General features: G+C 69.5%; 50 protein-coding genes and 1 tRNA gene (1 of these 51 running past the window's edge). 26 read left to right on the plus strand and 25 right to left on the minus strand.

The window, feature by feature from the left end; all coding sequences use genetic code 11:
* Positions 1-610: 610 nt before the first annotated feature.
* A complete protein-coding gene (locus ABD901_RS20670; RefSeq protein ID WP_345128736.1) occupies positions 611-1,567 on the plus strand; it encodes a restriction endonuclease in 957 nt (318 codons plus the stop codon).
* 39 nt (positions 1,568-1,606) lie between these two features.
* Here ABD901_RS20670 and ABD901_RS20675 read toward each other — a convergent pair whose 3' ends face one another.
* Positions 1,607-2,119 carry a hypothetical protein gene (locus ABD901_RS20675; protein WP_345128737.1) on the minus strand — a complete coding sequence of 171 codons (513 nt, stop codon included), beginning with the start codon at positions 2,117-2,119 and terminating at the stop codon, positions 1,607-1,609.
* A 282-nt stretch (positions 2,120-2,401) separates the two neighbouring features.
* On the opposite strand from ABD901_RS20675, the gene ABD901_RS20680 reads away from it, so the two are divergent.
* The 3 genes from ABD901_RS20680 to ABD901_RS20690 are packed head-to-tail and all read left to right on the plus strand — an operon-like array spanning position 2,402 to position 7,268.
* The gene (locus ABD901_RS20680; protein ID WP_345128738.1) at positions 2,402-3,169 is read left to right on the plus strand and encodes a hypothetical protein; all 768 of its coding nucleotides are present in this window, start codon (positions 2,402-2,404) and stop codon (positions 3,167-3,169) included.
* 5 nt (positions 3,170-3,174) lie between these two features.
* Entirely contained in the window at positions 3,175-5,418 is a 2,244-nt protein-coding gene (locus ABD901_RS20685) for an ATP-dependent nuclease (RefSeq protein WP_345128739.1), read from the plus strand.
* Positions 5,415-7,268 carry a UvrD-helicase domain-containing protein gene (locus ABD901_RS20690; RefSeq protein ID WP_345128740.1) on the plus strand — a complete coding sequence of 618 codons (1,854 nt, stop codon included), beginning with the start codon at positions 5,415-5,417 and terminating at the stop codon, positions 7,266-7,268. Before ABD901_RS20685 ends, ABD901_RS20690 begins: the two co-directional genes overlap by 4 nt.
* Before the next feature lie 7 nt (positions 7,269-7,275).
* Here ABD901_RS20690 and ABD901_RS20695 read toward each other — a convergent pair whose 3' ends face one another.
* Both ABD901_RS20695 and ABD901_RS20700 read right to left on the minus strand, forming a co-directional pair.
* Positions 7,276-8,556, minus strand: a complete 1,281-nt coding sequence (locus ABD901_RS20695) for a TIGR04013 family B12-binding domain/radical SAM domain-containing protein (RefSeq protein WP_345128857.1) — start codon at positions 8,554-8,556, stop codon at positions 7,276-7,278.
* 76 nt (positions 8,557-8,632) lie between these two features.
* A complete protein-coding gene (locus ABD901_RS20700; RefSeq protein WP_345128741.1) occupies positions 8,633-8,869 on the minus strand; it encodes a winged helix-turn-helix domain-containing protein in 237 nt (78 codons plus the stop codon).
* A gap of 152 nt (positions 8,870-9,021) precedes the next feature.
* On the opposite strand from ABD901_RS20700, the gene ABD901_RS20705 reads away from it, so the two are divergent.
* Positions 9,022-9,315 carry a hypothetical protein gene (locus tag ABD901_RS20705; RefSeq protein ID WP_345128742.1) on the plus strand — a complete coding sequence of 98 codons (294 nt, stop codon included), beginning with the start codon at positions 9,022-9,024 and terminating at the stop codon, positions 9,313-9,315.
* A gap of 913 nt (positions 9,316-10,228) precedes the next feature.
* The gene (locus tag ABD901_RS20710) at positions 10,229-11,053 is read left to right on the plus strand and encodes a replication-relaxation family protein (RefSeq protein WP_345128743.1); all 825 of its coding nucleotides are present in this window, start codon (positions 10,229-10,231) and stop codon (positions 11,051-11,053) included.
* A 324-nt stretch (positions 11,054-11,377) separates the two neighbouring features.
* On the opposite strand, the gene ABD901_RS20715 is transcribed toward ABD901_RS20710, so the two are convergent.
* Positions 11,378-12,784: a recombinase family protein gene (locus tag ABD901_RS20715; RefSeq protein WP_345128744.1), complete on the minus strand. Its 1,407-nt coding sequence runs from the start codon at positions 12,782-12,784 to the stop codon at positions 11,378-11,380.
* On the opposite strand from ABD901_RS20715, the gene ABD901_RS20720 reads away from it, so the two are divergent.
* Positions 12,783-13,562, plus strand: coding sequence for a TIGR04013 family B12-binding domain/radical SAM domain-containing protein (locus ABD901_RS20720; protein WP_345128858.1), 780 nt, complete (start codon positions 12,783-12,785; stop codon positions 13,560-13,562). The two genes, ABD901_RS20715 and ABD901_RS20720, sit on opposite strands and share 2 nt — an antisense overlap.
* A 3-nt stretch (positions 13,563-13,565) precedes the next feature.
* On the opposite strand, the gene ABD901_RS20725 is transcribed toward ABD901_RS20720, so the two are convergent.
* Complete coding sequence (locus tag ABD901_RS20725; protein ID WP_345128745.1) at positions 13,566-14,237, minus strand: type 1 periplasmic-binding domain-containing protein; 672 nt, start codon at positions 14,235-14,237, stop codon at positions 13,566-13,568.
* 130 nt (positions 14,238-14,367) lie between these two features.
* On the opposite strand from ABD901_RS20725, the gene ABD901_RS20730 reads away from it, so the two are divergent.
* The 4 genes from ABD901_RS20730 (at position 14,368) to ABD901_RS20745 (ending at position 19,422) form a co-directional block, all read left to right on the plus strand.
* Positions 14,368-15,564, plus strand: coding sequence for a HupE/UreJ family protein (locus ABD901_RS20730; protein WP_345128746.1), 1,197 nt, complete (start codon positions 14,368-14,370; stop codon positions 15,562-15,564).
* 99 nt (positions 15,565-15,663) lie between these two features.
* Entirely contained in the window at positions 15,664-17,610 is a 1,947-nt protein-coding gene (locus tag ABD901_RS20735) for a purple acid phosphatase family protein (RefSeq protein ID WP_345128747.1), read from the plus strand.
* A gap of 90 nt (positions 17,611-17,700) precedes the next feature.
* The gene (locus tag ABD901_RS20740; RefSeq protein ID WP_345128748.1) at positions 17,701-18,732 is read left to right on the plus strand and encodes a COG1470 family protein; all 1,032 of its coding nucleotides are present in this window, start codon (positions 17,701-17,703) and stop codon (positions 18,730-18,732) included.
* A gap of 6 nt (positions 18,733-18,738) precedes the next feature.
* Complete coding sequence (locus ABD901_RS20745) at positions 18,739-19,422, plus strand: hypothetical protein (RefSeq protein WP_345128749.1); 684 nt, start codon at positions 18,739-18,741, stop codon at positions 19,420-19,422.
* Here ABD901_RS20745 and ABD901_RS20750 read toward each other — a convergent pair.
* Entirely contained in the window at positions 19,403-20,704 is a 1,302-nt protein-coding gene (locus tag ABD901_RS20750; protein WP_345128750.1) for a cellulase family glycosylhydrolase, read from the minus strand. The genes ABD901_RS20745 and ABD901_RS20750 overlap by 20 nt on opposite strands.
* Before the next feature lie 246 nt (positions 20,705-20,950).
* Positions 20,951-21,466, minus strand: coding sequence for a MarR family winged helix-turn-helix transcriptional regulator (locus ABD901_RS20755; RefSeq protein WP_345128751.1), 516 nt, complete (start codon positions 21,464-21,466; stop codon positions 20,951-20,953).
* Positions 21,467-21,564: 98 nt separating this feature from the next.
* On the opposite strand from ABD901_RS20755, the gene ABD901_RS20760 reads away from it, so the two are divergent.
* From ABD901_RS20760 to ABD901_RS20780, 5 genes are all read left to right on the plus strand, one after another.
* Positions 21,565-24,738, plus strand: a complete 3,174-nt coding sequence (locus tag ABD901_RS20760) for an efflux RND transporter permease subunit (protein ID WP_345128752.1) — start codon at positions 21,565-21,567, stop codon at positions 24,736-24,738.
* 549 nt (positions 24,739-25,287) lie between these two features.
* Positions 25,288-25,923, plus strand: a complete 636-nt coding sequence (locus tag ABD901_RS20765; RefSeq protein WP_345128753.1) for a transporter — start codon at positions 25,288-25,290, stop codon at positions 25,921-25,923.
* Positions 25,920-26,222, plus strand: a complete 303-nt coding sequence (locus ABD901_RS20770; protein ID WP_345128754.1) for a transcriptional regulator — start codon at positions 25,920-25,922, stop codon at positions 26,220-26,222. Before ABD901_RS20765 ends, ABD901_RS20770 begins: the two co-directional genes overlap by 4 nt.
* 1 nt (position 26,223) lies before the next feature.
* Positions 26,224-27,087 (plus strand): ABC transporter ATP-binding protein, encoded by an 864-nt coding sequence (locus tag ABD901_RS20775; protein WP_345128755.1) that lies wholly within the window; start codon positions 26,224-26,226, stop codon positions 27,085-27,087.
* Between the two features lie 5 nt (positions 27,088-27,092).
* The gene (locus ABD901_RS20780) at positions 27,093-27,833 is read left to right on the plus strand and encodes an ABC transporter permease (protein WP_345128756.1); all 741 of its coding nucleotides are present in this window, start codon (positions 27,093-27,095) and stop codon (positions 27,831-27,833) included.
* A gap of 65 nt (positions 27,834-27,898) precedes the next feature.
* Here ABD901_RS20780 and ABD901_RS20785 read toward each other — a convergent pair whose 3' ends face one another.
* Positions 27,899-29,233, minus strand: a complete 1,335-nt coding sequence (locus ABD901_RS20785; protein WP_345128757.1) for a GH1 family beta-glucosidase — start codon at positions 29,231-29,233, stop codon at positions 27,899-27,901.
* A gap of 53 nt (positions 29,234-29,286) precedes the next feature.
* Between ABD901_RS20785 and ABD901_RS20790 the strand changes: the two genes are divergently transcribed.
* Positions 29,287-30,063: an aldo/keto reductase gene (locus ABD901_RS20790; RefSeq protein ID WP_345128758.1), complete on the plus strand. Its 777-nt coding sequence runs from the start codon at positions 29,287-29,289 to the stop codon at positions 30,061-30,063.
* Positions 30,064-30,074: 11 nt separating this feature from the next.
* On the opposite strand, the gene ABD901_RS20795 is transcribed toward ABD901_RS20790, so the two are convergent.
* From ABD901_RS20795 to ABD901_RS20805, 3 genes are all read right to left on the minus strand, one after another.
* Positions 30,075-30,539: a hypothetical protein gene (locus ABD901_RS20795; protein WP_345128759.1), complete on the minus strand. Its 465-nt coding sequence runs from the start codon at positions 30,537-30,539 to the stop codon at positions 30,075-30,077.
* Positions 30,540-30,611: 72 nt separating this feature from the next.
* Complete coding sequence (locus tag ABD901_RS20800; protein WP_345128760.1) at positions 30,612-31,859, minus strand: cellulose binding domain-containing protein; 1,248 nt, start codon at positions 31,857-31,859, stop codon at positions 30,612-30,614.
* Between the two features lie 98 nt (positions 31,860-31,957).
* Positions 31,958-32,317, minus strand: a complete 360-nt coding sequence (locus tag ABD901_RS20805) for a hypothetical protein (RefSeq protein ID WP_345128761.1) — start codon at positions 32,315-32,317, stop codon at positions 31,958-31,960.
* A 224-nt stretch (positions 32,318-32,541) separates the two neighbouring features.
* Here ABD901_RS20805 and ABD901_RS20810 point away from each other — a divergent pair, with 224 nt between their 5' ends.
* Positions 32,542-33,882 (plus strand): FAD-binding oxidoreductase, encoded by a 1,341-nt coding sequence (locus tag ABD901_RS20810; RefSeq protein ID WP_345128762.1) that lies wholly within the window; start codon positions 32,542-32,544, stop codon positions 33,880-33,882.
* Positions 33,883-33,936: 54 nt separating this feature from the next.
* On the opposite strand, the gene ABD901_RS20815 is transcribed toward ABD901_RS20810, so the two are convergent.
* Positions 33,937-34,911, minus strand: coding sequence for an aldo/keto reductase (locus ABD901_RS20815; RefSeq protein ID WP_345128763.1), 975 nt, complete (start codon positions 34,909-34,911; stop codon positions 33,937-33,939).
* 163 nt (positions 34,912-35,074) lie between these two features.
* Here ABD901_RS20815 and ABD901_RS20820 point away from each other — a divergent pair, with 163 nt between their 5' ends.
* On the plus strand, positions 35,075-35,959 hold the full coding sequence (locus ABD901_RS20820) for a helix-turn-helix transcriptional regulator (RefSeq protein ID WP_345128764.1): 885 nt from the start codon (positions 35,075-35,077) through the stop codon (positions 35,957-35,959).
* A 75-nt stretch (positions 35,960-36,034) separates the two neighbouring features.
* On the opposite strand, the gene ABD901_RS20825 is transcribed toward ABD901_RS20820, so the two are convergent.
* The 7 genes from ABD901_RS20825 to ABD901_RS20855 all read right to left on the minus strand — a co-directional run bounded on the left by ABD901_RS20825 (position 36,035) and on the right by ABD901_RS20855 (position 42,122).
* Positions 36,035-36,679 (minus strand): hypothetical protein, encoded by a 645-nt coding sequence (locus ABD901_RS20825; protein WP_345128765.1) that lies wholly within the window; start codon positions 36,677-36,679, stop codon positions 36,035-36,037.
* A 623-nt stretch (positions 36,680-37,302) separates the two neighbouring features.
* Complete coding sequence (locus ABD901_RS20830) at positions 37,303-37,815, minus strand: hypothetical protein (RefSeq protein ID WP_345128766.1); 513 nt, start codon at positions 37,813-37,815, stop codon at positions 37,303-37,305.
* 401 nt (positions 37,816-38,216) lie between these two features.
* A complete protein-coding gene (locus ABD901_RS20835) occupies positions 38,217-38,771 on the minus strand; it encodes a Uma2 family endonuclease (protein ID WP_345128767.1) in 555 nt (184 codons plus the stop codon).
* 317 nt (positions 38,772-39,088) lie between these two features.
* Positions 39,089-39,883, minus strand: a complete 795-nt coding sequence (locus ABD901_RS20840) for an alpha/beta hydrolase family protein (protein ID WP_345128768.1) — start codon at positions 39,881-39,883, stop codon at positions 39,089-39,091.
* 522 nt (positions 39,884-40,405) lie between these two features.
* A complete protein-coding gene (locus tag ABD901_RS20845; RefSeq protein WP_345128769.1) occupies positions 40,406-40,855 on the minus strand; it encodes a hypothetical protein in 450 nt (149 codons plus the stop codon).
* 618 nt (positions 40,856-41,473) lie between these two features.
* Positions 41,474-41,545, minus strand: a tRNA-Val gene (locus ABD901_RS20850).
* A 118-nt stretch (positions 41,546-41,663) separates the two neighbouring features.
* Positions 41,664-42,122: a peroxiredoxin gene (locus ABD901_RS20855; protein WP_345128770.1), complete on the minus strand. Its 459-nt coding sequence runs from the start codon at positions 42,120-42,122 to the stop codon at positions 41,664-41,666.
* A 46-nt stretch (positions 42,123-42,168) separates the two neighbouring features.
* On the opposite strand from ABD901_RS20855, the gene ABD901_RS20860 reads away from it, so the two are divergent.
* Positions 42,169-44,631: an Hsp70 family protein gene (locus tag ABD901_RS20860; RefSeq protein ID WP_345128771.1), complete on the plus strand. Its 2,463-nt coding sequence runs from the start codon at positions 42,169-42,171 to the stop codon at positions 44,629-44,631.
* 80 nt (positions 44,632-44,711) lie between these two features.
* On the opposite strand, the gene ABD901_RS20865 is transcribed toward ABD901_RS20860, so the two are convergent.
* From ABD901_RS20865 to ABD901_RS20885, 5 genes are all read right to left on the minus strand, one after another.
* The gene (locus ABD901_RS20865; protein ID WP_345128772.1) at positions 44,712-45,143 is read right to left on the minus strand and encodes a DUF3052 domain-containing protein; all 432 of its coding nucleotides are present in this window, start codon (positions 45,141-45,143) and stop codon (positions 44,712-44,714) included.
* Between the two features lie 107 nt (positions 45,144-45,250).
* Complete coding sequence (locus ABD901_RS20870) at positions 45,251-47,797, minus strand: thiamine pyrophosphate-dependent enzyme (RefSeq protein WP_345128773.1); 2,547 nt, start codon at positions 47,795-47,797, stop codon at positions 45,251-45,253.
* 65 nt (positions 47,798-47,862) lie between these two features.
* Positions 47,863-48,306 carry an NUDIX hydrolase gene (locus ABD901_RS20875; protein WP_345128774.1) on the minus strand — a complete coding sequence of 148 codons (444 nt, stop codon included), beginning with the start codon at positions 48,304-48,306 and terminating at the stop codon, positions 47,863-47,865.
* Positions 48,307-48,318: 12 nt separating this feature from the next.
* Positions 48,319-48,723 carry a YjbQ family protein gene (locus ABD901_RS20880; RefSeq protein WP_345128775.1) on the minus strand — a complete coding sequence of 135 codons (405 nt, stop codon included), beginning with the start codon at positions 48,721-48,723 and terminating at the stop codon, positions 48,319-48,321.
* Positions 48,724-48,751: 28 nt separating this feature from the next.
* Complete coding sequence (locus ABD901_RS20885) at positions 48,752-49,195, minus strand: hypothetical protein (protein ID WP_345128776.1); 444 nt, start codon at positions 49,193-49,195, stop codon at positions 48,752-48,754.
* Between the two features lie 281 nt (positions 49,196-49,476).
* Here ABD901_RS20885 and aceE point away from each other — a divergent pair, with 281 nt between their 5' ends.
* Positions 49,477-52,221: a pyruvate dehydrogenase (acetyl-transferring), homodimeric type gene (aceE, locus tag ABD901_RS20890; RefSeq protein WP_345128777.1), complete on the plus strand. Its 2,745-nt coding sequence runs from the start codon at positions 49,477-49,479 to the stop codon at positions 52,219-52,221.
* A 318-nt stretch (positions 52,222-52,539) separates the two neighbouring features.
* Here aceE and ABD901_RS20895 read toward each other — a convergent pair whose 3' ends face one another.
* The gene (locus ABD901_RS20895; protein WP_345128778.1) at positions 52,540-53,274 is read right to left on the minus strand and encodes a bifunctional DNA primase/polymerase; all 735 of its coding nucleotides are present in this window, start codon (positions 53,272-53,274) and stop codon (positions 52,540-52,542) included.
* 85 nt (positions 53,275-53,359) lie between these two features.
* On the opposite strand from ABD901_RS20895, the gene ABD901_RS20900 reads away from it, so the two are divergent.
* The 5 genes in view from ABD901_RS20900 to ABD901_RS20920 are tightly spaced (at most 20 nt apart) and all read left to right on the plus strand, a layout consistent with a single transcriptional unit that may run on beyond the window.
* Positions 53,360-54,592 carry a helix-turn-helix domain-containing protein gene (locus ABD901_RS20900; protein WP_345128779.1) on the plus strand — a complete coding sequence of 411 codons (1,233 nt, stop codon included), beginning with the start codon at positions 53,360-53,362 and terminating at the stop codon, positions 54,590-54,592.
* 20 nt (positions 54,593-54,612) lie between these two features.
* Positions 54,613-55,188 carry a flavoprotein gene (locus tag ABD901_RS20905; protein WP_345128780.1) on the plus strand — a complete coding sequence of 192 codons (576 nt, stop codon included), beginning with the start codon at positions 54,613-54,615 and terminating at the stop codon, positions 55,186-55,188.
* A gap of 9 nt (positions 55,189-55,197) precedes the next feature.
* On the plus strand, positions 55,198-56,004 hold the full coding sequence (locus ABD901_RS20910; RefSeq protein ID WP_345128781.1) for a Nif3-like dinuclear metal center hexameric protein: 807 nt from the start codon (positions 55,198-55,200) through the stop codon (positions 56,002-56,004).
* On the plus strand, positions 56,001-56,741 hold the full coding sequence (locus ABD901_RS20915; RefSeq protein WP_345128782.1) for a zinc ribbon domain-containing protein: 741 nt from the start codon (positions 56,001-56,003) through the stop codon (positions 56,739-56,741). The genes ABD901_RS20910 and ABD901_RS20915 overlap by 4 nt, the downstream gene beginning before the upstream one ends.
* Positions 56,742-56,745: 4 nt before the next feature.
* Positions 56,746-57,161, plus strand: partial view of a bifunctional RNase H/acid phosphatase gene (locus tag ABD901_RS20920; RefSeq protein ID WP_345128783.1) — the beginning only. It continues 679 nt past the right edge of the window; 416 of the gene's 1,095 nt are visible here — the first part of the coding sequence; the start codon lies at positions 56,746-56,748; its stop codon lies off the right edge, out of view.

Here is a 57,161-nt window from a genome sequence, read left to right on the forward strand (position 1 = left end):
GGCCGGCCAATCGCCGAACTGATCGGCCACACCGACACCGTGCGGACAGTGATCGCGGTGCCACAACCCGACGGTCAGCACCTGCTTGTTTCCGCCGGCACCGACCGCGCTCTCATCCTTTGGGAGTTGAGGTAGCCCGTTCCTGAATGTCATCCGTGCGGCCTTCCCCGCAGGGTTTTTTTTAAAAACCCGTTGGCATCGGTGCTCATCAACCGACACGAAGCGCTAGATCGCGAGAATGCGCCGCGGGCTTTACTCGTAGCTCTGGCGGCTGGCCGAAGACGGTTCATCGGGTGGTCGAGGCCACGACCGGCCCCTGTACAGCAACGAACCGCAAGCGAATATCAAGATCCGCAATCGGCTCCCAGGCGCAACTAGACACCGGCGGCGTAGCTTACCGCGTTGTCGCATGCTCATTGGGGCCGCAAGTACGTCTACCAGACTGATGCAGAAAGACCAATCAGCTGCAGATCATGGCGGCTGATACTAAGCCCACTATAGCGTACAAAAACCGCGAAGCGGGCCTCAGTGTTCTACCGTCCGGCTTCGAGCGGTAGCATTCATCGTGGTACGCGAGGGTCGCGCACCGGCATCCTCGAAGGAGAGCGCGTTGTCGGATGCCAGCTGGCACCACACGCCAGATCTAGTCGAGCGGTTGGTCGAGACCATTCCGATCCTGGTCAAGTCCAAGCAACAAACCCTCGACTTCTTCCGCAGTGCCGGCATTCCTGAAGCGATGCTGCGCGATATGCAGTCCACGGTAGACAGCGACCCACAAGCGATCAGCAAATATTATATTGCGCGCACGGTAGTTCGCCAACTGAACGAGGGTGGCGACCGGTTTCTAGCTCAGCGCAGGGAGGTCGTCCGCCGAGTAACGCAATGGGAGGACTTCTCGCTGTCTTGGCCCAACGAACAGGACAAGGCGAGAGGGTTGGTAGCTGCGGTGCGCCAAATGGTGGACGTGCGAGATGCTTTTACGCGTATGCAACGCGAGCGTGATCGGGAGCGGCAAGCCCGGATTCGCCAGCAGGAAACTAAGCTCGAAGAACAGCGGCTCCGCCGTAACGCTCGGTCGAATCTTCGTACCAGAATTGTGGATTTGCAGAGAAGCGCCAACGCGCAACTGCGCGGAAGTCAAGTCGAGAAGCTACTTGCGGACTTGTGTCAAATTGAGGGGATACAGGTTCGCGAGCCGTTTGAGGTGCGGAACGCTGGGACGCCTGAGGAGCAGATCGACGGCGTAGTCTCCTGTGATGGCCACATCTATCTCGTCGAGGTGAAGTGGTGGAGTGCTCCCATCGATATCGCCCCGATGTCCAGTCATCTGTTCCGACTCTTCAGGCGACCTGACGCAAGAGGTCTCTTTATCTCAAATTCAGGGTATACGGAGGCCGCAATACGCGCATGCCGCGACGTGCTGTCACAGAAAATGATGGTGCTCGCTGAGCTGAACGAGCTTATCTTCCTTCTTGAAGGCGACCGTTCCGTTGAGGATTGGATCAGGGAAAAATCATCGATCGTTCTTGCTGAACGTGAGCCGTTCCGCCTGATATTGGGGAATTAAAGCAACTGTCACTGGACGACTAGGGTCAATGCCGTTCAGTTAAGGCTGTTCGGGCAGGCCAGTAGCGGTGTTGTGGGCCGGGGTGGCGGGTGGTCCGGTCGGCGGGTCGTTTGACGCGGTAGGAGTTGTGGCGGGCGCGTTTGATGACACGGGGGCAGCTGCGGTCGCGGAGGGGCCGGGTTCGGCCGGTGCCGGATCTCGGTGAGCGCGTCCTCGAGAGCGGTGCGGAGGTGCGCAGGGGGTAATGGCCGCCTGGTCGGTGACCTGGCGGCGCACGACGCGGAGGCCTTTGACGAGCGACATGCGATCGGGGTCGTAGCCGGCCGGGTCAGCGGCGTGCAGCAGCAGCGCGCGGATGGCGTAGTGGGCCAGCAGCAGTCTCCACATCTGCTGTTCGACCAGCCCCGGGGCCTCCGATCGCAGGACTTCGCCGCGGCCGCGCAGATCCGTCTTGATCTCGTCCAGCGCGGGCTCCTCTTCCCAGCGCCGCTGGTAAGTACCCGCCAGCTCCATCGCGGGGACCTCGTGGTGGTCGGTCAGCGTGGTGACCACGACGAGGAGCTCGCCGTCGGGGTTGCGGTCCGGGACGGTGTACTCACCACCCTGACGAGGCGGGCGAGATCGGCGGGGATCGCCTGGCCGGTCCGGGCCTGCTCGACCAACCTCGCCCGGCGTTCGGCGGGCAAACCCGCCTTGAAGTTCAGTGCCTGGTAGGAGCCGTCCGCGAGCTACCGTACCCACTGGTTGCAGCGCGCAACGTGCGGCAAGAGTCGTAACCCAATCTGCGCCGTTCCGTTCGGACCGACAGGGGATGGGCTTCAATAAGGTGGACCCGTGGAGTGCACTTTCTCGGAGTTCTCGTATGGGTATGCAGCGATCCGTGAGGCGGAGTCCGAGCTCGCCCGGGTCTACCGGGCAAGCGGTGCACCGGCGCTGCCATCCCTGGTGGCGGAGGAGGAACTCGGGTGGGATGCCAAGCTGCCGTTCGTGGAGTACGCACTGTTCCTTCAGTTCAAGCGCGTTCACTACGTAAGCCGGCGTCATCCAGCGTCGCAGACATGGCCTTACGTCGACGGCCGTCACTACCGCTTCGCCATCGACACGAACGGCCACCAGCACCATGCCCTGCTGGATTTGGAGGCGCGGCTGCTCTCAGGAGCCGAGGTCGGTGAGGTCTACTACGCAGCTCCGACGTTTCACGAAGATCATGAGTTCGACACCTATTACTCCAACGGCGAGGTACTGGACAGGTCGAGCCTCGTCAGCCCCAGTGAATTCGGCGCGAACACCGGGATTCATCACTTCGTCACTGACGAAGCGGGGACCAGCCAGGTCTTGTCCAGCCCACGACCCCCGCGCCGTCAGACCACGTGGGAACGTCTAGTCGCGGAGACCGAGGTGCGAGCCAGGGTCGCCGCCGACAGGCGGCCCCGCGCTCGGATTAGCCTTGGCCTCCTGGAAGAGGCGTTGATGTCAAGCGCAGCCACGCTCGGCCGAGGGTTCAGCAGAGCACTCGATGCCCCAGCCGCTCGCCGGATTCAACGCCTTGCCGCACTACTTGACTGTGGCTTGGTCTTGCTTGTCTCGTCCGAAAACCAATAAGGCTGTTGGTCCGCGACGACTTTCTCGACGCCACTGGCTTCGTTACGGTAGTCGCGGTCTGGGTTGGCGCATTCGGTCACGCCGTGCAGTACCCCCAGTCGCCGCTGGAACAGGCCGATATCCGACAAACTCGCCACCTTCAACGAGCTGCCCCGAGCATCGTCCATGTGGCGGAGCCGGTCGTTGCTGTTTCTCATCCGATTGGGGGATCCACTCCGGCAAGCTTCGCTGTATCTCTGGCCGTGGGGCATTACATCGACCTACATGTCAGTTATGTGAACTACTTGATCGAAGGACCGTGCATTTTGCGTATCAGCCGACTGGCGATCAAGAACTTTCGAAATTTTCGCGATCTAGTCATTGATCCATTTCCCGTCAATGCGGTAATCGTTGGCGAGAACGGCGTCGGCAAGTCGAACCTTCTGTATGCCTTGCGGCTGATTCTCGATCCTGACCTTCCGTACAGTGCACGGAAGCTCCGTGCTGAAGATGTGTGTGAGTTCAGCGGTCTGAGTCTCGCTAGCGGAGTGGAGGTGCGCATCGAGGTTGACCTGGCAGATATTGACGAAAGCATCGGAGAGGACGGGGCAATTGACGGTTGCTTTATTAATCTGAAGCCACTAACGGCACGCCTGACCTATGTGTTTCGGCCTCGTCTCGGCCTCGACGCCACAACTGGGCCCTTAGGTCGAGATGATTACGAAGCGAGGATCTTTGGCGGTCCCGATGAGCAGGACGCGCCGCGACGGTTTAGCGACGACGTATCGTTGACGGTCCTTCCGCCACTTCGAGACGCAGTAAACGAGCTGTCGCGGTGGCGCGGGTCCCCGCTACAAGATCTCTTGGAGGCCCGTCCGCCGTCTCAATCAGCGCTCGACACTGCAGCCGCCGACGTCCGCGGCGCGATGGACGTTCTTGCCGCTGACCCTGCGATCACGGCGGTAGCCGACGAATTGGGGTCCCGGCTAATTGACATGGCAGGTCCACGTCTGGACGTAGAACCGACTCTGGGCTTCGCGTCGAGTATTCCGGACCGGCTACTTCGGTCAATTCGGTTGTTTGTTGACAGTAACCGTAGCCGCAGTGTCGGTGAAACCTCGACAGGTAATGCGAACGTAATATATCTCGGCCTACTACTCGAAAGGCTAGCCTCAAGAAAGTCGCGCGACCTAATCGTCGCGGCACTCCTTGCCGTTGAAGAGCCTGAAGCTCACCTTCATCCCGTCCTGCAACGACAACTCTTTCGCTACCTGCAACACAACGAGACCTCACTCGTTGTTACGACCCACAGCCCGCATATTGTTGCGGTGACGAGTCTCCAATCCATTGTCCTGCTGCGTGGTGAATCTAGCGGAACTGTAGCGTCCTGCGCCGTCCATGCGGCCCTTGACAAGGACGAGATCGTCGATCTTGAACGGTACATTGATGCTAATCGGGCGGAGCTGTTATTTTGTTCGGCCGCTATCCTAGTTGAAGGGCCATCCGAGACGTACGTACTGCCCGCGCTTTCGTCTGCGCTGGGATTCGATCTTGACGCCTACGGCGTTGTGGTCGCCGATATTTCCGGCACAAACTTCGGGCCGTATCGTCGTTTACTCGGAGACGGCGCCCTCGACGTACCTCATGTCATTGTTACCGATGGCGACCCAACCTCTAATGGAAAATATGTTGCGGCGGGATTGGTTCGGGCGTCCAAGCTTCCGCGAAGTCCTGCACTCGGGCGAGAGCTTAAAGAGCTTGCAGATGATGTAGTGGGCGCAGGCGACACGGCCGATACCACTAACGCCCGGTGGACCGCTATGAAAGCGGATGTGTTCGTTGGAGTGCATACGCTCGAACCTGACCTGGTTCCAATGCTCGGCGATGAGATGATTGCCGCGTATGAAGAGCTTGACGGCTCGGACGCTATGGTCAAGAAGTTTGTCGCTGCGGTCGAATCGTTAAGGGCCGGATTGGACGACAATGAACAGCGACTAGAACTTCTGCGGCGCATCAATTCGGTAAGTAAGGGCCGTTACAGTCAGCGGCTCGCAAGCCACATTCAAGAAGCCGAACCGCAGTCGTTGCTAGCCGACCTGGAACTGGCCTCCACCGAGCAGATCGACAACCTCGACCGAGTCGGCTCAGCAAAGCTATTGCTGTCTGCTGGAACGTATGGCTATGTCCTCGCTGCGCTGGATCGCGTGTCGTGGAAGGTTCGTGGTCATAGCATTCTGAAGGTCCTCAACGAGCCAGAGAGTCACGAGTGATCGGTCCATCCGGGCTGACGCAGCGCCTAGCGGTCGAACTCGCTGCGCTAAATGAGTCGCAACGCGAGGCAGCAATATATCCGGCTAGCTTAGTTGTGCGAGCTGGTCCAGGATCGGGCAAGACTCGCACGCTCGTTGCGAAGGCTGCCTATGCGCTCGAATCGGTTATCCCGGGGCGTCGAGGACTGGCGGCAATTACCTATACCCGGCACGCTGCTCAGGAGATCGCGCGGCGGCTCGACGTCCTTGATGTGAATGCCCGAGATCGGCTTGTGGCAGGTACGCTACATAGCTGGTGCCTGAGGTGTATTATTCGCCCGTTTGGGCCCCTTGTTGGAGTTACGCCCCCTGGCCCTGGGGATGTCATCGACGACAAGAGCGACGAATGGACGGCGCTCCTTCAGCAATGTCTAGACGACGAGACTGTCGGTGCGATCGCTGGCTACGCGAAAGTTGAAGTTGGTCGCATTCGTCGGCGGATGGCGGCGGGCTCCAAGGAGGATGATCGCGATCCGCTTGTGCGGGCGGCCCTAAAGATGGAACGACGTATGCGCGATCGGCACCGCTACGACTTTGATCTGATGGTTTCCGAGTCATTAGCGCTCCTGCGCCGAAATCCTAGAGTCACACAACTGCTCGCCGCTCGCTTCCCGCTGCTTATCGTCGATGAGTACCAGGATCTCGGACCCGTGCTGCACCAGCTAGTGGTTCACCTTCGCGATCACGGCGGGGTTGAGGTCGCCGCGTTCGGTGACCCCGATCAGACCATAATGGGGTTCACAGGTGCTGACCCAACCTTTCTGATTGAGTTGGCCAGTAGGCCTGACTTTTTCGACACAACTCTGAATATCAATTATCGGTGCGGTTCGGCAATTATCACGGCAAGCCACGCTACCGTTGACGGCGATCGTGCTCATCAAGCTGATCCACTCCGGGCTGATCCTGGCGTTGTTGAGCTAATTTCGGTTCAGGGTGCCATTGCCGAGCATGCGGCAATGACGATCTCTAAGATTGATGAACTTGCCGCCAGTGACGTTGAGCAACATCATATCGCCGTGCTATACCCCAGTAAGGGACCACTACTCGATGCGTTGGTCGATGCGTTTGATGCCAGTATCTTCGAGTATGTTCACGAGAACGACCAGCGCCTGCCGGATGGAGATCTTGTTGACTTCGTCCGCAGTTGTGGGGCGCGTGCAATTGCCGGCCCCCAGCCGATTGGCTATCCTGACATCGATCGAGCCTCCGCGGTGCCGACGATCGGTCAATTGGTAGTAAGTTACCGCGCTCTACATGAAAGTGCTGGTCTGCCTGTGCCACGCCGCAGATTTGCGACTCGCCTCATTTCCACGGCACTGCGCACCGTCTCTCCGGATATGGACCTTGCTGGTTGGGTCAAGCCACTAGATGCCGAAATCGGTATCACTGACATTGCCGCGTCTAGTCCACTCCAGCGCGACCGTGATGCGATTGCATTGCTACAGAATGCAGCCGTTCGTAACCGCTTGACTGTCGGTGATGTTGCGGGTGCACTTCGAACGGGTAAAGTTACTCTCACGACTTATCATGCAGCGAAGGGGAGAGAATGGGATTACGTCATCCTGCCGGGGCTTATCGATGGCGTAATGCCGAAGCGTCGGTGGAACAAGGCTACTGGTATATTTGTTCCCGCTCCCGCTCATGAGGTCGAGCAATCCCGCCGGGCTTTTTATGTTGGTCTCACCCGGGCCAAGCGTGCTGCCATTCTGATTGAGGGAGACCACTGGCTAAGCCCCTGGGGCGCGCCAAATCGCTACGGTGTCTCGCCTTTTTCTCATTCGGTTCGAATGCGGCTCGGGTTAGGTCCGTAGATTCTGGCTATTCGGCCATCGGTAACAATGTCCTACTCCGGCCTGGACGAGGGTAAGCCTCGGCGGCGGCCGCGAGCCTCGCCGCGTGCTCTCGCTGGCGTTGCCAGTGGCCGTACAGCGCACCCTGTTGCGAAAGTCGGTCCACGGCCTTGATGGTTTCGGGATCGACGTCGCCCGGAGCGGCGTCGCGCCATGGGGTGCCGGGGAGCGGCATGAAGGTGTGCGCATGGATGCGGGCCCCGAGTCCGGCCAGCTCGCGGGCTAGGGCCAGCGACGCGTCGACGTCGGCCTGGTCTTCGCCGGGCATGCCGAAGATCATGTCGACGTTGATCCGGAAGCCCTCCTCGACACCGAGCCGCACGGCGCGCTTGACCTCCTCGACGCCATGGCCGCGCTTAGCCGCGTCGAGAACCCGGTCGGAGCCCGACTGCGCGCCAACGATGATGTTGTTGTTCGCGCAGTACTTCTTGACGAGCCGCAGCGCGTCGCGGCTGACGTGCTCGGGGCGGATCTCACTGGGGAATGAGCCGAAGAAGACCCGCCCGTTCGGGCCGATGCCCTCCTTGCACGTCGCTAGCAGCTCCTCGACGGCGGCCAGGTTCGGCGACTCGTCCTGGCTGCCGTACGACAACGCGGTGGGCGTGATGAACCGGACGTCCCGAAGGCCCCGCTCGCGCATCTGGTCGACGTGCCAGCGGACGTTCTCCAAGCTGCGGTGCCGGAACCGCGCCGAGAACATGAAGGGGGTCTGGCAAAATCTGCACGAAAACGCACATCCCCGAGTGATCTCAAGGGCGTTGAAGCGGTGCCAGCGCAGCGAAAAGCCGCGGAACGTGTCCAGCGGTAGGCGCTCCGGCCGTCCGGTCTTGACTACCCGGCCGGCGGCGTCGCGGTACGCCAAGCCCGTCACGCCCGTCGGGTCGCCGCCGGCGTCCACCAGCTTGAGTAGCGTGGTCTCGCCCTCGCCGATCGCCGCGACGTCCCACCCGGCGTCCAGCGTCTGCACCGGCTCCGCCGTGGCGTGGACGCCACCGGCCACGTGCAGTGCACCGGGAGCCGCCGCCTTGATGGTCGCCAGCTCGGCGGCGAGCGCCTCAGCATCGGGTGAGTAGAACGACCACAACACCAACACCCGCTTGGCGCGGCCCAGTCCGGCCTCGATCTCAGTGATCGTTGCCTCGGGCGTCTCGGCGAAGACCACCTCATACGAGGTGGTCGTGTCGTGCTCTTCGAGCGCGCCGAGCAACACGTGGAAGCCGTAGGTCACGGCCTTGCGGTAGCGCAGCACCAAGACGAGGTCGGGGTTACTCACAGCGACATCCTGCCAGGACAACAGTTGGTGAGAGGATCGACGTCGCGCCTGGTCAAGCTGGCCGCTCGGCCACGAACACGCCGCGTCCAGGCTGGCCCACGACCAGGCCCTGCGCCTTGAGCTCGACCATAGCGAACTGGATGACCGTACCGCTGACGCCATAGATGTCGCGGAGCTGCTGAGTGCTCGGGAGCTTGTCGCCCGGCTTCAGGGTGCCTGCCTCGATCTGGGCGCGTAGATCCGCTGCCACCTGGCGGTAGTACGGCGTCCCGTCGTTCTTCAGAGGCACACGCGCACCCTGCCCTGCTGTCGGCTAAACCTACATCACCAGGTACCACCTGCATCACTATGTGATGTAGGTTGCTCTTAGGTGCGGCGGCCATAACCCCAGCATGAGGGCCGCCGCGCCCGTCCAGCTGCATCGGCGAGCCAGGAGCGATCATGAGCGAAGAGCTGCATCCGGCATGGTGCGCCCGCGCGGTGTGCACGGCCTACGGTCCGGCGGTGGACGAGTACCACCGCTCCGAGCCGTTCGTCGTTCAGACCGACGATCGACGGGTCGACCTGTTCATCTCGAAGGTGGCCGACCCGGACGGCACGAACGAGTACATCGAGATCACGGAACTCAGGCGAGACGACGACCAGCCCTGGCACCTGCGTGAGCCCGTCCGGGGGATGGTCCTTCCGCGTGCGTCGGCTGACGCCGCATGGCGCGCGATGGCGGAGCTGGTCTGAGCGGAGCGGCTAAGGCACCCCGGCGCCGGGATCGCCGGGGTGCTTGTTGATGGGCGCGGATCAACCGCCTTGACGGCGAACGCGGACATCGAAATTGTTCACCACCTGAAAACACCGCGATTTCGGTGGCCACCATCTATTCGATCATGCTCAATTGATCGGATCCCGTGTGGCTGGCCGTCTTCCGCAGGGGTCCGTGCCTATGCAGCCTTAAGTGCGCAAGCCGGTTCACGGGCCTGAGGATTCCAACGGCCGGTTGGCATCGGGCGGCTCCGGTGATCGGGCATACCCCCAATCAGGTACCCACACCGGTGAGTTGAGCCCGATGTCCGGCATACGTGGATGCGCGCACCTCCGGTGCGTCTCGTGCTGCTTGCGCACGCGACGTCATCGGCCGATGTCGCGCGTCCCCGTGCGCCGGCGCCCCCTGCTCCTCGCGGTCATCACGACCTTCTCGCGCCACGTTCGCCCAAGCCTGGACGTCCGTGGCGACGGTCGTCTGCCCGCTTGCCGCCCGGTACACCGGCTCGTTGGTTGGCAACTCCATCCGAAGCGTCCACCACAGCAGACGGATCACTGATCCCGCCCAGCCGGGCGTGACCCGGCATGCTGCCAGCTGTCCATCGTCGGTGTGCGGCCGTTCGGCCGGCGATGGACAACCACACAATCGTCCACGACTTTGCATGGAGGCACCGATGCTCAGTGCTTGCTTGACCCGGCGACCGTTTGTTGTCCCTTCGGGTCGCCGTTCGGCCGGTCGGTTCGGTGTCCTGCTTGAGCAGGACCCCCAACGGGACCAGGTTGAGTCACCCACACCGCAGTTCACTGGCCCTACAAGCGTTCCGCGGCACGTTACGACAGACCCTCTACAGGGGGTCTCCCCGCGGGGAGAAGACGCGTACGGCGGTTGCCTATGACCGAGAAGCTCATGCGTGTCCAAGCCAAGCTCACAGCCCGCGACTTCACGTTGCTCGGTTGGCTCGCCGATCATGGCGTGCTGACCAGTTTCCAGATCGCCCAGGCTCTGTTCCCGTCCGTCAACTTCGCCCAACGACGTCTCCGCACACTCCTGCAAGAAGACCTCGTCGACCGCTTCCGGCCACAGCGCCAGGACGGCGGCTCGTATCCCTACCACTACGTCCTGGGCCAACTCGGCGCCGACGTCATCAGCGCCCAACGAGGCGACGATCCGCCCCGCCGGGACCAGGCGAGAAAGCGCCGGTGGTACCTCACCAACCGGGCCAACCTGCCGCACCTGTTGGGTATCAACGACTTCTTCACCCAACTCGCGGGATACGCCCGCACCCATCCCGATGCCGCGCTGGAGCGCTGGTGGCCGGCCCGGCGCTGCCAAGAGCGCGGTGCGTTCGCCGAACCGGGCGTGACCGAAGTCCATCAACTCGTGTACGCACCCCGAATCCGCCCCGACGGTCACGGCATCTGGGTCGAAGCTGACCGGGACCTGCCGTTCTTCCTTGAGTACGACACCGGCACCGAACCCCTGTCGATGCTGGTCGACAAGCTCTCCGGTTACGCCGAGATGGCGGGCGTCACCGGCCATCGCTGGCCGGTGCTGTTCTCCCTCCACTCGCCGCTGCGCGAGCGACATCTCCACCAGCAGCTGACGGCCAACGGCGTCCGATACCCGGTGGCCACGGCCGTTCGCGGCAATCCGGCTGGTGCCGTCTGGTGGCGTCACCGGCGAGAAGGACCGCTCACCCGCTTGATCGACATCTGAACCCCGAGAGGAGCGCCATGACGGGACCACTTGACCCCAGCCGCCCGGTACGCCGTGGAGGAAGATGGCCGCACACCGTGGCACGTCATCACGTGCGCCCGCAAAGACCACAGCCGCCTCGCAGCGTGGCGAGTCTGCCCCTGATCCCGACGACTCGGCGGAAGAGGACGCGCTCGCCGAGCACGCCCGGCGGGTCGTCGACAGAGCTCCACCGCTGACGCAGGAGCAGCGCGCTCGTCTGGCGGCGCTGCTGAGGCCCCTCCCGAAACGAACCAACTGACCCATCTCATCGGGCGCGACGGCCGCCGCGCCCGCCGAGATGGCTCATCGCGCCGAGCGAGCCGGTTCCCAGTCGGGGTCCACGGTGTCGGGATCGAACTCGCGTCGGCCCAGCGGGGGAGGAAGAAGCCGCACGGTGGTGAGTGCCCGAATCACCGCCTGCTCCTGGTCAACTCGGCCCTTCAACTTGCGCCACTCGGCAACCGGGTCCTCCGCGGTGAGTAACGGCACCAGGGCGTTCTCTTTACCCGCCTCCGCGAGCTTCGCTTCCACCTCGGCCAGATCGGCGGCGATCTCACGCTTCGCGGTTTCAAGCTCCTGGTCGTCGAGCACACCCCGAGCCCACATCTTCACGGCGGAGTCCCGCCGTTCCCGTAGTGCCATCGCCTTGGTACGGAGGGCCTCGACTTCTCCCGCATTGTCGTCGCCGGTCTTCAAGAGGTCTTTCGCATCGGGTCGGCCGAGTCGGTCGGCGACGAGTCGCCGCACCCAGGAGTCAACCGGCTCGGCCAGTCGGGAGAGGCCGCACGACGGGCACCGGTAGACCCGACGCACTCGGCCGTCGGCGTACTTCTCGCGGTAGGTCGAGACGACCAGCGCCTCACAGTCAGTCCGGCCGCACCGGTACAGCCTGGTGCCGAGCCAGCGCCTCGCATTGCCGACGTGGTTGGTCCTGCGCCTTGGCTCGGACAGGATGGCTATGGCGGCCCTGACGGTTTCCTCCGAGACGATCGGCGGCCAGAGTCCTTTGCCGACCTCCTTGCCGCGATGGGTCCGGACGCCAGCATTGCGCAGATTTCCGAGCATCAGCCGGACCGCGTTGTGGCGCCACGTACCGCCCATCGTCGTGGCGAAGCCGGCGGCGTTGAGGTCGCGGGCGATGCCGGTCAAGGTTCGTCCCGTCAGGAGTCGTTGGTAGGCGCCGCGGAGCGCTTCCGCCTCGTCCGGGACGAGCGCCATGCCGTCCGCCGTGTACCCGAAGGCCCGGCGCCCGCTTGCGGGCTTTCCGTGCTCGGCCCGCTGCTGGGCTTCCCGGCGCTGGCGTTCCGACTTGATCTCGACTTCCATCGTGTCGAACTCGCCGATCATGCCGGCCATGCCGCGCCCGTACGCGGTCGTCATGTCCAGCTCCGGTCCCTTGACCGGGACGACGCTCACGCGGGCTTCCCGGAGCAACTCGATGCCGTCCGCACGTTCCCGGCGGTTCCGCCACAGCCGGGACGTGTGGAACACGACGATTCGCTCGACTTCACCGGCCTTCACGGCAGCCATCAGCGCGGCGTACCCCGGGCGGAACTTGCCGTTGGTGGCGGAGATGTCGTTGTCGACGAACTCGCGCACGGTCCAGCCCCGCCGGTCGGCCAGGGCGCGGGCGTCCTCGCGTTGCCGCTCGACACCGAGCCCCTCGCCCAGGCGGTCCTCCGAGATGCGGAGATAGACAGCGGTCGTCATAGGTAGTAGTCTACGTCAGAACCGGTGCCGGTTCTGTCAGACGCCGTTCATGTTCTCCGCGCGGTTCCGGCACCGCAGCGTCGAGGACGTGCGGTGGCATGTCGACCGGATGCGGGAGTTCGGCAAGCGCGACGTGCGGTTCATCACGCCCACCTCGCTGTCCTACGGCGCCGATGACGAGGAGCCCAACCTCGCTGCCGTCGAGGAGCTGCTGGCGAGCTGCAAGGAAGGGATCGGGCCGGACGGGAGGGTCTTCTTCGGGTCGTTCCCGAGCGAGATCCGGCCCGAGCACATGAGCGTCGAAGCGCTGCGGCTGGTGAAGCGGTACTGCGCCAACGACAACCTCATCGTCGGCGCCCAGTCCGGCTCGGAGCGGGTGCTCGAGGCGGCCAAGCGCGGGCACGACGTCGAGTCGGTGCGGCGGGCGGTGCGGCTGGGGATTGCCGAAGGGTTCCGGATCAACGTTGACATGATCTTCGGCATGCCGGGGGAGGACCCGGCCGACGCGGAGGCGTCGCTCAAGCTTGCGCAGGAGCTCGCGGCGCTCGGGGCGCGCATCCACTCGCACGTGTTCATGCCGCTGCCGGGGACGCCGTGGCGCGACGCGCCGGCCGGGGACGTGGATCCGGAGACGATCCGGGCGGTGTCGCGGCTGGCGCAGCAGGGTGCGCTCTACGGGCACTGGGAGAAGCAGCGCGCGCACGCCGCGCAGCTGGCCGCCGCTGCGCAGGAGAATCCGCGGCCGGGGCGCAGTCGGACGCTGCGGCTGCTGGACTGACGGTCAGGCCAGCCACACCACGATGCCGGTCAGGCCGGTGAGGACGGCGGCGGCGCCGGCGCGGATCGCGGCGTCGCAGCGCTGCGGGGTGAACGAGGCCGCGTCGTAGTTCGACGAGGCGCCCAGGCCCTCGCCGCGGTACGAGGCGCCGGACCAGTCGGCGGCGGTGACGTTGTGGGTCGGCTCGGCCAGCTCCGCGCCGACGACCAGGAACTGCTGCGCCAGGTGGTTCGCGGTGACCACGGCGAGCGGGTCGACCAGCGCGTCGCCGGCGCTGATGACGAGGTCGGGATGGAGGTCGAGCGCCCGGGTGATGGCCGGCACCAGGTCGGCCTCGCCGGCGGCGGTCACGGTGCGCAGGTCCACGTGCTCCGCGGCCGCCCACGACCGGACGGCCGCCACGAGGGCGCGGGTGGGCGCGTCGTCGCCGGCGCTCAGCAGCACCACCCGGTAGTCGCGCGGCGGGTGCACGCCGTCCCAGGAGCCGGGCCGCGGCGTGACGGTGCCCTCGGGGGTCGGCGGGGCGGACGGGTCGACGAAGCCCGGGCCGAGGCTGCCGACGGCGCTGGGCGCCGGGCGGGGCCGCGACCAGTCGTCGGAGGGGGCGGAGCCGCAGCCGGTGGCCAGGGCGGCCAGCGCGGCGAGGGCGGCGACGGCCCGGATGTGGGTGCGCACGGCGCTCATCTTGCGGCCCGCCGCGGCCCGCCTTCAATCGGCGCGCGAGTTGTTCGTGATCGGTTCGCCGCCGCGGAGATCGGCGTTCACGCACGGGGTGCAGGGTGCTCTCCCGGAGCGAAGGAGCTGCATGTTGTACCGCACCCTGATCACGATCGCCGCGGTGCTGCTGGCGGTCCTCGCGCCCGTCCGGGCGTCCGCGCACGGGTTCTCATCGACGGTGTACGCCACCGTCACCGCCGGTGAGCCCGGCCATGTCCGCACGGCGCTGGAGCTCGAGTACGACCTCTTCGTCGTGTCCGCGGCCGACGCCGGGGGCGACGACCCGCTGTTCCGGGCGGGCACCGCGGCGTTCGAGGCCCGCGACGACGCCGGGCAGGCGGCGGCGCTGCAGGGTCACGCCGAGGCCGCCGTCCGCTACGTCACCGAGCGCTTCGCCGTGACCGCCGGCGGGCGGGCCTGCGTGCCGGCGCCGATCGGCGGGTTCACGATGGGCGAGCAGGAGGGCGTGCCGTACGCGCGCATGCTGCTGGACTGGGCGTGCCCCGAGCGCTCCGATGCGCACGAGGTGCGCAGCGCGCTGTTCCCGGACGCCGAAGGCTACGTCAAGGGCGTCAAGACGATCGTCACGTACGACATCGACGGCCGCACCGGCAGCGCCGCCCTCGACGCCGGGCATCCGGGCTTCTCGACCGGGCAGGCGTGGTACCAGCGCTTCTGGGAGTTCTTCCGCCTCGGCGCCGAGCACCTGCTGACCGGCGTCGACCACATCCTGTTCCTGCTCGCCCTGATCGCCGGCTCGCGGCGGCTGCGCGAGATCGTGCTGGCCGCGACGAGCTTCACTCTGGCCCACTCGGTGACGTTCATGCTGGCCGCGCTCGGGGCGGTCGACGCGCCGGCGCGGCTGGTGGAGCCGGTCATCGCGCTGTCCATCGCCGTCGTCGCGGGCTGGCACCTGTGGCGGCTGGCGCGGCGCGGCTCGCACGCGGGCGACCTGGAGACGTCGGGCGGCGGCCACCTGAGCCTCGACCGCGCGGGCTGGACGCGTCTCGGGGTCGTGTTCTGTTTCGGGCTCGTGCACGGGCTGGGCTTCGCCGGCGCGCTCGGCATCCACGAGGCCTGGTCGTGGACCCTGCTGTGGTCGCTGCTGGTGTTCAACGTCGGCATCGAGGTCGTGCAGCTGGCGCTCATCGGCGTCGCGTTCCCGCTACTGGTCGTGCTGCGCCGGCGCTCGCCGCTGGCCGGGCGGTGGGCTACGGGTGTGATCGCCGCCGGAGTGTCCGTGATGGGCCTGATTTGGTTCGTCCAGCGCATCGTCGAGTCCTGAGACGTGCAGTCGGCCGCCAGCCGCGGTTCATGATCGCTTCACCGGGCGGCGGAAGCGTAGGTCCGCTCCAACCGTATCCCCATCGGGAAAAGGGTAAACATGAAGCACAGCACGCACCGCGTGGCCGCGGCGGGCCTTCTGGGCCTCGTCGTGGCGCTCGGCAGCGGCCTGGCCAGCCCGGCCTCGGCCGACGACCCGGCCACGCTCACCGGCGTCATCCTCGGCGTCGGTGCCGACGAGTCCCAGCGCATCGTGACCTGGTACTCCTCGGCCGACACCGCCCAGAAGGTCCAGCTCGCTCCCACGTCGGCGCTGGTCAACGGCGACTTCCCGGCGTCGGCGGCCACCTTCGCCGCCATCGGCGGGGCGAACATCGCCACCAGTGGCGGGTTCAACCGGCACGCGACCCTCACCGGCCTGCAGGAGCACATCGCGTACTCGTACCGCGTGGGCACCGAGGGCAACTGGTCGCCGGCGTACTCGTTCAAGACGCAGGACTTCGAGGGCGACTACGACTTCCTGTTCTACGGCGACCCGCAGATCGGTTCCTCGGGCGACGTCGCCAAGGACCAGGCCGGCTGGCAGGACACCCTCGACGTCTCGCTCGCGGCCAACCCGAACGCCGAACTGCTGGTGTCGGGCGGCGACCAGGTCGAGACGGCCAACACCGAGACGCAGTGGAACGCCTTCCTCGCCCCCGACAAGCTGCGGCAGTACCCGTGGGCGGCGACGATCGGCAACCACGACGTCGGCGGCAAGGCCTACGAGCAGCACCTGTTCACGCCGAACACCGACCGCTCGGCCCCGCTCTACGCCAACGGCAACCCGGCGTCGAACACGTCCGGCGGCGACTACTGGTACATCTACAAGGACGTGCTGTTCATCGACCTGAACAGCAACAGCTACACCAGCACGTCCGGCGGCGGCGGTGACGCGGCGCACCTGGCCTACGTCACCGACGTGATCAACCAGCACGGCGGCGAGGCGAAGTGGAAGGTGCTGGTGTACCACCACGCCATCTACTCCCCGGCCGACCACGCGAAGGACTCCGACAACAAGGTGCGCCGGCTGGACTTCCCGACCGCGTTCTCCAACCTCGGTGTCGACCTGGTGCTGCAGGGCCACGACCACAGCTACTCCCGCAGCTACCTGATCAAGAACGGCGCGAAGGCGAACCCGGACGAGCAGCCCGGCGCCGCCGACGTGTACCCGGGCCCGGGCGGCGTGCTCTACGTGACCGGCAACTCGGCCTCCGGCTCGAAGTACTACGACATCACCGCGCCGGACAACAGCGGCACCAGCGGCGCCGGCAACGGTGCCGACCCGCTGAACCCGAACAACTACTGGTACAACTCGGTCGAGAACCAGGAGCACGTGCGCTCCTACGTCAAGGTTCAGGTCCGCAACGACAAGCTCGTCGTGCAGAACATCCGCTCCGGCACCTGCGCGGCGCCGAACGCGGCGGTCGAGCGCGGCAACGTCGCGTGGTGCAACAACACCGCGGCCGCCCAGCCGGTCGGCTCGATCGTGGACAACGTGACGGTGCACCCGTTCCACGGCGACGGCCAGCAGCTGCAGGTCAACCTCCCGAACGCCGCCCCCGGCGAGTTCGGCTGGACGATCGACGGCTACAACGGCCTGGTCGACCTCGGCACCGCGCAGGAGCACAACGGCGAGTACTTCCAGGCCGGCGGTCACCTCAACCCGATCACGGTGACCGACAGCCGCCGCTCGCTGGCTCCATGGTCGATCTCGGCCAGCGTGAGCGACTTCCGCGACGGCGGTAAGACGTTCTCGGGCGCCTACCTCGGCTGGACGCCGAAGATCCTCGTGGCCGGCGCGGGCGCGCAGGCCAGTGTCTTCGTCCCGTCGGCGTACGACGACCAGAGCGGCGGCCTGGCCACGGCCCGCAGCCTCGGCTGGGCCGACCAGGGTCACCCGAAGGGCAGCGCCCAGCTCGGGGCCGACCTCGAGCTGAAGATCCCGAGCAGCGCCGACAAGGGCGACTACCGGGCCACGCTCACGATCACCGCGCTGAGCAGCTGATCGGAGCACCCGCACCATCCGGCGGGACGGGCCACCACGGCCCGCCCCGCCGGCCTTTCCGTTTCGCCCCACCCGAGCCGAGGACCCCAGATGCAGCTGCGGAAGCCCATCCTTCGCACCGTTGTCGCGGCGCTGCTCGCCGCCGTCGCGATCGCCGGCCCCGGCGCCGGACCCGCGTTCGCCGAGGACGGCGATGTAGCCTGGACCGTCCGGACGGCCTCCAACAGCTACGGCGCCGACCGGTCGAGCTTCAGCTACGCCGTCAACCCCGGTGGACAGGTCAAGGACGCCATGGTGGTCGCCAACCGCGGCAAGGCCCCGCTCAACCTGAGCGTCTACGCGGGCGACGGCTACACCACCGGCTCCGGGCAGCTCGACCTGCTCACCCGCGACAAGAAGTCGGTCGGCATCGGCGCGTGGCTGAAGGCCGCCAACCCCACCGTCGCGATCCAGCCGGGGCAGACCGCCGAGATCCCGTTCACGCTCGATGTGCCGGCCAACGCGACGCCCGGCGACTACGCCGGCGGCATCGTCACCTCCCTGACCCAGCCCGACGCGACCCAGAGCATCAACGTGGAGCGGCGCCTGGGCATCCGGATCAAGCTGCGCGTCGGCGGCGACCTGCGGCCGGGGCTCGCCGTGGACAACCTGCAGGTGAGCTACGCCGGCGGCGACGCCATCGTGACGTACACGATTCGCAACAGCGGCAACGCCATCCTCTCGGCGCAGCAGGCGGTCTCGGTCGCCGGCCCGTTCGGGTGGTGGCGGCACGACGCGGGCGCCGTCGCGGCGCCGCCGGAGCTGCTGCCCGGCGAGACCTGGCCGGTGCGGGTGAGCGTCCACGGCGTGGACCGGACCCTGCGGCTGACCGCGACCGTGACGCTCACGCCCCGCCTGGCCGATGCGTCGGGCTCCACGACGTCGCTGGCCGCCGTCGAGGCCAGCGCCGGCGCCTGGGCCGTGCCGTGGCCGGCGCTGATCGCGCTCGTGGTGCTGATCGCCCTCGCCGTCGGCGGCGTGTTCCTGCTGCGCCGCGGCCGCGCGCGCCGCAGCGCGCGCGAGGACGCCCGGGTGCGCGAGGCGGTCGAGCAGGCGCTCGCCGAGAAGTCGAAGGCGGGCTGAGGCCACGTGCCTGTCCGGCGCCGTACCGCCGCGGGGATCGGGGCGGCCGCGCTGGTGTGCGCCGGATATGCGGTCTATGCCCTCTCCAAGGTCGTCACGCTCCGCCATCGGTACGGCGACGACGACCGCATCCTGATCCAGGCGCTGCACGCCGTGGCGGGCCTGGTCCTCGCCGTCGCGTTCGCCGGCTGGGCGGTGTCGGTGCTGCGCAGCGGGCGCATCCCGAGCGAGCGGTTCTTCCTGGCGCGGCCCGCCGACTGGTCGGGCTGGATGCTCGCCGTCGGCGCGGCGTTGCTCGGGCTGCTGCTCGCGTTCGCCTACGACGGCTGGCGCACCGCCGCCGACCACTACCGCGCCGCGCCCGGCCGCGGTGTGCACGGCACGCTGGCCGTGTCGTCGTGCGAGGCGCAGGAGTACGGCTTCGAGTGCATCGGCACGTTCCGGGCCGACGACGGGTCGTTCACCGTCGAACGGGTCAGCGCGTGGCCGGCCGCCGACCCCGGCCGGGAGCTTTCCGGCTGGGTCAGCGGGCCGCGGCCGCTGGCGATGTTCGAGATCGATGGCGAACCGGACGGCTGGCGCGACGACCTCGTCCCGTTGTACGTGCTGGGCGTGCTCTGGCTCGTCGTGGCCGGCTTCCTGGGCGTGGTCGTGGCGCGCAAGCTGCGCGTCAGACCGCCGGCGGGGTGATCGCGTAGACCGGTGCCGAGCGCGGCGAGCGCGTGCCGAGCAGGCCCCGGGCGTAGACCGCGAACGTGTACTCGGTCGATCCGTTGAGCCCCCGCAGGGTCACGTCGGCGCTGCCGGTCGACACGATCCGGCTCTCGGATGCTCCGTGAACCGCCACAACCTGATATGTGGTACCGCTGGTGCCTCGCTTCCACGTCAGCCGCACGGTGCCGGGGGTCACGTCGACGACCTTGAGCTGCACCGGGGCGCCTCGCGGTGCGGTGGAGGCTCCCGCCGTACCATTGCGGAAGATCGTGGCTTCTCTCGTGTCCGTCGAAATGCCGTTGGGGCCGGTCAGGAACCGGTTGCCCCAGGCCGTGCGGCTGGCCGGGTCGAAGTTGTGCACCAGGTCCAGATAGCTGTACTGCGACTGGTTGCCGCTCCAGGACCAGCCGAAGTAGCCCACGTCGTGCGCCTCCGCGTACGCCATGATGGCGTCCTCGTCGGGGTCGCCCCACTGGTGCTCGCCGGAGAACTCGCCGATGATGATCGGCAGCTTGTTGCGGGCGAACGTGGTCAGGTACGAGTTGACCTTGGCGGCGTTGTCGAACTCGCCGTACATGTGGACATCGAAGACCGTGTTGCCGGTCGGGTCGGCGGCGCGGACCTTCGCGGCGTTGTCGCGCATGACGAACGCCTCGTCCTGGCCCCATCCGGGCGCGTCGACCATGAGCGTGTGCCGGAAGCCGGCCGCGCGCAGCCGGCGCAGGGCGTCGCTGGTCTGCTGCACCCACGGCCAGTCCCCGCCGACGCCGAACGGCTCGTTGGCGACGTTGATGATGATGTGGTCCTCCTGGCCGCGCAGCTGCGGCAGCAGGCCGGTCCAGAAGCGCACCGCCTCGGCGATCGTGGTCGCCTTCTTGTCCTGGCCCCAGCCGGTGGTGTCGTGCGCGTCGAGGATGCACACGAGCCGGTTCTGCCGGCACAGGGAGGCGATCGTGGCGACCTCCTCCGGCTTGGTCTGGCGGAACTGGTGGCCCATGCCCAGCGGGACGCGCACCGCGTTGGCGCCGGCGGCCTTGATCGCGGCGAAGACGCCGTTCTTGTCGGGGTACCAGATGAAGTCGTGGTTGACCCCGCGCAGCACCAGGTCGCTGCCGTTGGCCTCGACGAGCCGCCCGTCGCGCACACGGATGGCCGGGGACAGGGCGGCGGCCGGCGCCGCCTCCGCGCTCGCCGGCGTCGCGGGCGGCAGCAGGACGACGGCCGCGGCGGTCAGGGCAAGCGCCAGCACGCTCCTCATGGAGGCGGCGGCTACCCGGAGCGCAAGGCCGTACCCGTGCGGGCGGGGTGAACCGGCGTGCGCCCGGCGCCGTGTCTCACACTGGGTAGGCCGGTTTCCGGATCGCGGCCGGGAACGTCGGGGCTGACCGGCCTCCGGGGAAGGGGCCGGCCTACCCGATCCGTTGGTGGCGGCCCGATCGGTGCCGTTCGCCGGCACAGGGCTGGATCTCGACCCAGTTCGCCCGCGCCCCGCGCGGCCGGCGGATCACGGCAATGGCATGGGACGACGAGCGCTGAGCTCGTCCGTTTCCGACGGCGGTAGCTGCAGCCCCTGATCGAGCGCGTCCTCGACGGCCGCGGCGGCGACGCGCTCCAGGACGACGGCGAGCATGCCGAGGGTGTCGTCGTCGAGGCGGTCGAGGACCCGCCGCTGCGCGCGGGTGCCCCCGTCGCTGATCTCGACGAGGGTCGCGCGGCCGGTTGCGGAGAGGTGGATACGGCGGATGCGCCGGTCGTGCTGATCCTCCGTGCGCGTCACGTAACCCTGCGCGACGAGCCGGTCCACGATGCCGGACAGCGTGGCCAGGCTCACACCGAGGTGCCGCGTCAGCTCCTGCGACGAGATCCCGTCGTGCCGGGAGAGCAGTAACAGCACCTTGAGCTGCTGCATCGTGAGGTTTACTGAGAAGAGTGGGTTGGTGCGGTCATAGGCGAGCAGGGCGCGCATCCGCTCCTCGGCCATGGTGACGCGGCGCAGAAGCGCATCCCTGTGACTGTTCACAGGAACGTTTTACTCCCTGGATAAACTTTGCGCGAGGCGAACGGTTAGCATCGCACGAACTAACGTCTGTCTTAGCCGAACGGAAGAAGACTCCAGACATGTCGTTCCTCGCCCGGCTCAGTTTGGCGAACCGGGGGCTGGTCGCGATCATCGCGATCGTCGTCCTGGGCTTCGGCGCCGTAGCCATCCCGAAACTGAAGCAACAGTTGATCCCCTCGATCGACTTTCCGGCCGCCTTCGTGGTCGCGCCCTACCCGGGCGTCTCGCCGGAGATCGTCGAGGAGCAGGTCACCAAGCCGATCGAGAGCGCGCTGCAGGGCGTGCCCGGCCTGACCGACATCACCTCCACCAGTCGCGAGGGGGTCGCGACGGTGCAGGTGTCGTTCGAGTACGGGTCTCCGATCGACGACATCACCAACAAGATGAACACGGCCATCACGCGCATCCGTTCGCAGCTGCCGTCGACCGTCGAGCCGCAGGTCATCGCCGGCTCCACCGACGACCTGCCGGCCGTGGTGCTCGCCGCCTCCCGCACCGGCGACCAGATCGCCTTCGCGCAGCAGCTCAACCAGGTCGTGGTGCCCGCGCTGCAGGGGATCGACGGTGTGCGCACGGTCGAGGTGACCGGCGCCGCGAAGCAGAACGTGCTCATCACGCTCAACCCGGCCAAGGCCGGCCCGGCGGGCGTCAACTCGCAGTCGCTGACCGCCGCGCTCAAGTCCAACGGGGTCTCCTTCCCGGCCGGCACCCTGACCGAGGGCGACAAGTCCCTCGCGGTGCAGGTCGGCGGCACGCTCACGACGCTCGACGACCTCAAGAACCTCAACGTCACGCCCACCGCGAAGCTCGGTGACGTGGCCACGGTCGAGCTCAAGACCGAGGACGCGACGTCGATCACGCGTACCGACGGCAAGGAGAGCCTCGGCATCTCCGTCACCGCGTCGCCGGACGGCAACGCGGTGAAGATCTCCCACGCGGTGCAGGACAAGCTCGCCGAGCTGCAGAAGTCCCTCGGCGGCGACACGAAGATCACGACGATCTTCGACCAGGCGCCGTTCGTCGAGCAGTCCATCAAGAGCCTCTCCACCGAGGGCGCGCTCGGCCTGCTCTTCGCCGTGCTCGTGATCCTGTTGTTCCTGTTCTCGATCCGCTCGACCCTCGTCACCGCGGTGTCGATCCCGCTGTCGGTGGTCGTCGCGCTGATCGGGCTCTGGGTCGGCGACTACTCGCTCAACCTGCTCACGCTCGGCGCGCTCACCATCGCCGTCGGCCGCGTCGTCGACGACTCGATCGTGGTGCTCGAGAACATCAAGAGACATCTGGAGTACGGCGAGGCCAAGGTCCAGGCCATCCTCACCGGCGTGAAGGAGGTGACCGGCGCCGTCGTCGCCTCGACGCTGACCACGGTCGCCGTGTTCCTGCCCATCGGCCTCGTCGGCGGGCTCGCCGGCGAGCTGTTCCGGCCGTTCGCGGTCACCATCGCCGTCGCGCTGCTCGCCTCGCTGTTCGTGTCGCTGACCGTGGTGCCGGTGCTCGCGTACTGGTTCCTGCGCCCGCCGCGGGCCCTGGCCGTCGAGGAACGCGAGGTCATCGAGGCCCGTGCCCTGGAGAAGGAGCGGCGCAGCGCGCTGCAGCGCACCTACGTGCCGGTCGTCAGCTGGGTGACCCGCAGCCGGTTCACCCGCTGGGCCACCATCGGCTTCGCGGTGCTGGTGTTCATCGCCACGATGGGCCTGGCCAGCCTGCTGAAGACCAACTTCATCGACCAGTCCGGCCAGACCGAGTTCTCCATCTCGCAGGAGCTGCCGCTCGGCTCGAGCCTGGCCACGACCGACGCCGCGGCGAAGAAGATCGAGGGCATGCTGGCCGCGCGCGGCGACATCAAGGCCTACCAGGCCACGATCGGCGCCTCCGCGGGCTTCGGCTTCGCCGGCGCCCAGTCGACCAACACGGCGAACTTCTCGGTGACGGCGAAGGACAACTCCGACGTCGAGCAGATCGTCGAGGAGCTGCGCGGCCAGATCGGCGCGGCCGGCACCAGCCTCGGCACCGTGAAGGTCACCGCCGGCGGCGGTGGCGGCGGCTCGAGCGACCAGCTCGAGGTCATCGTGAAGGCCAACAACCCGGACGACCTGGCCAAGGCGGCCGGGCAGGTCCAGGAGGCCATGAAGGGCACCAAGGGCATCGCCGACGTCGAGAGCAACCTTGCGGCGAGCAACCCGCGCATCGACGTGCACGTCAGGCGCGACGTCGCGGCGAAGTACGGCCTGTCCGACGCGGCGGTCGGCGGGATCGTCTCCGCGGCGTACCGCGGCCAGACCCTGACCCAGCTCACCGTCGACGGTGCGCAGCGCGACCTGGTGCTGCGTGCGGGCCCGGCGCCCGCGTCGCTGGACCAGCTCAAGGCGCTGACGATCCCGGTGCCGGGCACCCCGCCGTTCGTGCGCCTCGACCAGATCGCCGACGTCAAGCAGGACAGCGGTCCGGTCGCCATCACGCGCATCGACGGCAACCGCAGCGCCTCGGTCACCGGCCGCTCCTCGGGCGACAGCCTGAGCAAGGTCTCGTCCGACCTGCAGGCCAGCCTCGACAAGCTGTCCCTGCCGGCCGGCGCGACGGTCACCCTTGGCGGCGTGAGCCAGCAGCAGGCCGACACCTTCGGCCAGCTGGGCCTGGCGATGCTCGCCGCGATCGCGATCGTCTTCATCATCATGGTGGCGACGTTCCGCAGCGTGGCCCAGCCGCTCATCCTGCTCATCTCGATCCCGTTCGCGGCCACGGGCGCCATCGCCCTGCTGCTGGCCACGAAGACGCCGCTCGGCCTGCCGGCGATGATCGGCGTGCTGATGCTCATCGGCATCGTCGTCACCAACGCGATCGTGCTGATGGACCTCATCAACCAATATCGCGAGTCCGGCATGCCGGTCCGCGAGGCGGTCATCGAGGGCGGCCGGCGCCGCCTGCGCCCGATCCTCATGACGGCGGTGGCGACGATCTGCGCCCTGCTCCCCATGGCGATCGGCCTGACGGGCGAGGGCGGCTTCATCTCGCAGCCTCTCGCCATCGTCGTGATCGGCGGCCTGGTCAGCTCGACGCTGCTCACCCTGGTTCTCGTCCCGACCCTCTACACGATGGTCGAGACCACCAACGAGAGGCGCCGCCAGCGCCGCGCGGGCAAGCACGCGTCGCCCGTGACCGCGGTCGCGCCGGCCGGCGGCGAGCCCGACGGCCGGCACCGCGTCGACCCGCTGGAGCCCGCGCCCACGGCGTAACCGCTCCCGCACGGCAGCAAACGGCCGGTCGTCCCGCGAGGGGCGGCCGGCCGTTTCGTTCGGTCATCGCCGATGCCCGACCTCCGGCTTTTCCGGATTTATCCGGCGCTGGCGCGCCAGATAAATCCGATATTTCGTATATGCGCGGTTCTCGGCCGCGGGATCGGCCGTGCCGCGGGCGCAGCGAGCGAGACCGCGGCCCGCGGCGTTTGCGCCGTGCCGCCGCCTGCGGCGTCTGCGCGAGGCCGCCGCGTGCGGCGTGTGCGCGGCGTCTGCGCGAGGCCGCCGTCCGCGGCGTTTGCGCCGTGCCGCGGCCCGCGGCGTCTGCGCGAGGCCGCCGCGTGCGGCGTGTGCGCGGCGTCTGCGCCGTGCCGCAGCCAGTCACTGCGGCCTGCGGCCTGCGGCATCTGCGCCGTCCCGCAGTCGGTCGTCGCAGCCCGCGGCGTCTGCGCCGTCCCGCAGCCGGTCGCTGCCGCTGCGCGGCCGTGGTGAGCGAGGTCGCTTCGGCGCAGGGTTGCGTAAACAGCTTTGCCGCGTAAAGTGGTTTACATGACGCCCGTCGATGACGATGCACCCCCGCCCTCGGCCGCGGAGTCGCTGGAGCTGATCCGCAAGGAGCAGGCCGCGGCGGCCCGCACGCTCGAGCTCAACCCGCTGCTCTACTACGTCCCCTGGGGCGCGGCCTGGCTCATCGGCTTCGGGCTGCTCTTCCTGCGCTACGGGCCGGACGGGCGCGTCTACGTCAACCTGCCGGCCTGGCTGCCCCTGGTGAGCCTGTTCGCCCTGATGGCCCTGGCGATGGCCAGCACCGTGCTGGTGTCGGCGGTGCGCGGCCGCGGCCTGGAGGGGCGCTCGTCGTGGCAGGGCACGGCGTACGGATTCACGTGGTTCTTCGCCTTCGCCGGCGTAGGCACCACGATGAACCACTTCGCGCGGCTGCTGCCCGACCCCGAGCGCGGCCTGCTGTGGGCGTGCGCCTCGGTCGGCCTCGTCGGCGCGCTGTACATGGCCGGCGCCGCCGTCTGGCTCTCGCGCGACATGTTCATCTTCGGCGCCTGGCTGACCGTGATCAACATCGTCGGCGTCACGGCCGGCGCCGGGTGGCACTCGCTCATCATCTCCATCGGGGGCGGCGGCGGCCTGTGCCTGCTCGGCCTGCTGTTGCGGGCGCGTGGCCGCCGATGAGCGATCTCGACCCCGTGATCCACGTGCAGGCCCGCCTGCGGATCATGGCCGCGCTGTCGAGCCTCGGCGACGGCGACCGGATGACGTTCCCGAGGCTGCAGCAGCTGCTGGACATGACCGCCGGCAACCTGTCGGTGCACCTGACCAAGCTCGAGCAGGCCGGCTACCTCGAGGTCGTCAAGTCCTTCCGCGGCCGCACCCCGACGACGTCGGCCGCACTCACCCACCGCGGCCGGGTCGCGTTCGACGACTACACCACCCAACTCCGAGCCCTCATCGACCCACCCAAGGAGCCGTGACATGCTCGCCCGCACCGTCGAGGTCAGCCGCCGCTACGGCGACACCCTCGCCCTGGACCGCGTGTCCCTGGAAATCCCGTCCGGCGGCGTCGTCGGGATGCTCGGCCCCAACGGCGCCGGCAAGTCGACGCTGATCAACCTCCTCGTCGGCCTGCGCCGCCCCACGAGCGGCACGGTCGAGCTGTTCGGCGGCGACCCCCGCGACCCGGCCCGCCGCCGCCAGATCGGCGTCACGCCGCAGGAGACCGGCCTGCCGTCCACTCTGCGCGTCCGCGAGTGCCTGGAGTTCGTTGCCAGGCATTTTCCGGATGCGGTACCGCAAAAGCAGATCCTCGACCGCTTCGGCCTCACGGAGGTGGCGGGCCGACAGACCGGGGGCCTGTCCGGCGGCCAGAAGCGCCGCCTCGCCGTGGCGCTGGCCTTCGTGGGCCGCCCGCGCCTGGTCTTCCTGGACGAGCCGACGACGGGCCTGGACGTGCAGGCCCGCCGGGCCCTGTGGGACGCGGTGCGCGCGTTCGCCGACGAGGGCGGCACGGTCGTGCTGACCAGCCACTACCTGGAGGAGATCGAGGCCCTGGCGGACCGGGTGGTCGTCGTCGGGCACGGCCGCATCCTCGCCGACGACACGGTCGACGCGATCCGCTCGATGGTCGGCATCCACCGCGTCAGCCTGCACGCCCCCGACGCCCTGCCGGAGCTGCCCGGCGTGGTCGGCGTGGAGCACGCCGACGGCCGCACCTCCCTGCTCACCCCCGACGCCGACCAGCTGGTGCGCGACCTGGTGCGGGCCGGGGTCCCCTTCCGCGGCCTCCAGGTGCAGCCCACCACGCTCGAAGAGGCGTTCCTGACCCTGACCGGAAAGTAGCCGTCATGTCGAGCCTGGCCCTGACCCACGCCCGCTTCCGCATCCTGGAAACGATCCGCATCCCGATCGCCGTGGTCGGCGGCGCCTTCTTCCCGGCCGCGTCGATGCTCTTCTTCGTCGTGCCCTTCGCCGGCGACGACCCGATCGGCGCCACCTTCGCCACTGCGTCGATGGTCATGTTCGCCGTGATGACCAGCTCCCTGTTCACCTACGGCGTGGGCGTCTCGGAGGACCGCGCACAGCCCTGGGACCCGTACACGCGCACTCTGCCCGCGGGCCCCGCCGCGGCGTTCGCCGGCCGCATCCTGTCCGGCCTGGCGTTCATGACGCTGTCCCTGCTCCCGGTCGTCATCATCGGCTGGCTCTTCACCGCCGCGACGACGTCGGCGACGGGCCTGTTGCTGGCCGTGGCCGCGGTCGTGGCCGGCGCCCTGCCCTTCACGTTCATGGGCCTGGCGATCGGCTACGCCCTGCCGATGAAGGCCGCCCTGGCGGTGGCCCAGATCATCTTCTTCCCCCTGGCCTTCGGCGGCGGCCTGCTCTCGGCCCCCAGCCAGGCCCCGTCGTTCGTGGAGACCATCGCCCCGTACCTGCCCACCCGAGGCGCGGTCGAGCTCGTCTGGGCCGCGGTCGGCGACTTCCACGTCTCGACGACGTCGATGATCTCGCTGGCGGCCTGGACCCTGGCGATGGCCGCCCTCGCGGCCTGGGCCTTCCGCCGCGACGAGGGCGCCCGCTTCAGCTGAGGCACCCGGTGGAAACGCGAACGCTGCGTCACTCCGACGGGGGGTGACGCAGCGTTCGAACAGGTTCAGGGGCTGGTGCGGGCGGCCGCGGTGCAAATCTCGCGGTACCACTCGAACGACTTGCGCGGCGTGCGCTGCTGCGTGTCGAAGTCGACGTGCACCAGGCCGAAGCGCTGTTCGTACCCCTCGGCCCACTCGAAGTTGTCGAGCAGCGACCACGTGCAGTAACCGCGCACGTCGACCCCGGCGTCGATCGCCGCACGCACCGCGCGCAGGTCGCCCGCGATGTAGTCGATGCGGAACTGGTCGTCGAGGTCGGGCCAGGAGCAGCCGCTCTCGGTGATCCAGACCGGCGGGAGCTTGTCGCCGTAGCGATCCTTGAGGCCCACCAGCAGCTCACGCAGGCCGTCGGGGACGACCGGCCAGCCGAACGCCGTTTTGGGGTACCCCTCGATCTCCAGGCGGGCGAACGGCAATGGGTCGCCGGCGGGCGGGGCCGAGATGAGGCTCGGGTTGTAGTAGTTCACGCCCAGGGCCTGGATCGGCTGCGAGATCACCTCGAGGTCGCCCTCCATGATGATCGAGTCGACGTCGGCGGTGGTCAGGAACTCGTAGCCGGGCGGGTACTCGCCGAGCAGGATCGGGTCCGTGAACAGGTGGTTCTGCACCATGTCGTAGACGGCCGCGGCCATGCGGTCCTCGTCGGAGTCGCTCGCGGGCCACACCGGCGAGTGGTTGTTGGCGAGCGTCACCGGGGCGCCGGACGTGCGGCGCAGCGCCGAGACAGCCAGGCCGTGCGCGAGCAGCAGGTGGTGCGCGACGGGCAGCTGGTCGCTCATCATCGTCAGGCCCGGCGCGTGTATGCCCTGGACGTGGCCGAGCGCGAAGTGGATGTAGGGCTCGTTGAGGGTGATCCACAGCTTCACCCGGTCGCCGAGGCGCTCGCCGACGAGCTCCGCGTACTCCCCGAAGCGCATCGCCGTGTCCCGGTTGACCCAGCCGCCCTCGTCCTGCAGTGCCTGTGGCAGGTCCCAGTGGAAGAGCGTGACCAGCGGGTCGATGCCGCGCGCGGCGAGCCCGTCCACGAGCCGGTCGTAGAAGTCCAGGCCGGCCGCGTTGGCCGGGCCGCTGCCGGTGGGCTGGACGCGCGACCAGGCGATCGAGAACCGGTACGCGCCGGCGCCGAGCCGGGCCATCAGGTCGAGGTCGGACTCCCAACGGTGATAGTGGTCGCAAGCCACGTCACCGGTGTCGCCGCCCCGGATCCGGCCCGGTGTGTGGGCGAACGTGTCCCAGATGGACGGTCCGCGCCCGCCCTCGTCGACGGCGCCCTCGATCTGGTAAGCGGCGGTGGACACGCCGAAGCGGAAGCCCGGCGGGAACTCAGGGAGATCCGGCATAGGCGGCACGCTACCCCCTCGGGTCAACGCACACGATCGGGCAGGATGGACGTATGGCACATGAGATTCCAGCCGTCGAGCTGGCCCCGGGCGTCAGCCTGCCGACCATCGGGTTCGGCACCTGGCAGATCACCGGGCAGTCCGCGTACGACTCCACCCGGACCGCGCTGGACGCCGGCTACCGGCACATCGACACGGCCACCATGTACGGCAACGAGGAGGAGATCGGCCGCGCGCTGCGCGACAGCGGCCTGGAGCGCTCCGAGGTCTTCATCACCACCAAGCTGCCGCCCTCGCAGGCCGGTCGCGAGCGGCAGACGATCGAGGCCAGCCTGAAGGCGCTCGGCGTGGACTACGTCGACCTGTGGCTCATCCACTGGCCGCCGGCCCGCGGCAAGTCCCTGCCGACCTGGATCGCGCTGCTCGAGCAGCGCGACGCCGGGCGCATCAGCACCGCCGGGGTCAGCAACTACGACACCGGGCTCGTCGACGAGCTCATCAGGGAGACGGGGGAGACCCCGGTCGTCAACCAGGTGGCGTGGAGCCCCGCACAGCACGACCCGAAGTTCCTGGCCGACATGCGGGATCGGCGGGTGGTCGTCGAGGGGTACAGCTCCCTGAAGAACACGCCGCTGGACGACCCGCGCCTGGTCGCGATCGCGCAGGCACACGGGGTGACGGTGCCGCAGGTCATTCTGCGCTGGCAGCTGCACCACGACATCGTCATCATCCCGAAGTCCACCCGCGAGGCCCGCATGCGCGAGAACCTGGCGGTCCTCGGCTTCGAGCTCACCTCCGACGAGATCGAGACGATCGACACGGCCTTCTAAGGGCTGGTTCTTCAGGACCGCATCACCGAGCGGTCGATCCGCGCCCGCCAGCCCCGCTCCTGCGGCTTGCGGCGCAGCTTGGCCAGCGCGGCCACCGCACCGGCGGTGAGCTCCTCGAAGTCGAAGCCGGTGCGGTGGGTGCCCTTCTGGATCACGAACGCGAGCCCGGCCGAGTTGCTCACCGCCCAGCCCGGCCGGGTGCCCAGGCGGTGGGCCGCGTTGCCGCCGTGCGCCGTGACGAGCTGGATGTCGAACGGGTACCGCACCTCGCCGCCCTCGCGCGTCACCACGATGCGGGCCTGCGCGAGCGTGTCGTCGCGGTTGAACAGCGCCTGCCACCACTTCTTGCGCGGCGCCTCGACCACGACCTCGACGCCATGGCCGTGCTCACCCGGGTCGCGCGCCTCGGCGACACGCCGCACCAGCTCGACGACCCGCTCCTGCCGCGACCGCCGGAACGGCATCCACCTGTCCACGGCGCCCATCTTCGCGCACGCTTTTCCTTGGCTGTCCAGTCCACCGCCCGTTTGCGTCTCACGCGGGTGCGATCAGCCCGCGGCGAGGACAGGTGTCGGCGTCGGCGGCGGGGGGTCGATGACGATGGTCAGCGTCGCGAACGCGGACTTGTTGCCGGCCGCGTCGAAGGCACGCACCTTCAGGCCGAACGTGCTCTGTCCCGGCGTCCGAGGTTCGGTGTAGGTGGTGGCGGTGACGTTGCCGCTCCAGTCGGCGCCGTGGAAGATCTGGTACCCCGCCACGCCGACGTTGTCGGTCGAGGCGGTCCACGTCCAGGTCACCTGGGTGTCGCTCACGCCGACCCGCAGGTTCGTCGGCGGCGTGGGCTGGCGGGCGTCGGAGTTCGGCCCCGGGTCGATCGCGATCGCGCGGGCGATCGCCGGCGAGCGCAGCCCGGCGCCGTCGAAGGCGACGACACTGAAGTTGAACTCGCCGAAGCCGACCGGCGGGACGGTGAGGGCCGTGCGGCTCGTCGGACCGTAGTGCTCGCCGTTGATGTACACGTCATAGCCCGCGACGGCGACGTTGTCCGTTGCCGCGCCCCAGGTGAGCGTGAAGCCCGCCGAGCCGCTGCCGAACGACAGCGTCGGCGGCGCGGTCGGCGCCACCGTGTCGGCCGGCCCGCCCGGCGTGATGACGGCGAACGCCGAGGCATTGCCGGCGGCGTCGAGCGCCCGCACCCGATAGGTGATGATCATCGGCGGGGGCGTGGGCATGGTGTACTCCGTGCCGGTCACGGTCGCGGCCAGGTTCGTACCCACGTACACCTCGTAGCCGGCGACCCCGACGTCATCGCTCGACGCGTTCCAGCGCAGCGTGAACGTGTTGGTGCCGACGACCGGGCGCAGGTTGCCCGGCGTCGTCGGCGGCCGGATGTCGGTGGTCCCCGTGCCGGTGCAGGAGCCGCCGTTGAGCCGGCAGTTGAGCGGCCCGGCGGTGCCCGCGGCCACGAAGCCGAAGTTCGTGCTCTGCCCGGCGGCGACGGTGGCGTTCCACGCCTCGCCGACCGCCGAGTAGTGATCGCCGGTCCGCGTGATCCGCGCACCCCAGAAGTTCCCGACCGCGGTGCCGGCCGGCATGTCGAACTCGACCTGCCACGTCAGCGGCGACGTGGTGCCGTTGGCGACGGTGAACACCCCGACGTACCCGGTGTCCCAGGCGCTCTGCTTCACGAACGTCGCGGTGGCCCCGCCCGCGGCCTGCGATGGACCGGCAACTGCGGCAACCCCGCACACGGCGAGGGCGAACGCCATCAGCGCACGTCCCAGACTTCGATTCATGTCAATGTACGCTATGAATCCGCCCCCACCCGGTCAATGCCTGCGCAGCCGTAGTAACGCCCACCTGCGCCCCGACCGGAAAGTTCCATGCGCCACCGCTAGCCTTCGAGCTGTCTGCGGAAGCGCTCCTCGTCGGCCTTCTTCTCGGCCTCTTTGCTGGCTTTGTGCACAGCCATCAGGTTGATCCGCGGGTCCTTCTTGTCGAAGACCGCCTTCTTGCCGTCGGGACTGACGAACAGCGGTACCTCGTCGCCGATGGCGACGTCGACGGTTTCGATGTGCTGCTCGACCTCGAGCTTGGCCGGCTCCCCGTTCGGTGCGGTGAACTCGACGATGTAGTTGTGCATCGCGATCGGCATGCCGACCACGTGGCCCCGCATGCGGTTGTGATACCACTCCCGGACCCGCGAGTCGAGCACACGGCCGGTGGTCTTGATCCAGTTACGGCGGAAGAACATGGCGCTCGATTCTGTCGATAGATCGTTGACCGAGAAATTGCCATCCGCCCGAGCGGTTGAGCGATTGTAAGCGATCCATGGCCCTGCCCACGACCGCGCGGCCGGGTCGTCGCATCCGCCTCCGGGGGAGACGCAGGTCATACCCGCGGGGTCTCACAACCTTGCCGCGGCGTTCGTCGAGCGTTTGTAGGCATCAAGGTTGGCTATGTGCAGGGGGTAGCGACATGAGTGCAGCGCTGGAAGGGCTTCGCCGGGAGTTCGGGGGCGACATCGTCGAGCCGGGCGGGGCGGACTACGAATCGGCCCGCCGCTCGGTGCTGGCGTCGGGCAGTCCGGCATATGTGCTGCGGCCCAAGGCCGTCGGGGACGTCGCCGCCGGCGTCCGGTTCGCGGCCGCGGCGGGGCTGGCGCTGGCCGTGCGCGGCGGCGGGCACGGGTTTGCGGGGTTCGCCACCAACGACGGCGGCGTCGTGATCGACCTCGGCGCGCTCGCGGACGTGGAGGTCCTCGACGGCGAACGGCACATCGTGCGCATCGGCGGCGGCGCCTCCTGGGGCCGGGTCGCGGACGCGCTGGCACCGCACGACCTGGCCATCTCCTCGGGCGACACCAGGAGCGTCGGCGTCGGCGGGCTGACGCTGACCGGCGGCATGGGCTGGAAGGTCCGCAAGTACGGTCTGGCGCTGGACAGCGTGGTCGCCGCCGAGGTGGTCACGGCCTCCGGGGCGGTCGTGCGGGCCAGCGCCGAGGAGAACCCGGAGCTGTTCTGGGCGATCCGCGGCGGCGGCGGCAACTTCGGGATCGTGACCGCGTTCGAGTTCGCGGCCCACAAGACGACCGATGTGTACTTCGGCAAGGTCGCCTTCCCGGCGGCAGAGGCGGCCGCGGTACTGCAGGGGTGGGCGGACTACCTGCGCACCGCGCCCGAGGCACTCACGTCCATCGTGAACTTCGCCAACCCGTTCCTCGGCGGTCCGGAGGCGCCGGTCGAGATCCAGGTCGCCTTCGACGGCGACGACCCGGAGGCCGCCGCGCGCGCGATCGACCCGATCCGGGCGCTCGGCACGGTCATCGGGGACGACGTTACGCGGCAGCCCTACGCAGACGTACTCGTGGAGGGCCTGACCCCGCCGCCCGGCATCCGGCTCGAGACCCGGGCCGCGTTCGTGGACAAGGAGTCGGTGGCCGAGGTCCTGCGGATCCTGGCCGAGGTCGGGGCGTCGCCGCGCTCGCCGCTCATCTCCGTCCGCGCGATCGGCGGCGCGGTGTCCCGGGTGCCCGCGGACGCCACCGCCTACGCACACCGGCAGGCGGAGCTGATGTTCGTGACCACAGCCGCCGGCCCGGAGGCGATCGTGGAGGCGGGCCGCCCGGCCCTGGACGCGATCTGGGCGCGGCTCGCGCCGCATGTCGGCGGCGCCTACGCGAACTTCCTCGCCTCAGCCACCGAGCAGGACGTCGCCGCCGTCTATCCGCCGGCGACGTACAACCGCCTTGCGGCGCTCAAGCGCCAGTACGACCCCGAGAACCTGTTCGCCGGCAACCACAACGTCCGGCCGCAGTAGAGGCCGCTTGGTGTCCACCCGGCCCGGCGGGGGTCGCCGGGCCGGGCTGGACGTTCAGTACCGCGCGCCGGCGGGGGCCGGGATGGCGTCCAGGTCGGCGAGGTCGGCCGGAGACAGCCGGACGTCTGCGGCGCGGGCGTTGTCGGCGAGGTACTTCGGGGTCTTGGTGCCGGGAATGGGCACGACGTGCGGGCCCTGAGCCACGAGCCAGGCGAGGGCGACCTGCGCAGGGGTGGCGGCGATCCGATCCGCGACTTCGCGGACCTTGGTCGCGATGTCGAGGTTGGCTCGCAGGTTGTCCTGCTGGAAGCGCGGCAGCCGGCGCCGCTGGTCGTTCTGCGGCAGTTCGTCGAAGGAGGCGAAACGACCGACGAGGAAGCCGCGGCCCAGAGGCGAGTACGGCAGGAGGCCGATGCCGTGCTCCCTGCAGTAGGGCAGGACCTCCGCCTGGACGTCGCGGGTCCACAGGGAGAACTCGGACTGCACGGTGGTGACCGGGTGTACGGCCTGGGCGCGCTGGATCTGCTCGACGCTGACCTCGGACAGGCCCAGGTGGCGGGCCTTGCCGGCGGCGACGGCCTCGGCCAACGCACCCCAGGTCTCCTCGATCGGGACCTGGGGGTCGACGCGGTGAAGCTGGTACAGGTCGACGTGATCGGTGCCCAGGCGGCGCAGGCTGGCGTCGATGGAGGCACGGACGTGCTCGGGCCGGCCATTGGGCCTGACCAGCGGGGAACCGCCGGGGCCGCCGGTGGGATCGATGGACTCCATGCCGACCTTGGTGGCGATCACCGCACGATCGCGCCGGCCGGCCAGGGCCCGGCCGACGAGTTCCTCATTGGTGTAGGGGCCGTAGACGTCGGCGGTGTCGATCAACGTCATGCCCAGGTCGAGGGCCTGATGGATGACGGAGATGGAGGTGGCTTCGTCGCGCGGGCTGGCCATGTCGTAGGCGAAGCTCATCCCCATGGCGCCCAGGCCGATGACGCCGACCTCGGGTCCGCGGATGCCCAGGTTGGTACTACGCATGCTGTCTCGTCCTTTGTGTTCGGATTGACGGGCCGCTGATCATCGCCGCTCCACCCTCGCGCTCGCGGGCTTCCCGTGGCAGGGCGCACGCTGCCGGGGAGCGGCGTTCCAGGGAGTAACGCGGCCCCCCTTGCCCGGTCACCGGGCTGGCACACTTGTGCCGATGAGCCCTGACCAGCACGGAAACGACCTGGCGGGGTTCCTGCGCGCCCGCCGCACCCAGCTCACTCCCGAGCAGGCCGGCCTACCCACCGGCCCAGGGCTTCGCCGCACCCCGGGACTGAGGCGCGAGGAGCTCGCCACCCTCGCCGGGGTGAGCATCGACTACTACACCCGCCTGGAACGCGGCAAGGAGACCCGTCCCAGCCCCGCCGTCGTCGACTCCCTCGCCCGCGCGCTGCACCTGGAGGGGGACGAACACGAGCACCTGCGCCGGCTGGCGGCCCGGGCTGCTCGGAACGCCCCCGAGCCGCCCACCGCGCCCAGCCGCGCCGTGCGGCCGGGCGTCAAGCTCCTGCTGGAGAACCTGCGGCCGAGCCCCGCGTACGTCCTGAGCCGCACCCTGGACGTCCTCGCCGCCAACCCCGGCGGCCTTCGCCTCTACGCCGGGATCGACAGCTGGCCGATCAAGCAGCGCAACCTCGCCCGCTACTACTTCCTCCACCCCGCCGCCCGCGACCTGTTCCCCGACTGGGACAACCAGATCCGCGGCTGCGTCGCCCGGCTACGGGCCCTGGCCGGCACCGACCCCGATGCCCCCGACCTCGCCCAGCTCGTCGGCGAGCTCCTGTTGAAGAGCCCCGACTTCGCCCACTTGTGGGAGCGCTACGACGTTCGCGCCCACCGTCCCGGCACCAAGCACTTCCGGCACCCCCAGGTCGGCGACCTCACTCTTGGCTACCAGCCCATGCAGCTCGAAGGCACCCCTGGCCACCGCCTCGTCGTCTACTACGCGGACGTCGCGAGCCCCGACCACGACGCCATGGTGCTGCTCGACATCCTCGGCGCCCAACAAGCACCCACCTCTGTCGATCACAGCACCGGCTAGGGGCTTCGACCTGTCGCGGCGGCGGCCAGGCGGGGACCGTGTCACCGCCTGGCCGTCTTCACCGTCTGCCGTCGGTTATGGCTGGATCACGCGCAGCGGACCCTGGTCGTTCGGGAAGTTCTTCGTGCTCAGCGCCTGCACGCCGGCGGTGTGGTCGCCGTTGAACGGCGTGACCCCGGCCGCACAACCGGCAGCCTGCGCCTCTTTCTCCGAGTTGAACCACAGCCCGAGGTGGTACTGGTGGATCGGGTCCGTCTTCGGGTTCGTCGAGGCGTCCCCGGTCGGCCGGACGGTCGGCTCGGCGGTGTGCACCACCGGCGCCGGGGCGCTGCCGGGCGCCACGCTGAACGTCTCGACGCTGAACCGGCCGACGAACGTGCCGTCGGCCCAGCCCCAGGCGTTCGAGTCCAGGTCGCCCTGGTACCAGGACATGCCGAACGGCGCGTTCGGCACTTGGATGACGAACAGATCGAAGTCCGTATTCTTCGGCAGGCCGCTCGCTCTGATCCTCATCACCTCGACCTGCCCCTTAGACTGGATGGTGACGTCGACCTTGGCGCCGTTCAGGCAGCCCGCGTTCTCCGAGGCCGTCGACCGGACCATCTGGAATCTGGTCTTGGTGTGCCTGGTGCTGGTCGCGACGGCCGCCGCGCCGCCGACCGCGATGATCAGTCCCGCGGTACCGAGGATGACAGCGGCGCGTTTGATGTACGGTTTCATTTCTTTGCCTCCCTGTGTGTCGATCTTCTATGTCGGTCTCTGTCGAGAAATGCGGACGAAGCTGGGCAGGCGGAATCGACCCATCTTCGTGGGCGGGGATGCAGGAAACGGGCAATAATGACCGCGCACCAAGGCGAGCGCGCGTGGGCAGAAAGTGCGACCCGGTAGCTGATCGGCCGGTCAGCAGGCCGACCGAGGGTGATCTTTCCCCTTGCGGCCGGGCCTACGGACAACGTATCCCAGCGAGTTGCCAGGGGTTGGTGTCCCGTCTGAGAAATGGGGCGGTATTGGTGTTGCCAACCGCCTCACCCGCAAAGCCTCACCCGCGACAGACCTATTTCGAGGTGCGGTCCGAGGAACTCGTCATCGACGGTTCATGGATAGCCCCGTCGATCGATCAGCCACTTTCCGTCGGCGACGCGACCGGACGGCGGCGAGGCCGGGCGCCCCGTACTTCACGGAGCCGCAGCGGGTGGCTCTGGGGCTGGTCGCGGCCGTGCATCCCGTCGCCGTTCGGTCGGCGCGCTCCCGAGGAGCTGTATGCGCGGGCGGCCGAGCACTACGACTGCCGCGCGCTGTGGACGCTGGCGCTGGCGATCAGCCAGATCTTGTCGTGCCGCGGCTCAGGAGCGCTGCGGCTTCACGGCGTTGCCGATGTCGATGCCGCCGGCCGGCACGTACCGTTCGCACGCTCGGTACGCCGGCCCGAAGACCGGGTCGTCGCCGGACGGGTTGATCGCCGCCGGCGCCTGAAAGGTTCCCTCGCTGTCGGGGTCGGGCCAGTCGGGCACGCCGTGCGTGCGGATGCAGTCCGCCCACTGCCGCAGCTTGACCATGTCCGCGGGCGTCACCGCGTTCCGGCGCTCGCCGCCCTGCTTGCCCTGGTCGAACAGGGACTCACACGCCGCCGGCGGCGTCGGCGCGTCGGCGCGCAGCGGGAAGACCCAGCGACCGTCCTGCTGCACCGGATCGGGATAGTCGGGGTAACCGTTGGCCCGCATGCAGCGCGCGGCGGCGAGCAGCGGTGCGGCGTCGCTGGCGCCCCCGGGATCGGGCGACGGGGACGGCTGGTTGCCGGTGCCGCTGCAGCCGGCAAGCACCAACACTGCGACTGCGATGAGCATGCGCAGGTGCATGCCCCGACGGTATTCGGCCACCCGGCCGGGCCGCTTCCCGCAAAGGTAGCCGCGCGAGCACTTCCTTCTGGGGTTTCGGCGCCCGCGCGGCGGCGTACCCGCCGAGGTGGGTGAGCAGCAGCACCGCCGGCGGGGCCGCGCGAAGCCACCACCAGCCGGTGCCGGTCCGGCAGGCCGGGACGTCGGCGCGGACCCCCGGGTTCTGCCCGTTCAGTCCGTCGCGGTCCGCTCAGGTCCCGTCATGTGCGAAGACGATTCGTTGGCGGTCCGGGCCGTCCTCGGAAGTTCGCGGCGGTTGCCGTAAACGTTGCCGTAAGAAGGCGCGGCCTACCGGACGATGTGGGCAGTCGACGTGTTATCGGTGTCGGGCAGACTTGGTGGCAGCGGCGATGCGGGTCCGTTCAGCTCAGGTGATCCGCCGGCGCCGTGTTCAGCAGCCAGGCCAGCGGCATCTTGGTGGCAACCTCGTACTCGCCTGACCGGCCGAGCTGGTGCAGCGTGACGGTCAGCGCGGCATCCCGATCGACTACCCCGTACCGGGGGATGCCGGCCGCTGCGTATTCGTGCCGCTTGACCATCTCGTCCATCGCCTCGGAGCCCGGCGACACGATCTCGACAACCAGCAGCAGATCGGTGAGGGCAAGCCAGACGCTGCGCGGCTGCGGCATCGACCAGAGGGTCAAGTCGGGAATGCGGGCGCCTTCGCCGGTGGGCCCGCTGATGCGGATACCCGCCGCCTGCAGGATCTGCTCCGCCGGCCAACCGGCGACGGCGAGCCAGACCAGCAGACGGCTGGCGATCGCGGCGTGCTCGGAATCGGGCGGCGGCATGACCGACAGCGCTCCCTCGGGGCTGATCTCATACCGATGTCCGTGCGGGTCCTCGGCGATCATGGCGGCAAGGTCGTCGAGCGTGATGACGGAAGGCATGTGCCGACCGACGCTTCCTGCGCTCATAGCTGCCATCCTATCGGCGCCACCCCGGAGCCGGCCTTAACCGGCCGCACCTGGTCTGCGTCAGATGAACCGGGTCGTTGCCGTAAGGGCCGGCCACGGGGGGCATGTTAGTGCTGGTGGGCACGGTTGGGTTCGAACAAACAACCCCCCGCTTGTACGTTCTGCCCGTTCCGTCCGCAGCCGTCCGTTTGTGTCCCTGACGTGCAGGAAACTATCCGATGCAGGCCCATGTCGTCCGAACCCGTCCGCAACGGTTGCCGTAAGCGTCGCCGTACGGGGGCCCGCCTCATTCGGCGGGCTCGGCTGGCTGTACGAGGTCAGGCGGGCTTGGCGTTGGCGGTCAGGAAGGCCGCGATGGCCGCGGACGCCTCGGCGGAGCCGTCGGCGCCCACCGTCAGCAGCGCCCTGCCATGCCCCCGCCCCGGAACCACGCTCAGTGTGCGGCGCCCACCCGGCGTGGCGTCGTACATCGTCCGCGCGTCATCGGCGGCCCTGCTGTCGTCCGCCGCCACCAGAAACAGCACGGGCACCGTCAGCCGCGGCGCGGCCTGCACCGCGCTCTCGTGCATGTACTCGGCAACCCCCGACACGCTGACCACCCCGGCGGCCGGCGGCGTGAGGCGGGCGGCCGCCACCAGCACCGCGGTGCCGCCGCGCGACGCGCCGACCAGGACCACGCCGACAGCCCCCTGTTCCCGAACGTAGGCGGCGGCCGCCTCGACGTCGCCGGAGGCTGTGAAGGTGCCGGTGATGCCGCGGACCGACCGCCCCTCGCCGCTGAAGTCGAACGCGAGCACCCGATACCCGACCGCCGCCTGCCGTTTCGCCCACTCGAGCCACGAGCAAGCATCGGCGCCGGACTGTGGCGCAACGACCAGGGCGACCTTGGCGCGGGCGTCGCCGAGCAGGTACGCCGCGAGGTACCCGCCCTGGCTCGCGAACGTCACCTGCTTGTCGTTGAGCTCAGGATCGGCGCACCAACCGTTCGTCGGGCTGGGCGCCGCCACGACCGGCACGGCCGTCGATGCGTCGGTGGGAGCGTTCGTGGACGTGCTACCTCCGGCGCAGCCGGTGAGCAACAGGCCGCAGGCGGCGAGCACAACGATCCGCATATCCATATGACCCCCGGCGGGCCGCCGAAGTTGCGTACGGATCTCGGGCCAGCAACAGTCTCCACGGGCGGTGAGCAGCGCGCGCCGCCGACGCGACACCCGAGGCAACGGCGGCGAAGATGCCGGAGAAGACCGCCAAGGCCGCGCCGAAGGCCACCAGGACGACGGGGCGCCGGCGGCGGGCGACGGGAAGGTCACCGGCTGGCGTGCAGGAACCGTTCGGCGCAGACCGCCGGTGACCGGACGCGTTTATGGCGGTTGCCGTAAGCGTTGCCGTACGGCCTATTCGGTGCCCGCGCCCGGAACCTCCTGGCGCGGGCCAGTCCATCGCTTTCGGATGGCCGGTACCCGCATGCTTGATCCGCCAGCTTCAGGCCACCGGCGGGCGTCCTGACGCCGACAACGGTTCACTCGGCCGTGGCGGCAGTTGTGCGCGGAAGGCGGTCATCTTTCGGCAAGTCAAAGACCCTGTCCGAACCCGCCGCGCCCCTCGCGTGCCTCAAGTGGTCTGTGTGGGCTTGGTCAGTCTCCCGAGTGGCCGAAGAACAAGATCTGGTCGGGCATCCCGTCGGCGTAGATGATCAGATGTCGCCCAACCCCGTAGCCCGTGAGGAGTTGGCCGAGGGCGCCCGCCAGTTGGCCATCCAGTCGCGCTAGGTCGTCCGCCGTCAACCGCGTCGTGCCAAGCGCTCGCTCGCACTCGGCGTCCGTCACGTCGAAGGTCTTGCAGTAGGCGTCATCGTCGGCAGGATCGCCGATACCGACGTCGAAGATGTCCAAGATCGAATGAGTGCTGTCCTCCAGGATCCACCCGTCGGACAACAGTTCATCCTCCGTTGTCGGCTTCAGCCGATCGCCCCCGTGCGGCCAGTAGTAGTCATCAGGGGTAAACACGTCGGCACGAAGTTGTGCGAGTGTGGCGGCCACGCTGCCGTTGAACGGGACCAGGTACTGCCACTCCGGCGCGTCCACGCGAACCTCCGACCGTCAATGTTGAGGTGATCTTGTCACAGCCGGTGCGGAAAGAGATCTGGATCAGCGGACGCCGTAGACGTCGCCGCGAATCCGGATCGACAGCACATGAACCGTCCCGCTGTTGCTGCTGCCGAATAGCGCTTCACCGAGTCAAGGCGCCGCGTTCCGCGCGGCGCAGGGGAAGGCGACATTCGGCGTCCCGGCGGATCGTTCTTGCCTCTTGAGCTGCCGCGATGTCCTTCGTGCTCCGAGCCGCGGCTCCCGCGGCCTCGCCCTGCGCGTCCAGTCACGCTCTTAGCCTCCGGCGGGACCTCGCGACCCTGGCCCGCGTACTCCTCGTCGGCCGGGAGGTCTCCCCCCAGAGCCGCGGAATTGTCGTACCCCGCGAGTAGTCTGACCTGGACGGACGCGGCGAGGGAGCGAGCAGCGGCGGACGAGACGCGGGTTCGGGCGGCCGCGAGGTGGTGGTCCGTCCAGCCTCGGCGCAGAGCGCAGCGACGCCGTCGAGGGAGCCGGTGAGCTGGCCGCGCGCAGCGCCGGTCAGTGGCCGCGCAGCGGCTATGGGGGGTGCGGGGTGGGAACCCCCCCGCCGCGGCGAAGCCGCAGCTAACACAGTGGGCACGGTTGGGTTCGAACCAACGACCCCCCGCTTGTAAGGCGGGTGCTCTTCCGCTGAGCTACGCGCCCCTGCTCCTCTGGCGAGGAACGGGTACCCAGATGTTACCGAACCGCGTCCCGAGGGCCCAGCCGGGCGGAACGGGCTGGTGAGACGAAGGTACCGGGGGAGGGGGCGGCTTGCCTCGTATTAAAGGGTGGCGATCGCCTCGCGCCAGGCCGACTGGTCGCGGGGCTGGGAGGCCGGGGAGAGCTCCGTGAAGCGCACCACGCCGTCGGTGTCGATCAGGAAGGTGCCGCGGTTGGCGTAGCCCTTCGACTCGTTCAGGACGCCGTAGGCCCTGGCGACCTCGCCGTGGGGCCAGAAGTCGGAGAGGAGAGGGAAGGTGTAGCCCTCGCGGTCGGCCCAGATCTTGTGCGCGTACGGGCTGTCGACGCTCACGGTCAGGACCTGGACCCTGTCGTTCTGGAAGTCGGGGAGGTCGCGCTGCAGTGTGGTCAGCTCGCCCTGGCAGGTGCCGGTGAATGCCAGGGGGTAGAAGACCAGGAGCACCGCCTTTCGGCCGCGGAACGACTCCAGGGTCACCTCCTGGTTGTTCTGGTTGCGCAGCAGGAAAGCCGGTGCCGGATCTCCGACATCCACAGTCATGCCTCGACTATGCCAGGCCTCGTACGGGGGGCCTACACTCGCCCGCATGGCAGCAGGGCCTCGTCTCGGCATCGACTTCGGGACCTCCCACACCGTTGCGCTTCTGGCGTGGCCGGACGGGAGGGTCCGGCCGTTGCTGTTCGACGGCTCGCCGCTGCTTCCGTCCGCGGTGTTCGCGCAGACGGACGGGTCGTTGCTGGTCGGGCGCGATGCCCAGCACGCGGCGCGGATCGATCCGTCGCGGTTCGAAGGCAGCCCGAAGCGGCGCATCGACGACGGGACCGTGCTGCTCGGCGACCGCGAGATCGCGGTGCCCACGCTGATCGGGGCGGTGCTGGGGCACGTCGCGCAGGAGGCGACCCGGGTCGCGGGCGGGCCGGTGGCCGAGCTCACGCTGACCCACCCGGCCGCGTGGGGGGTGTCCCGGCGCCTCGCGCTGGTGGAAGGGGCGAAGCTGGCCGGGCTGCCGCAGCCGGCGCTCATGCCCGAGCCGGTTGCCGCCGCGCACTATTTCGCAGGGGTACTGCAAAAGCCGCTCGCCGCCGACCAAGGCCTCGTGGTGTACGACTTCGGTGGCGGCACCTTCGACGCCAGCCTGGTCAGCCGGTCGGGGGAAGGGTTCGACGTGCGGGCCGTCGACGGGATCGACGACCTCGGCGGGCTCGACCTGGACGCGCTGATCGTCGAGTACGCGCGCGGGCAGATCACGGACCCGGCGGTGTGGGCCCGGCTGGACGGGCCGCAGAGCACCGAGGACCGGCGGCACCGCCGCATGCTGTGGGACGACGCACGCATCGCCAAGGAGATGCTGTCGCGCACCCCGGTGGCGGCGCTGCACGTGCCGATCGCGGCCGCCGACGTCAGCATCACGCGCGAGGCGTTCGAGGACAAGGCGCGGCCGCTGCTCGAGCAGACCGTGCGCACGACGTCGGCGGTCATGCGATGGGCCGGCGTCGACAAGGACAAGCTCGCCGGGCTGTTCCTGGTGGGTGGCTCCAGCCGGGTGCTGCTCGTGGCCACGCTCCTGCAGCGCGAGCTCGGGCTCGCGCCGACCATCATCGAGCAGCCGGAGCTCGTCGTCGCCGAGGGCAGCCTCCGCGCCTGGGTCGGCCTGAACCGCCCGCAACCCGCCCAAAGCACCCCCGCGCCGCAAAACGCGCCAAACCCGCCTCAGGTCCCGCAGGTTCCTCCGGTGGCGCCCCAGAACCAGGGAGCTCCGGGGAACGGCGGACCGGCGAGCGGGGCTCCGGTCAGTCCCGCCGGATTTCAACAGGGCGCATACCCGGTCAGCGCACCGCCCGTCAGCGCGCCCCCGGCCGGCCAGCACCCGGTGAGCGCACCGCCGGTCAGCGCGCCCCCCGTCGGGCAGCGCCCGATCAGCGCCATGCCCGTGAGCCCGACCCCGCCCGGCCAGGTGAGCCCCGCCGCGTACCAGATGAACCGCGGCACCGGGGCCGAAGTCACCCAGCCGATCCGCCCCATGGCGCCCAAGAGCCCGCCGCCGCGCCCGATGCCGGCGGTGGCGCCGCCGATGCCGCCGCGGCAGGTGCAAATGGCCCCGCCGCAGCAGGTGTACGTGTCGCCGGCCGCGCAGCCGACCGTCTACGCCCCGCCGCCGCGCGAGGAGGCGCCCGCGCCCGGGCGCAAGCGCAACGTCGCCGTGCCGCTGCTGGTGGGCATCCTAGTGCTCGCGCTCGCGCTGGCCGGCTACGTGGTGTTCCAGAACCGGGACAAGGGCGACAACCAGGCCGGCGCCGGCGACGCGTCGACCTCGGCCGGCGTGCAGGCCAGCGACGGGCCGAAGGTCATACCGACCTACGGGCGCGAGGCCGAGCCCGCCTGGGTGCCCAACGGCTGGCGTGAGCAGGAGCTCGGCGGCGTCGACCAGCTCTGGAAGTCGCAGGTGGAGTCCGAGGGCGGGCGCTGCGACGTGAACCGGGACCGGCTGCGGGTGACGACCGAGGCGGCGCCGGCACTGATCGGGTGCACGTTGAAGCCGGCGCTGGACGTGCCGATGAACGACGGCAGCATCGAGGCGAAGGTCCACGCGGCGCAGGGGTGCGCGGGCATGTGGCTGCGGACCGGGGACAAGGGCTACACGCTGGGCTATTGCGCGGACGGCCACCTGCGGCTGTACCGGCTGGGCAACAAGGCGCCGGGGCCGGACTCGCTGCTCAAGGACTGGCAGATCCAGGTCACCGGGGACCCGTACGTGGCGTTCAAGATCGAGGGCGACCAGCTCAACGCGTACGTCAACGGCATGCAGTTCGGGCCGGTGACCGACGCACAGATCCACAGCGGCAAGGTGGACCTGGGTGCGTTCGCGCTGGCCGACCAGACCGCGGACGCGAGCTTCTCGCAGGTCCGGCTGTTCATGCCCGGCGACTGGCAGCCGGGCACGGCGACGACCACGAAGAAGCCCAACCCGTCGACGTCGACCTCGGGCTGGGGGTCCGGCAGCCCGTCCGCGTCGACCTCGAAGAAGGTGACCCCGCAGCCGACGGCCTGAGCGGGGTACCAACGAAACGAAGCAACAGTAGCCAGCGGGCCGCGCCTGAGTCAGGGGCGCGGCCGGCGAAGCGTACGGAGCTAGCGGCGGGACCGAGCGGCGCGGGGCGCGACCAGGCGCGCCGCGGTCCAGTCCTTGCCCGCGTTGACCGTGGAGGTCTGCTGCAACCCCGCGGTGGGAGCCGACTCGTTGATCTCGCTCGGCTCGACGTGCCCGGGTCGGCCGGCCTTGGGGGTCAGCAGCCACACCACGCCGTTGTCCGCCAGCGGGCCGAGCGCGTCGATGAGCGTCTCGACCAGGTCGCCGTCGTCGTCGCGCCACCAGAGCAGCACCACGTCGACGACCTCGTCGGTCTCCTCGTCAACCAGGTCCCCGCACCGGTCGATCAGGACGTCGCGGAGATCCTGGTCGACGTCGTCGTCGTACCCCATCTCCATAACGACCATGCCCGGTTCGACTCCGAACCGGTCCGCCAGGCTCTTCACCTCGGCCTGACCCGCGGTCGCGTTCACTGTCCACTGCCTCCTGTCGCAACAACCACTGTTAGCGCGTAGTCCACACAGTACGGGCCGTCAACGCAAGTGGCGCACCGATGCGATCGAAAAACTATCGGTCCAAGTTACCGGGCCAGCAGCGATCTCGCGCCCTGGACGATCTGTTCCTCCGACACGAGGACGTGGTTGGCGGCCGGTCCGAGGGGCACGAACGAGTCGACGGCGGCCACCCGGCGGGCCACGCCGACGTATCCGGCGTCGACCAGGGCCGCGATCACCCCCTCGCCGACCCCGCCCGAGCGGCGGGTCTCGTCGACGACCAGCACCCGGCCGGTGTCCGAGGCGTTCTTGATGATGTCGCCCACCGGCAGGGGCGACAGCCACCGCAGGTCGACCACCCGGCAGGCGATGCCCTCGGCGGTCAGGCGCGCGGCGGCGCGCAGCGAGAGCCGGACCCCGTTGCCGAAGGTGATGATGGTGACGTCGTCGTTCGGGCCGTTGCTGTACGCCCGGGCGCGCCCGATCGGCACATGGATGGCCGGCCACTCGCTGGGCGGTGCGTAGTCCGACAGCCACCAGTTGTCGTTCTCGGTGTGCAGGTCCCTGGTGTGGTACAGCGCGATGGGCTCGAGGAACACGCACACGCTGCCGTCGACGATGGCGCTGGCCAGGCAGGTGCGCAGCATGGGAGCGGCGTCCTCGGCCCGGCTCGGCGCGGCCACCACCAGGCCCGGGATGTCGCGCAGCACGGCCAGGGCGTTGTCGTTGTGGAAGTGCCCGCCGAAGCCGAGCTGGTATGCCAGGCCGGCGACGCGCACGACCATCGGGTTGTGGAAGGCGCCCTGCGAGAAGAACTGCATGGTGGCGGCCTCGCCGCGCAGCTGGTCCTCGGCGTTGTGCAGGTAGGCGAGGTACTGGATCTCGGGCACCGGCAGCATCCCGGCGATGCCGGCGCCGAGCCCGAGGCCCAGGATGCTGGTCTCGTCGAGGAGGGTGTCGAAGGCGCGCGTGGCGCCGAAGCGGTCCCGCAGGCCCTTGGTGACCCCGTAGACGCCGCCCTTCGCCGCGACGTCCTCGCCGAAGACGAGCATCTGGGGGTACGCCAGCATCGCGTCGGTCAGGGTGGCGTTGATCGTCTGGGCGAGGGTGAGCGGGCCGGCCCGCTCGGGTAACTTCCCGGCGAACGCCTCCGCCCGCGAGACCGGGTGGCCGTTGCCGGTGCTGCGCGGCGTGCCGGAGACCGGCCGGACGGACCGCGCGGGCTCCGGTGCGGGCTCGGGCTGCGGTGCGGGCGGCCCGGCGTCCGGCGGGGTCGGCTCGGGCCACTCGTCCTCATCCGTGCCGGTCTCGGCCACGGCGACGGGTGAGTGCGCCTCCCCGGTCGCCCAGAGCGGCTCTCCGGCGGGCACAGCGGGCCCGGCGGGCGCGGACGGGGTGAACTCCAGGTCGTCGTCCAGTTCCCCGTCGAGGTCCTCGGCGAGGTCGTCGTCGGCCAGGTGCGTGGCAGCGTCGGCGACGGCCCGCGAGACGCGCACCGGGCGGCGCGGCGCGAGCGTCGCGGTGACCTCCGAGGCGCTGCCCAGCTTCGGCTCGGCGAGCACCTCCTCGGCGATGCGGCGCACCTCCCAGCCGATCTCGTCGTAGCGGGTCATGACCTCGGCCGGGGTGGCCACGCCGGCCTCGACGAGCAGCCGGGCGGTGCGCACGAGCGGGTCGCGGGCCAGGTCGGCGGCGATCTCCACCGGCGAGCGGTACGCCATCTCGGCGTCGGCGCCCGCGTGGCCCATCAGCCGGATGGTGCTCAGGTGCAGCACGGCGGGGCGGCGGTACCGGCGCACCCACGCCGCCGCCTCGGCGGCCCGGTCGTAGGTGGCGGCGGCGTCGCAGCCGTCGGCGGCGTAGTAGCGCAGGCCGGGGCGGCTGGACAGCGCCGCGGCGACCCAGCCCTCGGGCGAGCGTACGCTGATGCCCAGGCCGTTGTCCTCGCACACGAACAGCAGCGGCAGCTTGAGCCCGATGTGGTCGCACCAGCCCGCGGTGTTGAACGCGGCCGTCGCGGCGGCGTGGTTGATCGAGGCGTCGCCGAACGAGCACACGACGACGGCGTCGGCGGGCCAGCCGTGCCCGCCGCCGGGCGGGTTGAGCCGCCGGCCGCGGCCGAGTGCGTACGCGACGCCGACGGCCCGGGGCAGGTGCGACGCGATCGTCGACGTGGTCGGGATCACGTGCAGGTCGGCGTGGCCGAAGACCTTGTGCCGGCCGCCGGCGATGGGCTCCTTCGCCGAGGCGACCACGCCGCGCAGCACGTCGCGGATCGGGTCGCTGCCGGCGACCTGGGCGCCGCGCATGCAGTAGAAGCCGCCGGAGCGGTAGTGCAGCAGGGCGGGATCGGTCGGGCGCAGCGCGGCCGCGACCGCCGCGTTCCCCTCGTGGCCGGACGAGCCGATGGTGTAGTACCCGGCGTCGAAGCCGCGCAGCCACCGGGCGGCCAGGTCGAGGTGGCGGCTCGTCGACTGGGCGTCGTAGAGCGCGCGCGCCTGCTCCCCGGTCAGCGCTGTGTCCTCGCGGACGGGCTCGTCGAGGTCCCGCACGGAGGCGGCGGCGACGAGCCCGGCAAGCTCGGCGCGGAACCGCTCGTCGAGATCCTGAGGAGTGGTCACGCTCGACAGCATGGCCGAAAGCGGTCATCGGATGCCACCCGAGGCCGGTGGGAGCGGCGATTCGGGCCTCGCACAGGCTACCGGCGGGAGCGTCCGGCCAGCGCCCTGTACTGCTCCGAGGCGAGGAACTTGGGCAGCAGCAGGGCGGCGGTGACGCCGAGGTCCCGGGCGAGCGCCTCGTCGGGTGTGAGGAACACCATGGCCTGGCCCTCGCCGAGCACCACGTCGTCCTGGGTGGCCTCGGTCGGGCCGTAGAAGACGTGCATCTCGACCTCACCGTCGACGGTGGTCACCGAGGGGCGGGTGCCGACGAGGTACGCCGCGATGGCCCCCGCGTCAAGGCCGGTCTCCTCGCGGACCTCGCGGCGGGCCGCCTCCTCCGGCGACTCGCCCTCCTCGATCTTGCCGCCCGGCAGCGCCCACTGGTTGGGCGACACCCTGGCGTGCTGGTCGCGGTGCTGCATGAGCAGGCGTCCCTCGGGGTCGACGAGGAACACGACGGCGACGCGGCGCTCGATCACGACTGCATCCTGTCATCCGGGAATGAAACTCAGACGGACCTGGCGTGTGGCGTTGTCGCCGTTGGGGTCCACCAGGCACACCGACTGCCACGTGCCGAGCGCGATCCGGCCGCCGACGACGGGCAGGGTGGCGTAGGGGGCGACGAAGGCCGGCATCACGTGGTCGCGCCCGTGCCCGGGCGAGCCGTGCCGGTGCCGCCAGCGGTCGTCGGCCGGCAGCACGTCGTCGAGGGCGCGCAGCAGGTCGTCGTCGCTGCCGGCGCCGGTCTCGATGACGGCGACCCCGGCGGTGGCGTGCGGCACGAAGACGTGCAGCAGCCCGTCGCCCTGGCCCTCGACGAACCGGTTCGCCTCGCCCGTGATGTCCCGCACGACCGGCCGGGAGCCGGTCCGGATCGTGATCACCTCGGTGCGCATCGACACAGTCTCGCAGTTGCCGCGCCGTTTACGACGACGACCCGGAGTCGCTCGACGAGGAACTTCCCGAGTCACCCGACGAGGATGACCCGGAGTCGCTCCAGGACGACCCGGAGTCGCTCCACGATGACCCGGAGTCGCTCCACGAGGACGAGGAGCCCGAATCGCTCCACGAGGAGGATCCCGAGTCGTGGTGGTGGCTGTGGCTGTGGCCGTGGCTGTCCTGCTGGTGGTGATGGTGGTCGTGGTGGTGGCCGGACGACGATGAGCCGGTGTGTGCCGCCGGGTTGTTGTCGGGGGTCCAGCTGGCATCCAGTGGGGTGCCGTACGTGACGTTGGAGACCGGGCGGGTTGCTCCGCCTGCCCGCGGATCCTGCCGGGACCGCAGGGAGGAGCGGGTCGTGCGCACGAAGAGGATCACGACGATGGCGACGGCGATCAGGATGATCGGTATCACGGCGTATTCGGGCACGGCCCGCACGGTAGCCCACGCGCGCACCTGAGATACTCGTAATGTCACGTCCGCGTCAATAGCGAGACGCCACAGAAGTTACCCGCGGGTATCGTGTCGAGCGTCGCACTTGGCGTCCGGTAGGCGTGACGGACGGCACCGAAGCCAGGCAGGATGGACATGGGCTCAACAACGGCCATGAACCATTCGAGCCACACCCCAGGCCACCCAGACCGGTCGCAGCGCCCGACGTTTCCCGCCGAGCAACACCGCCGGTCGCTAGCAACCCAGAAGGAACGCCTGTGTCCACCGAACGCAAGCGCCCGGTGATCAGCGACGGCCTACCGAGCCAGTTGCCCGACATCGATCCCGAGGAGACCACGGAGTGGGTCGAGTCGCTGGACGGCGTCATCGACGAGCGCGGCACGAAGCGCGCCCGTTACGTGATGCTGCGACTGCTGGAGCGCGCGCGGGAGCGACAGGTCGGCGTCCCGCCGCTCACCACGACCGACTACATCAACACCATCCCGCCGGAGCGGGAGCCGTGGTTCCCCGGCAATGAGCACATCGAGCGGCGCATCCGGGCGTACATCCGCTGGAACGCCGCCATGCTCGTGCAGCGCGCGCAGCGCCCGGACGTCGGCGTCGGCGGCCACATCTCCACGTTCGCCAGCGCCGCGAGCCTTTACGAGGTCGGCTTCAACCACTTCTTCCGCGGCAAGGACCACGCCGGCGGCGGCGACCAGGTGTTCTTCCAGGGCCACGCCTCCCCGGGCATGTACGCACGCGCGTTCCTCGAGGGCCGGCTGAGCGAGCAGCAGCTCGACGGCTTCCGCCAGGAGCTGTCGCACCGCGGCCTCGGCGGCGGCCTGCCCAGCTACCCGCACCCGCGGCTCATGCCGGGCTTCTGGGAGTTCCCGACGGTCTCGATGGGCCTCGGCGGCATCAACGCGATCTACCAGGCCCGCTTCAACCGGTACTTGCACAACCGCGGCTTCAAGGACACGTCCGACCAGCACGTATGGGCGTTCCTCGGCGACGGCGAGATGGACGAGCCCGAGTCGCTCGGCGCGATCGGCCTCGCGGCCCGCGAGGAGCTCGACAACCTCACCTTCGTGATCAACTGCAACCTGCAGCGCCTCGACGGCCCGGTCCGCGGCAACGGCAAGATCATGCAGGAGCTCGAGGCGTTCTTCCGCGGCGCCGGCTGGAACGTGATCAAGGTCGTCTGGGGCCGCGAGTGGGACCCGCTGCTCGCCGCCGACACCGACGGCGCGCTGGTCAACCTGATGAACGTCACGCCCGACGGCGACTACCAGACGTACAAGGCCGAGTCCGGCGCCTACGTCCGCGAGCACTTCTTCGGCCGTGACCCGCGCACCCGCAAGATGGTCGAGCACCTCTCCGACGACGAGATCTGGAACCTCAAGCGCGGCGGGCACGACTACCGCAAGCTCTACGCGGCGTACAAGGCGGCCACCGAGCACACCGGGCAGCCGACGGTCATCCTCGCCAAGACCATCAAGGGCTGGACGCTGGGCTCGCACTTCGAGGGCCGCAACGCCACGCACCAGATGAAGAAGCTGACCCTGCAGGACGTCAAGGACTTCCGCGACCGGCTGTACCTCGACATCCCCGACAGCGCGATCGGCGAGAACCCCTACGCGGTGCCGTACTACCGCCCGGACGAGAAGTCCGAGGAGATGGAGTACATGCGCGAGCGCCGGCGCACGCTCGGCGGGTCGGTGCCCGACCGGCGCACCACGCACATCCCGCTGCAGCTGCCGGAAAGCTCCGTGTACGGCGACATCAAGCGGGGCTCCGGCAAGCAGAAGGTCGCCACCACGATGGCCTTCGTGCGCATGCTCAAGGACCTCATGCGCGACAAGGGCATGGGCAAGCGCTGGGTGCCGGTCATCCCCGACGAGGCCCGCACGTTCGGCATGGACTCGCTGTTCCCGACGGCGAAGATCTACTCGCCGCACGGGCAGAACTACACGCCGGTGGACCGGGAGCTGTTCCTGTCCTACCGCGAGTCCGCGCAGGGCCAGATCCTGCACGAGGGCATCAACGAGGCCGGCTCGGTCGCCTCGTTCACCGCCGCCGCGACCAGCTACGCGACGCACGGGCAGCCGATCATCCCGGTGTACATCTTCTATTCGATGTTCGGCTTCCAGCGCACGGCCGACGGGATCTGGGCGGCCGCCGACCAGATGTCGCGCGGCTTCCTGCTGGGCGCCACCGCCGGGCGGACCACTCTCAACGGCGAGGGCCTGCAGCACGAGGACGGGCACTCGCTGCTCATCGCGGCGACCAACCCGGCCGTGGTGGCCTACGACCCCGCCTTCGGGTACGAGCTCGCGCACATCACCGAGAACGCCGTCAACCGGATGTACGGCGAGGCCCCCGAGGACCTCATCTACTACCTGACGGTGTACAACGAGCCGATCTACCAGCCGGCCGAGCCCGAGGGCCTCGACGTCGACGGGCTGCTGCGGGGCCTGTACCGCTACGCCGCCGCGCCGGTCCAGGAGGGCCCGAAGGCGCAGCTGCTGGCCTCGGGCACGGGCATGCAGTGGGCGCTCAAGGCGCAGAAGCTGCTCGCCGAGGAGTGGGGCGTGGCCGCCGACGTGTGGTCGGCGACGTCGTGGACGGAGCTGCGCCGCGACGCGGTCCAGGCCGAGGAGCACAACCTGCTCCACCCGGCGGACGAGCCGCAGGTGCCCTACGTGACCCGCGTGCTGCAGGACACCACCGGCCCGGTCATCGCGGTCAGCGACTTCATGCGGGCCGTGCCGGATCTGGTCGCCCGCTGGGTGCCGAACGACTACACCTCGCTGGGCACCGACGGGTTCGGCCTCTCCGACACCCGCCACGCCCTGCGCCGGCACTTCCACGTCGACGCCGAGTCGATCGTGGTGGCGACGCTGCGCCAGCTCGCCCGCCGGGGCGAGGTGCCGGCCTCGGCGCCGGCGGACGCGGCCAAGAAGTACGCGATCGACGACGTCAACGCCGCGCCGGTCGGCGAGACCGGCGGCGACTCGTAATCACCGAGCGTCATCGCCAGAAGGAGAAGGGGGCCGCACCGCGGCCCCCATTCTTTCGCTACGGTATGACGCAAGTGGCGATACAAGTTCCCGGAATCAAGAACCCTAACGGTCCGCCTTTGTCACCCATTCGGGTTGGTATTGATCAATAGAGTAGATCAATTCCAAATTATGAGTAGGTACCCTCGCTATCCTTGAGTACTTAGGTCGAATTTCAAGGGTCGACTTGGGGCTAGCGCGTCGATACGTTGGGCACCGGCATGAATTCTGCACGTGAATCTTTCCGTGAGAGAGCCGGTAGTGACGATCTCGACGCATTCAGGCAACGGCGCGCCAGGCGGTGCGCCGAACCGCCGTGGACGGCGGCCCCGCGCCGATGGCGTCGAGCATGAGGGCCTGCACCGCGTAGGGCTCGGCCGGCTTCCACGAGTGCGCGTCCGGCGGCAGCTCCCACCGCACGCGACCGCCGAACTGCGGGCTCGGCGGCGCGGGGACCCACGAGTCCTGCCCGTGCAGCAGGACGCCGGGGTGCGCGGAGAGCTCGGGGAGCAGCCCGTGGCCGGGCAGCACCAGGAACATCCAGCGCTCGCCGGGCGCCACGGCCACCGGGCCGCGTGCGGCCTCGAAGCCGTCGGCGAGCAGCGTGGCGCGGCCCAGGGCGGCCGGCACCTCCAGCACGTCGAAGGCGTAGCCGGTGGGCAGCAAAACCGTGTACGGGTGCTCCTGCCACAGCGCGGCGGCCGCCTCCTCGCCGAAGGTGACCGGCAGGCCGGTCGGGTGGCAGGCCACGGTCGGGCAGCCCGGGGTGCCGCAGTGGAAGCGGCGCTGCCGCGCGTGCCCGACCGCGTGCCGGGCGGTCAGGAAGGCGCCCGGCCGCACCGGCCAGCCGTGCGCGGCGTAGCGGCCGGCGGCCTTGCGCAGTCGCGACCGTTCCCACGAGAGCATGATCGTCTCCTGCCAGTCGAGTTCACTCAGAAGTGCGCACAGGACCACGTCGCCGCACCGGACGCCTTGCGCGTCGTCGGGCTCGGCAACGGGGTCTGCAACTTGCACATCGGAACGTATGAGCAGGTGCCGGGGATGGACCGCACAACTCGTGCGATGTCGACCGCCCGGGTGACCTCCGGAGGTGAGCGACGTGGATGAGTTGCCGATCGGCCGCCGTGTGGCGTACTGGCGGAATCGGCGCAAGATGTCGCAGCAGGTCTTCGCGGACCGGCTCGGCAAGTCCAAGAGCTGGGTCGACAAGGTCGAGCGCGGCGTGCGGCGGCTGGACAAGTTCTCGGTGGTGTACGAGATCGCCGACGTGCTGCAGCTGGACGTGCAGATCCTGCTGGGCCGCGACCCGGAGCGCCGGCCGGACAGCGTCAACTGCGTCGACCAGGTCGAGGTCGAGGAGATCCGGGCGGCGCTGGAGCGCTACGACCAGATCAGCGCGTTCTTCTACGCCCCGCCGGAGTCGCCGCCGCTGCCGGAGATGCGCAAGGCGGTGGCGCACGCCTGGATGTCGTTCCAGCACGCGAAGTACGGCATGCTGACCCGCACCCTGCCCCGCCTGCTGCGCGAGGCGCAGGCCGCCGACACCGCCTACAGCGACGGCCCGCAGGGCGAGCAGGCCGCCCACCTGCTCGGGCAGGTCTACCAGATCGCCTCGTCCGCCCTGCGCAAGCTCGGCGAGCACGAGCTTGCGTGGCTGGCCGCGGACCGCTCGATCGCGGTGTCCCAGCGCGCCGGCGACCAGCTGCTGGCCGGCACCGCCACGACGCGGGTCGCGCTGTCGCTGCTGGCGCTCGGGCGCGCCCGGCCCGCCCTGGAGATCAACGTCAACATCGCCAACCGGCTCGCACCGGGTACCGACGGCAACGACTGCACCCCCGAGCGCCTCTCCGTCTACGGCCAGCTGCTCCTGCAGGGCGCGATGGCCGCCGCGCGCATCGGCGACAGCGCCACCGTGCGCGACCTGCTCGCCGGCGCCGAGGACGCGGCCCGCGGCCTGCCCAGCGACGCCAACTACTACTGGTCGTGCTTCGGCCCGGCGAACGTCCAGCTGCACCGGGCGGCCGCCGCCGTGGAGCTGGGCGAGGGGCGGGCGGCTGTTGAGGTACACGAAAATCTCGATCTTGAAGGCTTCCACGCCCTGCTGCCGGAGCGCCGCGCGCACCACTTCCTGGACCAGGCCCGCGCCCGCGCCCTCATCGGCGACATCGACGCCGCCAGCGAGATGCTGCTCGAGGGCGACCGCCTGGCACCTTCCGAGATCCGCTGCCGCCCCCTGGCCCGTGAGGTGCTCAGCGACGTCCTGCGCCGCACGCGGGGCACCCCGTCGGCCCCGGTGGCGGAACTCGCCGAGCACATGGGTGTGGGGGTCTGAGCACAGGGCACAATGCCGGCATGTCCGGACCCGTCCTCTACGCCGTCGTATGTGGCTCCCCGGCCGCCCAGGGCGTCGGCAATCTGGTCTCGCTCGCGCAGCAGCGGGGCTGGGACGTCTGCGTGGTCGCCACGCCGGACGCCCTCAAGTGGCTCGACATCCCCACGCTCGTCGACCAGACGGGCCACCCGGTGCGCCACCGTTACAAGTACCCCGGCGAACCCGACGTCCTGCCCGCCGCCGAGGCGATGATCGTCGCGCCGGCCACCGTCAACACGATCAACAAGTGGTCGGCCGGCATCGCCGACACGCTCGCCCTCGGCCTCATCGTCGAGGGGCTCGGCCTGGGCCTGCCGATCGTCGCCGTGCCGTACACCAACCGCGCCATGGCCGCCCATCCCGCCTTCGGCGAGTCGATCGACCGGCTGCGGTCCTGGGGCGTCACCGTCCTCTACGGCGACGACGTCGTCGAGCTGCACCAGCCCGGCGTCGGCGAGACGCGCACGGACTTCCCGTGGCACCTGCCGCTGGACGCCCTCGACGAGCACCCGTCCGTGCAGGCCCAGCGCATCGCCGGTGGGGGCGCCGTGGACTAACGTTACGCCGTGCGCGTCGCCGACCTCATAGAGCTGTTGCAGCAGCGGTACCCGACCGAGTGGGCCGAGGACTGGGACCGCGTCGGGTTCGTCCTCGGCGAGCCGGACGCGGAGGTCACCCGTGTGCTGCTCGCCGTCGACTGCGACCCCGCGGTCGTCGACGAGGCGGAGGCGGCCGGTGCCGAGTTCGTCTTCACACACCACCCGCTGCTGCTGCGCGGGGTGTCGAGCGTCGCGCCGACGACGTACAAGGGCCGGATCGTGCACCGCATGATCCGGTCCGGCATCGCGCTGTACACCGCGCACACCAACGGCGACGTGGCCAACCCCGGCGTGTCCGACGCCCTCGCGGCCGCCCTCGGCCTGGTGGACGTCCGCCCGCTGCGGCCCGACCCCCGCGCCCCCGAGCGCGGGCACGGCCGCATCGGGCGGCTGCCGGAGCCGATGAGCCTCGCCGCGTTCACCGCGCACGCGGCCGCGCGCCTGCCGAAGACCGCCGGTGCGGTGCGGGCGGCCGGCGACCCGGACGCCACCGTGGCCACGGTCGCGGTGTCCGGCGGCGCCGGCGACGCGTTCCTGGCCGACGCGGCGCGGTCCGGCGTTGACGCATACTTGACCGCGGATCTGCGCCACCACCCGGCGCAGGAGCATCTCGCCGGCGGCGGCCCGGCGCTCGTCGACGTCACGCACTGGGCGTCCGAGCGGCCGTGGCTCGACGACGTTGCGGCATTCCTGCGCGCCGAGGCCGGCGTGCAGACCTTGGTGTCCGATGTGGACACCTCACCCTGGGTCCTGTTGGAGGGTAATCACTCGTGAAGGCCGATCCGGAAGCGCAACGCCGGCTGCTCGACCTGCAGGCGATCGACATCGCGCTGACGCAGCTCGCGCACAAGCGCAAGGCCCTGCCCGAGCACGCCGAGCTCGACAAGCTGGCGCGCGAGCTGTCCACGGCGGAGGACAACCGGGTCCGCGCGCAGGTGGCCGTCGACGACCTCGACCGAGACATCGAGCGGCTCGAGCGCGACGCCGAGCAGGTCCGCGCGCGCAAGGAGAAGGACCAGTCCCGCCTCGACGCGGGCACCGGACCGGCCCGCGAGCTCGAGGCGCTCCAGCACGAGATCGCCACGCTCAACCGCCGCCAGTCCGAGCTCGAGGACGCCGAGCTCGAGCTCATGGAGCAGCGCGAGACCGCGCAGGCCACCCTCGACGAGGTCGTCACCGCCCTGGAGGCCCGCCGGGCCACCCGCGCCGAGTCCGAGCGCCGCCGCGACGAGTCCCTCGCCGCGATCGCCAAGGACGAGGAGTTCCGCCGGGCCGGCCGCCGCCCGCTCGCCGCCGACCTGCCCGCCGACCTCGTCGGCCTCTACGACAAGATCCGCGAGAGCAGCGGCGGCATCGGCGCGGCGATGCTGCGCCACGGCCGGTGCGAGGGCTGCCGCCTCGAGCTGTCCGGCGGCGACAAGGCCCGTGTGAAGGCCTCGGCGCCGGACGAGGTCGTGCGCTGCGAGGAGTGCCGCCGCATCCTGGTCCGCACCGCCGAGTCGGGGCTGTAGCCGCATGCGGGTGTCCGTCGAGGCGGATGGCGGGTCGCGGGGCAACCCCGGCCCGGCCGGCTACGGCACCGTCGTGCTCGGCGAGGCCGGCGAGGTGCTCGCCGAGCGCCACGGCGCGCTGGGCGTGACCACGAACAACGTCGCCGAGTACTCGGGCCTGCTCGCCGGCCTGCGCGCCGCGCGCGAGCTCGGCGCCGACGAGGTCGACGTGCGCATGGACTCCAAGCTCGTCATCGAGCAGATGTCGGGCCGCTGGCAGATCAAGCACCCCGGCCTGCGCCCGCTCGCGGAGGAGGCTCGCGAGCTGGCCAAGAGCTTCACCCATGTCCGGTACACCTGGATCCCACGCGAACAGAACAAGCACGCAGACCGCCTCGCCAACGACGCGATGGACGGCAAGGAGTCTCCCTCCTCGGCATC

Source organism: Dactylosporangium darangshiense (assembly GCF_039537565.1).
Classification (GTDB): domain Bacteria; phylum Actinomycetota; class Actinomycetes; order Mycobacteriales; family Micromonosporaceae; genus Dactylosporangium; species Dactylosporangium darangshiense.

What these genes read in the sequence shown, in the direction of transcription:
- ABD901_RS20705 (WP_345128742.1), top strand. Translation starts at nt 9,022, where the DNA reads ATGAGCGAAGAGCTGCATCCGGCATGGTGCGCCCGCGCGGTGTGCACG.
- ABD901_RS20710 (WP_345128743.1), top strand. Translation starts at nt 10,229, where the DNA reads ATGACCGAGAAGCTCATGCGTGTCCAAGCCAAGCTCACAGCCCGCGAC.
- ABD901_RS20715 (WP_345128744.1), bottom strand. Translation starts at nt 12,784, where the DNA reads ATGACGACCGCTGTCTATCTCCGCATCTCGGAGGACCGCCTGGGCGAG.
- ABD901_RS20730 (WP_345128746.1), top strand. Translation starts at nt 14,368, where the DNA reads ATGTTGTACCGCACCCTGATCACGATCGCCGCGGTGCTGCTGGCGGTC.
- ABD901_RS20735 (WP_345128747.1), top strand. Translation starts at nt 15,664, where the DNA reads ATGAAGCACAGCACGCACCGCGTGGCCGCGGCGGGCCTTCTGGGCCTC.
- ABD901_RS20740 (WP_345128748.1), top strand. Translation starts at nt 17,701, where the DNA reads ATGCAGCTGCGGAAGCCCATCCTTCGCACCGTTGTCGCGGCGCTGCTC.
- ABD901_RS20750 (WP_345128750.1), bottom strand. Translation starts at nt 20,704, where the DNA reads ATGAGGAGCGTGCTGGCGCTTGCCCTGACCGCCGCGGCCGTCGTCCTG.
- ABD901_RS20760 (WP_345128752.1), top strand. Translation starts at nt 21,565, where the DNA reads ATGTCGTTCCTCGCCCGGCTCAGTTTGGCGAACCGGGGGCTGGTCGCG.
- ABD901_RS20765 (WP_345128753.1), top strand. Translation starts at nt 25,288, where the DNA reads ATGACGCCCGTCGATGACGATGCACCCCCGCCCTCGGCCGCGGAGTCG.
- ABD901_RS20770 (WP_345128754.1), top strand. Translation starts at nt 25,920, where the DNA reads ATGAGCGATCTCGACCCCGTGATCCACGTGCAGGCCCGCCTGCGGATC.
- ABD901_RS20775 (WP_345128755.1), top strand. Translation starts at nt 26,224, where the DNA reads ATGCTCGCCCGCACCGTCGAGGTCAGCCGCCGCTACGGCGACACCCTC.
- ABD901_RS20780 (WP_345128756.1), top strand. Translation starts at nt 27,093, where the DNA reads ATGTCGAGCCTGGCCCTGACCCACGCCCGCTTCCGCATCCTGGAAACG.
- ABD901_RS20785 (WP_345128757.1), bottom strand. Translation starts at nt 29,233, where the DNA reads ATGCCGGATCTCCCTGAGTTCCCGCCGGGCTTCCGCTTCGGCGTGTCC.
- ABD901_RS20790 (WP_345128758.1), top strand. Translation starts at nt 29,287, where the DNA reads ATGGCACATGAGATTCCAGCCGTCGAGCTGGCCCCGGGCGTCAGCCTG.
- ABD901_RS20800 (WP_345128760.1), bottom strand. Translation starts at nt 31,859, where the DNA reads ATGAATCGAAGTCTGGGACGTGCGCTGATGGCGTTCGCCCTCGCCGTG.
- ABD901_RS20805 (WP_345128761.1), bottom strand. Translation starts at nt 32,317, where the DNA reads ATGTTCTTCCGCCGTAACTGGATCAAGACCACCGGCCGTGTGCTCGAC.
- ABD901_RS20810 (WP_345128762.1), top strand. Translation starts at nt 32,542, where the DNA reads ATGAGTGCAGCGCTGGAAGGGCTTCGCCGGGAGTTCGGGGGCGACATC.
- ABD901_RS20815 (WP_345128763.1), bottom strand. Translation starts at nt 34,911, where the DNA reads ATGCGTAGTACCAACCTGGGCATCCGCGGACCCGAGGTCGGCGTCATC.
- ABD901_RS20820 (WP_345128764.1), top strand. Translation starts at nt 35,075, where the DNA reads ATGAGCCCTGACCAGCACGGAAACGACCTGGCGGGGTTCCTGCGCGCC.
- ABD901_RS20825 (WP_345128765.1), bottom strand. Translation starts at nt 36,679, where the DNA reads ATGAAACCGTACATCAAACGCGCCGCTGTCATCCTCGGTACCGCGGGA.
- ABD901_RS20830 (WP_345128766.1), bottom strand. Translation starts at nt 37,815, where the DNA reads ATGCACCTGCGCATGCTCATCGCAGTCGCAGTGTTGGTGCTTGCCGGC.
- ABD901_RS20835 (WP_345128767.1), bottom strand. Translation starts at nt 38,771, where the DNA reads ATGAGCGCAGGAAGCGTCGGTCGGCACATGCCTTCCGTCATCACGCTC.
- ABD901_RS20840 (WP_345128768.1), bottom strand. Translation starts at nt 39,883, where the DNA reads ATGCGGATCGTTGTGCTCGCCGCCTGCGGCCTGTTGCTCACCGGCTGC.
- ABD901_RS20855 (WP_345128770.1), bottom strand. Translation starts at nt 42,122, where the DNA reads ATGACTGTGGATGTCGGAGATCCGGCACCGGCTTTCCTGCTGCGCAAC.
- ABD901_RS20860 (WP_345128771.1), top strand. Translation starts at nt 42,169, where the DNA reads ATGGCAGCAGGGCCTCGTCTCGGCATCGACTTCGGGACCTCCCACACC.
- ABD901_RS20870 (WP_345128773.1), bottom strand. Translation starts at nt 47,797, where the DNA reads ATGCTGTCGAGCGTGACCACTCCTCAGGATCTCGACGAGCGGTTCCGC.
- ABD901_RS20880 (WP_345128775.1), bottom strand. Translation starts at nt 48,723, where the DNA reads ATGCGCACCGAGGTGATCACGATCCGGACCGGCTCCCGGCCGGTCGTG.
- ABD901_RS20905 (WP_345128780.1), top strand. Translation starts at nt 54,613, where the DNA reads ATGTCCGGACCCGTCCTCTACGCCGTCGTATGTGGCTCCCCGGCCGCC.